This is a genomic window from Erythrobacter sp. HKB08 (assembly GCF_004114695.1).
Taxonomy (GTDB): Bacteria; Pseudomonadota; Alphaproteobacteria; order Sphingomonadales; family Sphingomonadaceae; genus Parerythrobacter_A.
Genome location: NZ_CP035310.1, coordinates 393,605 through 450,496 on the forward strand (window position 1 = coordinate 393,605; position 56,892 = coordinate 450,496).

52 protein-coding genes and 2 tRNA genes (2 of these 54 only partly in view) are annotated in these 56,892 nt (G+C 66.0%); 27 read left to right on the top strand and 27 right to left on the bottom strand.

The genetic code is table 11. The features are described 5' to 3' along the window. Together EO245_RS01870 and msrB are read left to right on the top strand one after the other, a co-directional pair. On the top strand, positions 1 to 1,039 hold the 3' portion of the coding sequence (locus EO245_RS01870; protein WP_128891338.1) for a cytochrome P450. The gene continues 299 nt to the left of window position 1, outside the view; the window shows 1,039 of its 1,338 coding nt (coding positions 300-1,338); the start codon falls outside the window, past its left edge; its stop codon occupies positions 1,037 to 1,039. A 66-nt stretch (positions 1,040 to 1,105) separates the two neighbouring features. Further along, entirely contained in the window at positions 1,106 to 1,600 is a 495-nt protein-coding gene (gene msrB, locus EO245_RS01875) for a peptide-methionine (R)-S-oxide reductase MsrB (protein WP_370246167.1), read from the top strand. Between the two features lie 16 nt (positions 1,601 to 1,616). Here msrB and EO245_RS01880 read toward each other — a convergent pair whose 3' ends face one another. The 4 genes from EO245_RS01880 to EO245_RS01895 all read right to left on the bottom strand — a co-directional run bounded on the left by EO245_RS01880 (position 1,617) and on the right by EO245_RS01895 (position 3,378). Then, complete coding sequence (locus tag EO245_RS01880) at positions 1,617 to 2,288, bottom strand: PilZ domain-containing protein (protein ID WP_164931240.1); 672 nt, start codon at positions 2,286 to 2,288, stop codon at positions 1,617 to 1,619. A 138-nt stretch (positions 2,289 to 2,426) separates the two neighbouring features. Then, positions 2,427 to 2,511, bottom strand: a tRNA-Leu gene (locus tag EO245_RS01885). A gap of 80 nt (positions 2,512 to 2,591) precedes the next feature. Next, positions 2,592 to 2,870, bottom strand: a complete 279-nt coding sequence (locus tag EO245_RS01890) for an integration host factor subunit beta (protein WP_128891340.1) — start codon at positions 2,868 to 2,870, stop codon at positions 2,592 to 2,594. 166 nt (positions 2,871 to 3,036) lie between these two features. Further along, complete coding sequence (locus tag EO245_RS01895; RefSeq protein WP_128891341.1) at positions 3,037 to 3,378, bottom strand: GntR family transcriptional regulator; 342 nt, start codon at positions 3,376 to 3,378, stop codon at positions 3,037 to 3,039. 197 nt (positions 3,379 to 3,575) lie between these two features. On the opposite strand from EO245_RS01895, the gene EO245_RS01900 reads away from it, so the two are divergent. From EO245_RS01900 to EO245_RS01920, 5 genes are all read left to right on the top strand, one after another. Further along, the gene (locus tag EO245_RS01900; protein ID WP_128891342.1) at positions 3,576 to 5,207 is read left to right on the top strand and encodes a peptide MFS transporter; all 1,632 of its coding nucleotides are present in this window, start codon (positions 3,576 to 3,578) and stop codon (positions 5,205 to 5,207) included. 25 nt (positions 5,208 to 5,232) lie between these two features. Further along, the gene (locus EO245_RS01905) at positions 5,233 to 6,612 is read left to right on the top strand and encodes an amidohydrolase (RefSeq protein WP_199798668.1); all 1,380 of its coding nucleotides are present in this window, start codon (positions 5,233 to 5,235) and stop codon (positions 6,610 to 6,612) included. Beyond that, positions 6,609 to 7,904 carry an amidohydrolase family protein gene (locus tag EO245_RS01910; protein ID WP_128891344.1) on the top strand — a complete coding sequence of 432 codons (1,296 nt, stop codon included), beginning with the start codon at positions 6,609 to 6,611 and terminating at the stop codon, positions 7,902 to 7,904. Before EO245_RS01905 ends, EO245_RS01910 begins: the two co-directional genes overlap by 4 nt. After that, positions 7,901 to 8,401: an FKBP-type peptidyl-prolyl cis-trans isomerase gene (locus EO245_RS01915; RefSeq protein ID WP_234026930.1), complete on the top strand. Its 501-nt coding sequence runs from the start codon at positions 7,901 to 7,903 to the stop codon at positions 8,399 to 8,401. Before EO245_RS01910 ends, EO245_RS01915 begins: the two co-directional genes overlap by 4 nt. Positions 8,402 to 8,477: 76 nt before the next feature. After that, a complete protein-coding gene (locus EO245_RS01920; protein ID WP_128891345.1) occupies positions 8,478 to 9,161 on the top strand; it encodes an NnrU family protein in 684 nt (227 codons plus the stop codon). A gap of 10 nt (positions 9,162 to 9,171) precedes the next feature. Here EO245_RS01920 and EO245_RS01925 read toward each other — a convergent pair whose 3' ends face one another. Beyond that, positions 9,172 to 9,969 carry a crotonase/enoyl-CoA hydratase family protein gene (locus EO245_RS01925; protein ID WP_128891346.1) on the bottom strand — a complete coding sequence of 266 codons (798 nt, stop codon included), beginning with the start codon at positions 9,967 to 9,969 and terminating at the stop codon, positions 9,172 to 9,174. A 242-nt stretch (positions 9,970 to 10,211) separates the two neighbouring features. Here EO245_RS01925 and EO245_RS01930 point away from each other — a divergent pair, with 242 nt between their 5' ends. After that, positions 10,212 to 10,406 (top strand): hypothetical protein, encoded by a 195-nt coding sequence (locus tag EO245_RS01930; protein ID WP_128891347.1) that lies wholly within the window; start codon positions 10,212 to 10,214, stop codon positions 10,404 to 10,406. Between the two features lie 15 nt (positions 10,407 to 10,421). On the opposite strand, the gene dxs is transcribed toward EO245_RS01930, so the two are convergent. The 11 genes from dxs to rpe all read right to left on the bottom strand — a co-directional run bounded on the left by dxs (position 10,422) and on the right by rpe (position 22,200). After that, positions 10,422 to 12,344: a 1-deoxy-D-xylulose-5-phosphate synthase gene (gene dxs / locus EO245_RS01935; RefSeq protein WP_128891348.1), complete on the bottom strand. Its 1,923-nt coding sequence runs from the start codon at positions 12,342 to 12,344 to the stop codon at positions 10,422 to 10,424. A 74-nt stretch (positions 12,345 to 12,418) separates the two neighbouring features. After that, positions 12,419 to 13,357: a hypothetical protein gene (locus EO245_RS01940; RefSeq protein ID WP_128891349.1), complete on the bottom strand. Its 939-nt coding sequence runs from the start codon at positions 13,355 to 13,357 to the stop codon at positions 12,419 to 12,421. Continuing rightward, positions 13,354 to 13,758: a hypothetical protein gene (locus tag EO245_RS13450; RefSeq protein ID WP_199798669.1), complete on the bottom strand. Its 405-nt coding sequence runs from the start codon at positions 13,756 to 13,758 to the stop codon at positions 13,354 to 13,356. Before EO245_RS13450 ends, EO245_RS01940 begins: the two co-directional genes overlap by 4 nt. Before the next feature lie 90 nt (positions 13,759 to 13,848). Continuing rightward, on the bottom strand, positions 13,849 to 14,523 hold the full coding sequence (locus tag EO245_RS01950) for a hypothetical protein (RefSeq protein WP_128891350.1): 675 nt from the start codon (positions 14,521 to 14,523) through the stop codon (positions 13,849 to 13,851). Beyond that, positions 14,504 to 16,543, bottom strand: coding sequence for an adenylate/guanylate cyclase domain-containing protein (locus EO245_RS01955; RefSeq protein WP_164931241.1), 2,040 nt, complete (start codon positions 16,541 to 16,543; stop codon positions 14,504 to 14,506). Before EO245_RS01955 ends, EO245_RS01950 begins: the two co-directional genes overlap by 20 nt. Further along, positions 16,534 to 16,998: a Fur family transcriptional regulator gene (locus EO245_RS01960; RefSeq protein WP_128893419.1), complete on the bottom strand. Its 465-nt coding sequence runs from the start codon at positions 16,996 to 16,998 to the stop codon at positions 16,534 to 16,536. The genes EO245_RS01955 and EO245_RS01960 overlap by 10 nt, the downstream gene beginning before the upstream one ends. Before the next feature lie 42 nt (positions 16,999 to 17,040). Next, a complete protein-coding gene (msrA, locus tag EO245_RS01965; RefSeq protein ID WP_128891352.1) occupies positions 17,041 to 17,721 on the bottom strand; it encodes a peptide-methionine (S)-S-oxide reductase MsrA in 681 nt (226 codons plus the stop codon). Next, positions 17,718 to 17,855 (bottom strand): hypothetical protein, encoded by a 138-nt coding sequence (locus EO245_RS13340; protein ID WP_164931242.1) that lies wholly within the window; start codon positions 17,853 to 17,855, stop codon positions 17,718 to 17,720. The genes msrA and EO245_RS13340 overlap by 4 nt, the downstream gene beginning before the upstream one ends. Positions 17,856 to 18,030: 175 nt before the next feature. After that, positions 18,031 to 19,617, bottom strand: coding sequence for a bifunctional phosphoribosylaminoimidazolecarboxamide formyltransferase/IMP cyclohydrolase (purH, locus tag EO245_RS01970; RefSeq protein WP_128891353.1), 1,587 nt, complete (start codon positions 19,615 to 19,617; stop codon positions 18,031 to 18,033). A gap of 7 nt (positions 19,618 to 19,624) precedes the next feature. Continuing rightward, entirely contained in the window at positions 19,625 to 21,538 is a 1,914-nt protein-coding gene (locus tag EO245_RS01975; RefSeq protein WP_234026931.1) for a heparinase II/III family protein, read from the bottom strand. Next, positions 21,538 to 22,200 (bottom strand): ribulose-phosphate 3-epimerase, encoded by a 663-nt coding sequence (gene rpe, locus EO245_RS01980; RefSeq protein WP_128891354.1) that lies wholly within the window; start codon positions 22,198 to 22,200, stop codon positions 21,538 to 21,540. The genes EO245_RS01975 and rpe overlap by 1 nt, the downstream gene beginning before the upstream one ends. A gap of 141 nt (positions 22,201 to 22,341) precedes the next feature. Between rpe and EO245_RS01985 the strand changes: the two genes are divergently transcribed. The 6 genes from EO245_RS01985 to EO245_RS02000 all read left to right on the top strand — a co-directional run bounded on the left by EO245_RS01985 (position 22,342) and on the right by EO245_RS02000 (position 27,306). Further along, positions 22,342 to 22,605: a PqqD family protein gene (locus EO245_RS01985; RefSeq protein ID WP_128891355.1), complete on the top strand. Its 264-nt coding sequence runs from the start codon at positions 22,342 to 22,344 to the stop codon at positions 22,603 to 22,605. 91 nt (positions 22,606 to 22,696) lie between these two features. Continuing rightward, positions 22,697 to 22,825, top strand: coding sequence for a hypothetical protein (locus EO245_RS13525; protein WP_255416949.1), 129 nt, complete (start codon positions 22,697 to 22,699; stop codon positions 22,823 to 22,825). Positions 22,826 to 22,899: 74 nt separating this feature from the next. Then, positions 22,900 to 23,028, top strand: coding sequence for a hypothetical protein (locus EO245_RS13530; RefSeq protein ID WP_255416950.1), 129 nt, complete (start codon positions 22,900 to 22,902; stop codon positions 23,026 to 23,028). Positions 23,029 to 23,053: 25 nt separating this feature from the next. Then, positions 23,054 to 24,940 (top strand): asparagine synthase-related protein, encoded by a 1,887-nt coding sequence (locus tag EO245_RS01990; RefSeq protein ID WP_164931243.1) that lies wholly within the window; start codon positions 23,054 to 23,056, stop codon positions 24,938 to 24,940. 13 nt (positions 24,941 to 24,953) lie between these two features. After that, positions 24,954 to 26,684: an ABC transporter ATP-binding protein gene (locus EO245_RS01995; RefSeq protein WP_128891357.1), complete on the top strand. Its 1,731-nt coding sequence runs from the start codon at positions 24,954 to 24,956 to the stop codon at positions 26,682 to 26,684. Between the two features lie 127 nt (positions 26,685 to 26,811). Beyond that, positions 26,812 to 27,306 carry a DUF2141 domain-containing protein gene (locus EO245_RS02000; RefSeq protein ID WP_164931244.1) on the top strand — a complete coding sequence of 165 codons (495 nt, stop codon included), beginning with the start codon at positions 26,812 to 26,814 and terminating at the stop codon, positions 27,304 to 27,306. A gap of 4 nt (positions 27,307 to 27,310) precedes the next feature. Here the strand turns inward: EO245_RS02000 and EO245_RS02005 are convergent, their stop codons facing one another. Next, complete coding sequence (locus EO245_RS02005; protein WP_128891358.1) at positions 27,311 to 28,204, bottom strand: hypothetical protein; 894 nt, start codon at positions 28,202 to 28,204, stop codon at positions 27,311 to 27,313. Then, on the bottom strand, positions 28,201 to 29,196 hold the full coding sequence (locus tag EO245_RS02010) for a diacylglycerol kinase family protein (protein WP_164931245.1): 996 nt from the start codon (positions 29,194 to 29,196) through the stop codon (positions 28,201 to 28,203). The genes EO245_RS02005 and EO245_RS02010 overlap by 4 nt, the downstream gene beginning before the upstream one ends. An 81-nt stretch (positions 29,197 to 29,277) precedes the next feature. Here EO245_RS02010 and EO245_RS02015 point away from each other — a divergent pair, with 81 nt between their 5' ends. From EO245_RS02015 to EO245_RS02025, 3 genes are all read left to right on the top strand, one after another. After that, the gene (locus EO245_RS02015) at positions 29,278 to 30,474 is read left to right on the top strand and encodes a M20 family metallopeptidase (RefSeq protein WP_128891360.1); all 1,197 of its coding nucleotides are present in this window, start codon (positions 29,278 to 29,280) and stop codon (positions 30,472 to 30,474) included. An 84-nt stretch (positions 30,475 to 30,558) separates the two neighbouring features. Further along, the gene (locus EO245_RS02020; protein ID WP_128891361.1) at positions 30,559 to 32,109 is read left to right on the top strand and encodes a long-chain-fatty-acid--CoA ligase; all 1,551 of its coding nucleotides are present in this window, start codon (positions 30,559 to 30,561) and stop codon (positions 32,107 to 32,109) included. Between the two features lie 78 nt (positions 32,110 to 32,187). Continuing rightward, positions 32,188 to 35,796: an AAA family ATPase gene (locus EO245_RS02025; protein ID WP_128891362.1), complete on the top strand. Its 3,609-nt coding sequence runs from the start codon at positions 32,188 to 32,190 to the stop codon at positions 35,794 to 35,796. On the opposite strand, the gene EO245_RS02030 is transcribed toward EO245_RS02025, so the two are convergent. From EO245_RS02030 to EO245_RS02065, 8 genes are all read right to left on the bottom strand, one after another. Further along, the gene (locus EO245_RS02030) at positions 35,797 to 36,726 is read right to left on the bottom strand and encodes a polyprenyl synthetase family protein (protein WP_128891363.1); all 930 of its coding nucleotides are present in this window, start codon (positions 36,724 to 36,726) and stop codon (positions 35,797 to 35,799) included. It lies immediately after the preceding gene. A gap of 18 nt (positions 36,727 to 36,744) precedes the next feature. Then, positions 36,745 to 39,216 (bottom strand): FAD-dependent oxidoreductase, encoded by a 2,472-nt coding sequence (locus EO245_RS02035; protein ID WP_128891364.1) that lies wholly within the window; start codon positions 39,214 to 39,216, stop codon positions 36,745 to 36,747. Further along, positions 39,213 to 40,712: an NAD(P)/FAD-dependent oxidoreductase gene (locus tag EO245_RS02040; RefSeq protein WP_128891365.1), complete on the bottom strand. Its 1,500-nt coding sequence runs from the start codon at positions 40,710 to 40,712 to the stop codon at positions 39,213 to 39,215. The genes EO245_RS02035 and EO245_RS02040 overlap by 4 nt, the downstream gene beginning before the upstream one ends. A 105-nt stretch (positions 40,713 to 40,817) precedes the next feature. After that, on the bottom strand, positions 40,818 to 42,785 hold the full coding sequence (locus EO245_RS02045; RefSeq protein ID WP_128891366.1) for a hypothetical protein: 1,968 nt from the start codon (positions 42,783 to 42,785) through the stop codon (positions 40,818 to 40,820). 50 nt (positions 42,786 to 42,835) lie between these two features. After that, complete coding sequence (locus EO245_RS02050) at positions 42,836 to 44,227, bottom strand: serine protease (RefSeq protein ID WP_128891367.1); 1,392 nt, start codon at positions 44,225 to 44,227, stop codon at positions 42,836 to 42,838. A 58-nt stretch (positions 44,228 to 44,285) separates the two neighbouring features. Then, on the bottom strand, positions 44,286 to 44,534 hold the full coding sequence (locus tag EO245_RS02055) for a hypothetical protein (protein WP_128891368.1): 249 nt from the start codon (positions 44,532 to 44,534) through the stop codon (positions 44,286 to 44,288). Between the two features lie 27 nt (positions 44,535 to 44,561). Next, positions 44,562 to 46,502, bottom strand: a complete 1,941-nt coding sequence (locus EO245_RS02060; protein WP_164931246.1) for a TIR domain-containing protein — start codon at positions 46,500 to 46,502, stop codon at positions 44,562 to 44,564. A 215-nt stretch (positions 46,503 to 46,717) separates the two neighbouring features. Beyond that, positions 46,718 to 46,794 (bottom strand) — tRNA-Arg (locus EO245_RS02065). Positions 46,795 to 46,929: 135 nt separating this feature from the next. On the opposite strand from EO245_RS02065, the gene EO245_RS02070 reads away from it, so the two are divergent. The 10 genes from EO245_RS02070 (at position 46,930) to EO245_RS02115 (ending at position 56,344) form a co-directional block, all read left to right on the top strand. Next, the gene (locus tag EO245_RS02070) at positions 46,930 to 47,325 is read left to right on the top strand and encodes a hypothetical protein (RefSeq protein ID WP_128891370.1); all 396 of its coding nucleotides are present in this window, start codon (positions 46,930 to 46,932) and stop codon (positions 47,323 to 47,325) included. Between the two features lie 63 nt (positions 47,326 to 47,388). Then, the gene (locus tag EO245_RS02075) at positions 47,389 to 47,892 is read left to right on the top strand and encodes an MmcB family DNA repair protein (RefSeq protein ID WP_128891371.1); all 504 of its coding nucleotides are present in this window, start codon (positions 47,389 to 47,391) and stop codon (positions 47,890 to 47,892) included. 55 nt (positions 47,893 to 47,947) lie between these two features. Continuing rightward, positions 47,948 to 48,670, top strand: coding sequence for a sterol desaturase family protein (locus tag EO245_RS02080; protein WP_128891372.1), 723 nt, complete (start codon positions 47,948 to 47,950; stop codon positions 48,668 to 48,670). 71 nt (positions 48,671 to 48,741) lie between these two features. Beyond that, a complete protein-coding gene (locus tag EO245_RS02085; protein ID WP_370246168.1) occupies positions 48,742 to 49,095 on the top strand; it encodes a DUF2141 domain-containing protein in 354 nt (117 codons plus the stop codon). A gap of 123 nt (positions 49,096 to 49,218) precedes the next feature. Next, the gene (locus tag EO245_RS13570; protein WP_128891374.1) at positions 49,219 to 51,156 is read left to right on the top strand and encodes a hypothetical protein; all 1,938 of its coding nucleotides are present in this window, start codon (positions 49,219 to 49,221) and stop codon (positions 51,154 to 51,156) included. Positions 51,157 to 51,234: 78 nt separating this feature from the next. Next, positions 51,235 to 52,335, top strand: coding sequence for a phosphatase domain-containing protein (locus EO245_RS02095; RefSeq protein ID WP_128891375.1), 1,101 nt, complete (start codon positions 51,235 to 51,237; stop codon positions 52,333 to 52,335). Then, positions 52,332 to 53,300, top strand: a complete 969-nt coding sequence (locus EO245_RS02100; protein WP_234026933.1) for an alpha/beta hydrolase — start codon at positions 52,332 to 52,334, stop codon at positions 53,298 to 53,300. Before EO245_RS02095 ends, EO245_RS02100 begins: the two co-directional genes overlap by 4 nt. Positions 53,301 to 53,312: 12 nt before the next feature. Next, positions 53,313 to 54,671, top strand: a complete 1,359-nt coding sequence (locus EO245_RS02105) for a M48 family metalloprotease (protein ID WP_128891376.1) — start codon at positions 53,313 to 53,315, stop codon at positions 54,669 to 54,671. Between the two features lie 9 nt (positions 54,672 to 54,680). Continuing rightward, complete coding sequence (locus EO245_RS02110; protein WP_128891377.1) at positions 54,681 to 55,382, top strand: thioredoxin domain-containing protein; 702 nt, start codon at positions 54,681 to 54,683, stop codon at positions 55,380 to 55,382. Beyond that, positions 55,379 to 56,344, top strand: a complete 966-nt coding sequence (locus EO245_RS02115) for a hypothetical protein (protein WP_128891378.1) — start codon at positions 55,379 to 55,381, stop codon at positions 56,342 to 56,344. Before EO245_RS02110 ends, EO245_RS02115 begins: the two co-directional genes overlap by 4 nt. A 3-nt stretch (positions 56,345 to 56,347) precedes the next feature. On the opposite strand, the gene EO245_RS02120 is transcribed toward EO245_RS02115, so the two are convergent. Next, on the bottom strand, positions 56,348 to 56,892 hold the 3' portion of the coding sequence (locus EO245_RS02120; RefSeq protein ID WP_234026934.1) for an HD domain-containing protein. Its footprint extends 70 nt past the window's final position; the window shows 545 of its 615 coding nt (coding positions 71-615); its start codon lies off the right edge, out of view; the stop codon is at positions 56,348 to 56,350.

The following is a 56,892-nucleotide window of genomic DNA, read 5'->3' on the forward strand; positions in this document are numbered from 1 at the left end:
GCATGGCGGCATCACCATCCTCAACCGCCTGACCGACGAGGAAATCGCCGAGAGCGGCGTCGACCGGCGCGAGCTGCCGATGTTCATCGCGATGGACCGTCCGCAGCACACCGGCCAGCGCCGCACCGTCGCACCCAAGTTCACGCCGAGCGGCATGGCCGAGATGGAAGGCGAGATCCGCCAGCGCACCGGCGAGCTGCTCGACAGCCTGCCGCGCGGCGAAGTCTTCGATTGGGTCGACAAGGTCTCGATCGAGCTGACCACCGGGATGCTCGCCATCCTGTTCGGCTTCCCGTGGGAAGACCGCCGCCTGCTGACCTTCTGGTCGGACTGGTCGGGCGATACCGAGCTCGCCACCGTGCGAGAACTCGACGAGATGCGCTGGGAATTCCTCCACGAAATGGCGGCCTATTTCCAGTCGCTGTGGATCGAGCGCACGCACGACAAGGAGCCGGGCGACGATCTCATCTCGATGATGATCCACTCGGACGCGATGAACCAGATGCGGCCCGAGGAGTTCATGGGCAACCTCGTGCTGCTGATCGTCGGCGGCAACGACACGACCCGCAATTCCATGAGCGGAATCATCTACCAGCTCGACAAGAACCCCGACCAGCGCAAGCTGTTCGAGCAGCAGCCGGACCTCATTCCGAATGCCGTGCAGGAAATCCTGCGCATGCAGACCCCGCTCGCGCATATGCGCCGGACCTGCACCGAGGACACCGAAGTCTTCGGCCAGCAGATCAAGAAGGGTGACAAGGTCGTTCTCTGGTACCTCTCGGCCAACCGCGACGAGCAGGTCTTCGAGAACCCCGACAAGCTCGACATCACGCGCGAGAATGCCCGCCGCCACATCGCTTTCGGCTACGGCATCCACCGCTGCGTCGGTGCGCGCCTGGCCGAACTGCAGCTGCGCGTCCTGCTCGAAGAAATGCACAAGCGCCGCATGCGCGTGCATCTTGCGGGCGATATCGAGCGCGTGCGCGCGAACTTCGTTCACGGCTTCCGCAAGCTGGAAGTCGAAATCACCGAGTTCTGATCGCACCTGCCGTGGTGAAACCTTTTCGCTCCTCGTTTCGTATCTAGAGACGAGGAGCGATTTCGTATGAGCAGCACCATGCCCGACCGTCGCGGCTTTCTCGGCTGGCTATCGGCCGGTGCCGCGGTGCCCGTCCTTGCCGCCTGCGGGAGCAGTCCGGCACAGGCGCGCGAATGGCCCGTGTCCTACACCGAGGCGCAATGGCGCCGCCGCCTGACCAAGACCGAGTACTGGATCCTGCGCGAGGCGGGGACCGAGCGACCTTACAGTTCGCCGCTAAACAAGGAAAAGCGCGCCGGGACCTATGTATGCGCCGGCTGCAAGAACCGGCTCTATTCCTCGAAGACCAAATACGACAGCCGGACCGGCTGGCCGAGCTTCTGGAAGCCGCTACCCGGTGCGATCGCCACGGCGACCGACTACAAGCTCGGCTACCCGCGCACCGAGGTGCTGTGCGCCGATTGCGGCGGGCATCTCGGCCATGTCTTCAATGACGGTCCGCGCCCGACGGGCAAGCGTTATTGCATGAACGGCGCTGCGATGGATTTCGTCCCCGCCTGAAGCGGCGGACGAAAGGTCAGACGGCTTCGCCAGCGGTAGGCGGTCGTGGCTTCAGCGGTGGCGGATTGATCGCTCCTCCACGCTGCAATCGCTCCACGGTCAACGCCAGCTCCCCGAGCGAGAAGGTGGTGTCGAAGACGAGCCCGTAGTGCCCTTCCCCGCGCCAGCGCACGCGCGCTTCGATCGCCGGAAGGCCGCGCGCTTCGAGGCGTAGCGCCTGGTCGAGTGCAAGCGGGGCCGCGATTTCGACGCGGGCGCCCTGGCGGGAAATGTTGTGCAGCTTGGCGGGGCGAGCTGTTCCGGTCGCATCGTGCAGCTTGATCGGCCATTCGATGGCGAAGCGGATATCCCGCTTGGGATAGAGGCTCGCATTGCCGATGACACTTTCGACCTCGACCTCGTGATGGAATTCGAAACCGGCTTCGGAGCCGCGATTCCAGACGAGGTCCATCTTGTGCCGCTCGCCAGTCTGCAATTCGAGCGCAACGGGGCCGTTCCATTCGATCGCGTGGAAGATGCGTACCGAAACGCCGGTGGCCGAGATATCGCGGATGACGCAGACGAACTGGAGGTCGCCGACGACCAGCTTGGCCGGGCGGATCAAGAGAGTGAAACGGGGCGCAACGCGATCTTCGATCTCGTGCGGCTCGCCGTTCTCGAACTCACCTGTCCTGACAGGACAATTCATATTCCCCGACCCCTCTTGCATGCCATCGGCCTCGTTGCTGCCTGAAGCAAAAGGGTTAGCATTCGATGGCTAGGGCATGCCTACCGGCGCGTTAGGGAATTCTACGGGGAGAGGCCGTGCGGGCCCATTTCCGGGGGCTGGTGCGGGTGGTGGGACTCGAACCCACACGATCAAGGATCAGGGGATTTTAAGTCCCCGGCGTCTACCATTCCGCCACACCCGCCAGCGCGCTGCTTCGCAGCCGATCACGCGGCGCGGGTCAAGCGAAACAAGTGAAACCTGCTGTGGAGTGCGGGCGCGAGCCTACTTGTTGAGCCGCTCGCGCATCTCCTTGCCCGGCTTGAAATAGGGGACCCGCTTGGCCGGGACGTCCACCGTCTCGCCGGTTCGCGGGTTGCGGCCTTGCCTCGCCTCGCGCTCGCGCGTGGAAAATGCGCCGAAACCGCGTAATTCCACCCGTCCGCCTTCTGCCAGTCTGCGCGTGATTTCATCGAAGAAAATGTCGACTACCTGCTCGACTTCCTCCGCGCGCAAATCCGGATTGTCCTTGGCAAGGGCCTGAAGGAGTTCCGATCTGATCATCTGCCTCTCCGCCGGGATGTGCCGCTGCGCTGGATTGGCGCCACCCCAATAAATGTGCCCCGTTTTCCCGTGGCTATGATCACGACCCCGCACGCAATGTGCCAGAGCGCCGCGCTTTACGCAATCGCAAGCGCCTAGAATCGCAATAATTTGGCGGGAAAGCCGGTCAGGCGTCGGCGAGGAGATCCGCCGGCTGGATGCCGAGCCGGTCCATCCGGGCACGGATTTCGGGCCATTCCTCTTCGATGAACTGGCGCCGCTCGGCCTTGCGCAGGCGCTCGGCCGCCCCGCGCACGACATACATGCCGACACCGCGCTGGACCTCGACCAGTCCGTCGGACTGGAATTGCTGGTAAGCCTTTGCCACCGTAAGCGGGTTAGCACCCTGCTCGGCCGCGAATGCACGGACCGAGGGGAGCATCTCGCCCTCGGCATATTCGCCCTCGATGATTGCCGCAGCAATCCGGTCCCTCAGCTTGAGATAAACGGGTCGGCTCTGTTGGGTCATGCGCGCGTGCTCATAATGCTAGTCCTCTCGCAGGTGCTTCAGTGCCATAATACAGCGGGGCGCGTCAAGGTTCCCGCGAATGCGAAAAGACCGGTTTCAATCGCAACAAATCCTTCACATGGAGCAAAACGTCGCTAGGGTGCGCGCTTTCAGGGCCCCGGCTAGAGGGCCTGGCCAAATCATCGGGGATCTAATTCATGAAAGACATGGCGCTTTGGAACGAGGGGGACTGGATCGCAGCGATCGCGTCCGTCGTCCTGGTTCTCTTCCTCGTGGCAGGCGCATTCGCCGTCACGCGCAAGACCGAAGAAGTCGGGGGCCATCCCAAGGGTCTGTACATCCTGTTCTTCGCCGAAATGTGGGAGCGCTTCTCCTACTACGGCATGCGCGCGCTGCTGATTTTCTACCTGACGCAGCACTGGCTGTTCAACGACAGCGCCTCGAACATCGTTTACGGCGCCTATGTCAGCCTCGTCTACATCACCCCGGTTCTCGGCGGCTGGCTTGCCGACCGCTATCTCGGCCAGCGCAAGGCGGTGCTTTTCGGCGCTCTGCTGCTGACCTTCGGCCACTTCCTGATGGCGTTCGAGGGAACCGGCGGACAGAACGATCCGACGATCAACATCTTCTGGCTGGCTCTCAGCTTCATCATCGTGGGTTCGGGCTTCCTGAAAGCCAACATCTCGGTGATCGTCGGCCAGCTCTATCCGCGTACCGACGTGCGCCGCGACGGTGCCTACACGATCTTCTACATGGGGATTAACGTCGGCGCCGCGATCGGCACGATCATCGCTGGCTATCTCGGCATTACGCTTGGCTGGGCATACGGCTTCGGCGCAGCCGGCATCGGCATGCTGCTTGGCCTCATCGTTTTCGTCTTCGGCAAGCCGCTGCTGCTCGGCCGCGGCGAACCGCCCAAGCCGCTGGCCAAGAATACCGAAATGGTCATGTACGGCATCGGCCTCGTCGGCGTCGCCATCATGTGGGTCCTGATCCAGTACCAGTCGGTTGTCGGCGGCCTCATGCTGCTCTGCGGCGCGGCGCTGCTTGCCTACGTGCTGTTCGAAGCCTTCAAGCTCGACAAGGAACCGCGCGAGCGCATGTTCGCCATCCTGTTCCTGATCGCATTGCAGCCGCTGTTCTGGGGCCTGTTCGAACAGGCGGGCGGCTCGCTCAACCTGTTCACCGATCGCTACATCGACCTCGGCGGCGTTCCTGCGCCGATCTTCCAGTCGATCAACCCGATCTACATCATCCTGCTGGCACCGCTGTTCGCGATGCTGTGGACCTGGCTCGGTCGCAAGGGGCTCGAACCCTCGACCCCGGCCAAGTTCGGCCTCGGCCTCGTCCAGCTCGGTTTCGGCTTCCTCGTACTCGTCTGGGGTGCGGAAGCAGTGGGCGTCGATGCGAAGATCCCGGTGATCTTCCTTTTCGGCATCTACCTGTTCCACACCACCGGCGAGCTTTGCCTCTCCCCGGTCGGACTTTCGGCCATGAACCGCCTCGCGCCGCGTCACCTTGCCAGCCTCATCATGGGCGCATGGTTCTTCGCGACCGCCGGCGGTAACTACGTCGCCGGCATGATCGGCGCGGCCACCGGCGGTGAAGACGGCGAGATGACCCGCCAGGGCACGCTCGACATCTACTGGCAGATCGGCCTGGTCGCGATGGGCGTCGGCGTTGTCGTCATCCTGATCTCGGGGCTCGTGAAGCGGTGGATGCACCTCGACACGTTGCAGGACGACAATATCGACGATGCTCTTGCGGGTCAGGCTGAAGCCGGTCTCGAGGCCCAGGAAGCCGGCATCCACCCGGCGACCAAGAACTGAAAGCAAACCGATTGAGGAGACTAGCGTGAAGCGCTTGCGTGCCATCACCCTGCTGGGAGGCGCGCTCGCGCTTTCCGCATGTGCGACGACCGGAGGGGCCACCGGCTCCTCCGCCGAAACGACCACAGCTTCCAGCGAAGCGGCCGGTACTCCCTACGCCTCGACCTACTCGGCCTATCCGGGCGTACCGACCGCGCTGGTCGGTGCGACGATCTACGACGGTGCGGGCGGGGTGATCGAGAACGGCACGGTGCTCTTCCGCGACGGCAAGGTCGTGGAAGTCGGCGCGAACCTTTCGACCGACGGCTACACCGTGCTCGACGGGACGGGGAAGTTCGTCACCCCGGGCATCATCGACATCCATAGCCACCTCGGCGACTATCCGACCCCCTCGGTCGATGCGCATTCCGACGGCAACGAGGCGACCAGCCCAACCACGCCGGACGTCTGGGCGGAACATTCGGTGTGGCCGCAGGACCCGGGCTTCAGCCGTGCGCTCGCCAATGGCGGCATCACCTCGCTGCAGATCCTGCCCGGTTCGGCCAACCTCGTCGGCGGCCGCTCGGTCACGCTCAAGAACGTCCCTGCGCGCACCGTGCAGGGCATGAAGTTCCCCGGCGCGCCCTACGGCATGAAGATGGCCTGCGGCGAGAACCCCAAGCGCGTCTACGGCAGCCGCGGGCGCATGCCCTCGACCCGCATGGGCAATTTCGCGGTCAACCGGCAGACCTGGCTCGACGCCAAGGCCTATGCCGAAGGCGACCGCAAGAAGCGCGATCTCGCCAAGGAAACGATGGCCGGCGTGCTGGACGGCGACATCCTCGTCCACAACCACTGCTACCGCGCCGACGAGATGGCCCTCGTCATGGATATGGCGAAGGAGATGGGCTACAAGGTCAGCGCCTTCCACCACGCGGTCGAGAGCTACAAGATCGGCGACCTGCTGCGCGAAAACGACGTGTGCAGCGCGATCTGGGCCGACTGGTACGGCTTCAAGATGGAAAGCTACGACGGCATTCCCGAAAACGGCGCGCTGCTGTGGCAGGCCGGTGCCTGCGTCGTCATCCACTCGGACGACGAGAACGGCATCCAGCGCCTCAACCAGGAAGCTGCCAAGGCACAGGCTGCAGGCAAGCGGATGGGGCTCGACATTCCCGACGCGGAGGTGATCGGCTGGATCACGCTCAACGCCGCCAAGGCGATGGGTATCGACGGCATGACCGGCAGCCTCGAGGCAGGCAAGATGGCCGACGTCGTCCTGTGGAACGGCGATCCGCTGAGCGTCTATTCGCGCCCCGAGAAAGTCTGGGTCGATGGCGCGCTGATGTACGACGCGAACGATCCGAAACGTCGCCCGGTGAGCGATTTCGAGCTCGGCCAGCCCGGTGAAGGAGACGTGAAATGATCCGCAAGACGCTTCTCGGCGCGGCAGCCGCGCTCGCCTTCGCCGCGCCTGCCGCCGCGCAGGACTTCGCCATCATCAATGCGACCGTTGCCACCGGCGACGGCAGCGAGCCGATCGAGAACGCAACGGTGCTCGTCCGCGGCGGCAAGGTCGTCGCTGCCGGCACCGGCGTCACCGTCCCGGCCGGGGTCGAGACGATCGACGGTTCGGGCCGCTGGGTCACGCCGGGCATCGTCGCTTCTGCCACCACCCTCGGCCTGTGGGACGTCGGCGCGGTGAGCCAGAGCAACGACCAGGCGGCCGGCGATTCCGATTTCGGCGCCGCGCTCGACGTCGTTCCGGCTCTCAACCCGGCCTCGCAGCATGTCGCCGTCAGCCGCGCGAGCGGCGTGACGCGGGCAACCGTCTATTCCCGCCCGTCGGAGTCGATCTTCGGCGGACAGGGCGCGGTGGTCGACCTCGGCGCGGATGCGAACATGGTCAGCAAGCCGCGCGCCTTCCAGATGGTCGCACTCGGCGAATATGGTGCCCGCATTGCAGGCGGCAGCCGCACGGCGAGCTTCGTCGAACTGGCCGCTGCCCTGCGCGATGCCCGCGAAGTCGCTGCCGGACAGCGCGATGCGGAAGATTCGCGCCTCAACCGGCAGGATGCAGAAGCGCTGGTCGATGTCCTTTCGGGCAAGCAGGCGCTCTACGTCGTGGTCGACCGCGCATCCGACATTCGCCAGGTGCTCGGCCTCACTGCGACCTATCCCAGGCTCGACCTCGTGCTTGTGGGCGCAGCGGAAGGCTGGCTCGTCGCGAACGAAATCGCAGCAGCGGGCGTGCCGGTGATCACCGATCCGCTCGACGACCTGCCGGTCAGCTTCGAACAGCTTGCCGCGACGCAGAGCAATGTCGGACGAATGGTCGATGCAGGCGTGAAGGTCGCGATCGGCACGCTCGACGGCGGAACCGGCAGCCAGCCGCGCAATGCGGCGCAGTTCGCGGGCAACCTCGTCGCGCTGCAGAACGTACCGCGCGCAAGCGGGCTGACCTGGGGCGAGGCTTTCGCCGCGATCACCTCGGTCCCGGCCCAGATCGCCGGTTTCGATGGCTCGTTCGGTACGCTTTCGCCCGGCGCGACCGGCGATGTCGTGATGTGGGACGGCGATCCGCTCGAGGTGACCTCTGCCCCGGTTCGCGTGTTCATCGACGGCATCGAGCAGCCGCTGGTCAACCACCAGACGCGCCTGCGCGACCGTTACCGCGATCTCGACGAGAGCGACCTGCCCAAGGCCTACGACTGGTGAGCCGCCTTCCCGCGAAGCGCGCGCTGCTGGCAGCCGCAGCGGCATTTGCCGCGAGCGCGCCGCTGGCAGCGCAGGACGCGCCGGTCGACCGCTCGCAGGATCTCGCCTGGCACAATGCGCAGCAGGCCGCACTGGCAGAGCGCGCGGCGAGCGACGAATGGTACGGCCTCGAAGACGGCCTTCTGTGGCGGCGCATTGCCGGCGACGGCACCGGGCCCAGCCCGACGGTCGCCGACACGGTCACGGTGCATTACGCCGGGACCTTCGTCGACGGATCGGGCTTCGACAGCTCCTACGAGCGCGGCGCGCCGGCGACCTTCCCACTCGGGCGACTCATCAAGGCTTGGCAGATGGCGATCCCGGAGATGTCGGTCGGCGACACGATCGAAATCGCGGTGCCCGCCAGCCTCGGCTACGGGACGCAGGGCAAGGGCCCGATCCCGGGCGGCGCGACGCTGATCTTCAAGGTCGAACTGATCGGTATCGAGGGCAGCTGACACCGCGAGGGGGCTTGCCAGCCTCCTTCGCTTGCGGAACACTCCTATCCGACGGGTCGGGTCGGGGGAGTTTCGCATGTCGGACGCACTCATTTCGCTCATTGCCGCGAGCATCGCTTTCGTCGGTTCGCATTTCGCCATGTCGCATCCCTTGCGCGCAGGGATGGTCCGCGTGCTCGGCGAAGGCGGCTTCATGGGCGTCTATTCGCTCGTCAGCGCGGCCTGCATGGCGTGGATGTATTTCGCCTTCAAAGCCGTCGGAGCAGGCGCTCCGCCGCTCTGGCCGGGCTTCGACGATGTCAGCTGGGCAATCGCGAGCCTCCTGACGCTCGTCGCGATGATCCTCTTCGCCGGCTCGCTCGTCGGCAATCCCGCCCTGCCCGCACCGGGCGCGGAGAAAGCGGCGCGCGCCGAACCGGCGGGCGTCTTCAAGGTAACGCGTCATCCGATGATGTGGGGCTTCGGCCTGTGGGCGATCAGCCACATCGTCGCAGCGCCGACCGCCCGCACCCTCGTCGTCGCGGGTGCGATCCTGGTCCTCGCGCTGGTCGGCGCGCGGCTGCAGGACCGCAAGAAGGAAGCGCTGATGGGCGAGGCCTGGCAGGAATGGGAGAGCCGGACGAGCTACTGGCCGCGCTGGGCGAGCCTGCCCACGGTCGGCATCTTCCCGCTGGTCGGCGGCATCGCGCTGTGGCTCGGGATCAGCTGGGCGCATATCCCGCTCGGCGGCTGGGAAGCGGGCATCTGGCGCTGGCTCTAGCCGCCGATAGCTACTCGCCCTTGAAGACCGGCGCGCGTTTTTCGAGCAGCGCGTCGACGCCTTCCATGTGGTCGTCCGTCACATGCATCAGCGCCTGGGCATTGGCTGCCATCTCGAGCGCGGTGTCGTAGCTCGTGTGCCGGCCCTGGCGCAGCAGGTTCTTCGCCTGGCGCAGTGCGTGGGGCGGCATCTTCGCAACCTTCGCCGCGAGGGCATTAGCCTCGTCCATCAGCGCTTCGGGTTCGACCACCCGGCTGACGAGGCCCCAGTCGAGCGCCGTTGCCGGGTCGATCACGTCCCCAGTGTAGAACAACTCCGAAGCGCGCGCCTCGCCGATGATGCGCGGCAGGATCCAGGTGCCGCCATCGCCCGGAATGATGCCGAGCTTTAGGAAGGTAACGCCGAACTTCGCGCGTCCGCTCGCGATACGCATGTCGGCAAGGCAGGCGAGGTCGCAGCCAAGACCGATCGCAGGCCCGTTGACCGCCGCAATCAGCGGTACGCGCAGGCCGTAGAGCGCCCGCAGGATGCGGTGGATGTTGTTGCGGTATCCGTCGGCGATGGCAGGAGCCGTGCCGCCGAAATTGCCGGTCCTCTCCTTCATCGCCTTGATGTCGCCGCCCGCAGAGAAGGCGCGACCCGCACCGGTCAGGATCACGCAGCGCACGTCCATGTCTGAATTGATTGCGTCGCATGCCTCGACAAAGGCATCGCCGTCTCCGGCTGCACCGAGCGGGTTCATGCTCTCGGGACGATTGAGCGTCAGCGTGGTGACGTGGCCGGATTTTTCGATCGTGAGAAGCGACATGGGCGTGAGGTTTCCTTTCGCCTGCGCTTGTGCCAGCCGCTCTTCCCCGCGTCACCCCTGCCGATAGCTTCAAGCCGGTTAACCGCGGTCCGAGACGAGCAAACCGGCGGTTTCCTGCCGTTCTTCCGGCCCAGCACCGCCGCCCGATAGGACGAAATTAACAGTCCTGCGAAAGGGATTGATGACCCGGCAGCGGCTAATTCGAGGCCGGGCTCGCAAAACGATCGGGTGGTGGAACCACGATGTCGAAACTCAGTATTGGCCTCACATTCGTAACGATCGCTCTGATCATCGTTGCCGCAATGTACCAGATGCCATTCGCCTCGAACGGCAGCGGCGTGCTGCTCGTCGCAGGCCTCGTCTATGCCTATTGGGTCGCCAAGCGCGAGCTGCACCTGCTCGCCTACGCCAAGGCCGAAGCCGAGGCGGAGGACTGAGCGAAGCCTGGGCGGTTAGGCCCGCGCTTCTTCCACGCCGGTGCTGTTGTGGCGCAGCGCCTTCAGCACCGTGTCGACGATCTGCGGGGCGTTCAGCCCGGCCTCGTCATACTGCTTTTCCGGCGAATCCTGGTCCTGGAAGATGTCGGGCAGGCGCATGGTGCGGATCTTGAGACCGGCATCGGTCAGGCCCTCGTCGCTCGCGAAAGTCAGCACATGGGCGCCGAGGCCGCCGATGGCGCCTTCCTCGACCGTCACGACGACTTCGTGGCTGCGCATGAGCTTCTCGATCAACGCGGTGTCGAGCGGCTTGGCGAAGCGCATGTCGGCAACCGTGGTCGAGAGGCCCTTCGCTTCGAGCTGGTCGGCGGCCTTCTTGGCCTCTTCCAGCCGCGCGCCGAGCGAGAGGATCGCGACCTTGCTCCCTTCGCGCACGATGCGGCCCTTGCCGATCTCGAGCTTCTCGAGCTTCTCCGGGATTTCGACCCCAGTGCCCGCGCCGCGCGGATAGCGGAAGGCGATGGGCCCGTCGTCATATTCGGCGGCGGTGTAGGTCATGTGCGCCAGTTCCGCCTCGTCGGCGGCGGCCATCACGACCATGTTGGGCAGCGTCGCGAGATAGGTGATGTCGAACGCGCCGGCGTGGGTGCAGCCGTCTGCCCCGACGAGGCCTGCGCGGTCGATCGCGAAGCGAACGGGCAGGTTCTGGATCGCGACATCGTGCACTACCTGGTCGTAGGCGCGCTGGAGGAAGGTCGAATAGATCGCCGCGAAGGGGCGCATGCCCTGCGCGGCAAGACCGGCGGCGAAGGTGACGCCATGCTGTTCGGCAATGCCGACGTCGAAGCTGCGTTCGGGATGCGCCTTGGCGAAGCGGTCGACGCCCGTACCGCTTGGCATGGCGGCGGTGATGGCGCAGATGCGCTTGTCGGTTTCGGCCAGCTTGGCGAGCGTGTCGCCGAACACGTTCTGGTAGTTCGGCGGGCCGCCCTTGGACTTCTTCTGCTCGCCAGTGATGACGTCGAACTTGGCAACGCCGTGATACTTGTCGGCGCTCTGTTCGGCGGGCTCGTAGCCCTTGCCCTTGACGGTCACGACATGGATCAGGACCGGACCCTGCTCGCTGTCGCGGACGTTCTCGAGCACCGGGATCAGGTGGTCGAGATTGTGCCCGTCGATCGGGCCGACGTAGTAGAAGCCGAGCTCCTCGAACAGCGTGCCGCCCATCGCCATGCCGCGGGTATATTCCTCCGCCTTGCCGACTGCCTTGTGCACGCGGCGCGAAAGCTTGGAGGTGACCTTCGAGGCGAGGTTGCGCAGGCCGAGATATTCGCTCGATGACACGGTGCGCGCGAGATAGGCCGACAGGCCGCCGACCGGCGGGGCGATCGACATGTCGTTGTCGTTGAGGATGACGATCAGGCGATTGCCCGCCTGTTCGGCGTTGTTCATCGCCTCATAGGCCATGCCGGCGCTCATCGCGCCGTCGCCGATCACCGCAATGCCGCGGCCCGGCTGGTCGTTGAGCTTGTTGGCGATGGCAAAGCCGAGCGCCGCCGAAATCGAGGTCGAGGAATGCGCCGCGCCGAACGGGTCGTATTCGCTTTCCGCGCGCTTGGTGAAGCCGGACAGGCCGCCGCCCTGGCGCAACGTACGGATGCGGTCGCGCCGCCCGGTGATGATCTTGTGCGGGTAGCACTGGTGGCCCACGTCCCAGATCAGCTTGTCGTCGGGCGTGTTGAACACATAGTGGATCGCAGTGGTCAGCTCGACCACGCCGAGGCCGGATCCGAGGTGGCCGCCGGACGTGCTGACCGCATCGATCATTTCGGCGCGAAGCTCGTCGGCGAACTGGCGAAGCTGGCTCTTATCCAGCTTGCGGAGATCCGCCGGATATTCGACGGTATCAAGAAGAGGAGTCTTGGGGGGCTGGGACATGGATTCAGGCTCTAGCCTCACCCTTCACGCTTGTCGATTCCGGCTGGAAGCTCTTGCGAATTAGGCAAGAAGCGTCACGGACCGCTGCCCGCGCCCGCCGACTGGTCGGAAGCGGCAGGCTCGGCGATTGCGCGGTTGCAGCCGTCCTCGCCATAGGTGAGCGTTCCGCCCTCTTCGCGCTGGAAAGTGAGGAAGCCGCTGGACGGCGGCAGGCAGATGCGCCCTCCGGTCCGCACGCGGCTGCCCAGCGGGTAGAACCGGCGCGCCACCTCCGATCCGCGAATGACGATCATGTAGGTCTCGCGCGGGGATGTTGATGCGCTACGGACCGAGCCTGTTCGCACGCGGCGGTTCTTGCTGGTGAGGTTGGCGAAAGCGCTGCGCGTCGAGACACCCCGGATGCCGGCGATCTGGCACTCCGCGCCCTCGATCGTTCGGACGATCGCTCCGGTAAAGAGCGACACGCGGCTGCCCTCTTCAAGGCAGATCCTGGTCGCGGCGACGATTTTCGTCCCGGCAGGGAAGCGCGGCGCATCGGGTCCGGTCGACGCGGCGATAATCAGCTCGTCGGGATCGAAGGCGATTGCTTCGGGTATCGGCGGAAGGGTTTCCTCTTCGGGTTCCTCGGCCGGCTCTTCGCCCCCGCGTGGTGGGGCAGCCATGCAGCCCTCGCCCGAAAACAGCAGCGCTTCGGGCTTTTCGTCGGCGCTCTCGCGCTTGCGTCCGAAGACGACGAAATCGCCCGCATCCTCGAGGCAGACTATCGCGGTTTCGGGCAGGGTGAAGCCCCTTGGATAGAGGCTCTTGCCCCAGGGCGAACCGTCGATCGCGACGAGGCTCGGCCCGCTGGGTGGCAGGGCGGCGAGTTCCTCGTCGGTGAGCTCGACCGGTTCGGCGGCCTCGGCTTCGGGTACGTCGGTTTCAGGCACCTCCTCGTCCTGCGCCGAAGCAGGTGCTGCGAAAGCGAGCATGCCGGGCAGGCCGGCCAGGGCGAGAGCACGCCAGGTCGTCACGGACCGCTCCCCGCGCCGGCTTCCTCGCCATTGCGGCGCGGCTCCTCGATGACCTTGTTGCAGCCGCCCCCGCCGTAAGTGACCGTCCCCCCGTCCGAGCGCTGGAAAGTGAGGAAGCGCGCCCCTGCCGGCAGGCAGATGCGGGCATTGACCGGGACCACGCGCCCCATCGGGTACCAGACGAGCGCATTGTCCGAACCGCGAATGACGAACATCTCGGGCATCGGAGCCGGGGCTGCACGCGGTGGCGGAGGCGGCGGAGGCGGCGGAGGTGGCGGTGGCGGGGCAGCAGCTTCGGCCATCGGCGCATCATATGCGGACTGGCAGCCGGCAAGGCTCGCGACCGCCACGAAGACGAAGGCGATGTTCCTGACTGCCTGCCTGCTTCTTTCGCTTGCCAAAACCGCACCCCCTTGAATTCATTTCGTGCGGCGACCCGGTCGCATCATGCCACAAACCCGCGTGGCTGCTCAACGGCTTACTCGCACGCGCTACGGGCCGTCGCCGCCTCCCGGTCCTTGCCCGTCGATGCGAACATCCTCCTGTTTCGCCCGGCAAGTGCCGCCTTCGACGGTGACGAGACCGCCGTCCTCGCGCTGGAAAGTGACCGAGCCGGAGAAGGGCGGAAGGCACACTCGCCCGTCGACCCGCACGCGCGTGCCGAGCGGATACCATGCCAGCGCGGCCGGCGATCCGCGCAGGACGAACATCTGCTTGGGCGGAGGTGGCGGACGGCGTTCAACCCTTCGCTGGGAGCGACGGGCCTCTTCACGCTCCCTCGCACGCGCGGCAGCTTCTTCGGCGCTCATCGAGCCTCCCACTATCCGAGCATTGCGACGCTCGATCTCCTCCTCGCTCAACACATCGACATATTGGCAGGTCGGCCCGGTGAGCGTTCGCTCGACTTCCTGCGCCGCAACGACGAGGAATTCGTCCTCCTCCAGGCAGAACAGTTGCGAAACCGGAAAGCTCTCGCCCGCCGGGTAACGATCGCGCGCGCCGCGCGAAGCATCGAGGATCGCTACCTGCACATCATCGAGCGGTTTGACCGAGGAAATCGGCGCACCGACCATTCCATCGGCATCGGGCTGGGTAACGACCGGCGTAGCGCAGGCAGCGAGCGCACAAGGCGCGAGCGCAATCGCGCTATTTCGAACCCAAGACATAGGCCTCCCCCTTGCCGACTGTTTCCCACCGCTCGACCAGTGACGCGATTGCCGGATCCTTCGCCGACAGGGCGGCCAGTTTCTCCCGCCCGGCCAGGCCTTCCGCAAGCGCTGCCGCCACTGCCTCGGCCCTGTCGCGCTGCTCTGTCCCCACGGGCTGGTAGACCGGGATCGGCGTATCGACACCCGACATGACGATGCTGCCGAGCGGCATATAGGCGAAATGCGACGCGGCCTTGCGCACGCTCTCGCTCACCAGGATGTGCGAACCGAGATACTTGTTCGCGCCTTCGAGCCGCGCGGCAGTATTCATCGCATCGCCGAGCGCGGTGTACTGGATGCGCTGGCGACCACCGAAATTGCCGACGATCACCTTGCCGCAATGCAGGCCAATGCGCGTGCGGCCGAGCTGCTCGCCCTGCTTTGCCACTTCGGCACGAAAAGCCTCCGCCTTCTCATGCAGCGCAAGCGCGCAGGCGACGGCATTCTTCGCGTCCTCGGGCTTGCCGATCGGCGCGCCCCAGAAGGCGACGATCGCATCGCCGACGAATTTGTCGATCGTGCCCTCGTGTCGCAGGATCACCTCGCTCATCTCGTCGAGGTAGCGGTTGAGGATTTCCGCGGTCGTTTGCGGCTGCTGGTTGTGGCTGATCCGGGTGAAGCCTTCGAGATCGGTGAAGAGCATGAAGAGCTCGCGCTCCTCGCCCTTGAGTTCCAGCTTCTCGGGATCGGCGAGGATTTCCTGCGCGACCGTCGCCGGCAGGTACTTGCCGAGCGCGCCGCGAGCGAAGCGCCGTTCGCGCGACGTGCGCGCCCCGGCAAGGTAGCTGAACCCGCCGAGCGCAATGCCGAGCGTCAGGAGCCAGCCGAAGACCGGGATGCTCAAGAGGTCGAAACCGGCCCAGCGTAGAAGAGGCGCGAGGCTCGCCCAGAGTGCGAGCAGTCCGACCGTCGCAAGAGCGAACAGCGTCGAGGAACGGTCGCGCGTTCCCGTCACCGCACCGGCGAGCGCGAGCAGGAGGGCGACGAACAGGGCCAGCCACCACGGCAATGGAGCGGGGAAATCGCCGTCCAGCGCCTGTCGCAGCATGTGCGCGTGCACGGCGACACCGGGAATCTCGTCCTCGCCCGCGATGCGCGTGATCGGGGTCGCGAAGCGGTCGGCGTTGAAGATGCCGAGCCCGATCAGCACGTATTTGTCTCGGAAGAGCGGCCCCATCCGCGCGGCTGCTTCCGGCGATTGGAAGGCCGACATGGAGAAATCGGGAAAGACCCCCGCCGCCTCGCTGCCCGGAGGCGAACCGGCTTCGGCATCGGGCACATAGCGCGTGAAGCTTATCGAGCCCTCGTAGGCGAAGCCCTCTTCCTCCATCCCTGCAACTGCGGCCGAAAGCGGGATCTGCGCTACCGCGTCTTCCACTGCCCCGTCACGCCGGGGCCAGCGGCGTGCGACATTCGCCTCGTCGGTCCCGATCATCGGCGAGCTGCGCGTCACGTCGCCGCCCGCGATCTTGCGCCAGATGAGATCCTGGTGCGCGGCGGATTCACTCGCGATCGAAGGGCTCCAGAACCCTCCGCCGTCGCGCTTGGGATCGGCGTAGAGCATGACGATGGGCGTCTTGCTGCTTGCCAGCGCCTCTGTCAGCACGTCTTCGTCGTCGGTCGGCTGGGCGAAGAAGAAATCGATCCCGATCATCTTCGCCCCGCCCTCGTCCGCCGCGCGGATCGCATTGGCGAGCACCTGCCGGTCGATCGGGCTGGTCTTTTGCGAAACCCGCGCAGTCGCATCGTCGTAGAGCAGCAGGGCGATATCCGGATCGCGCTGGCTGGACGTCGGTGCGAGCAGGTAGGCGTAGATATCGTGCGCAAGCCGCTCGACACTGGAGAGCGGCGGGAGGCCGGGCGAAACGAGCGGCGGAACGAGGCTCGCGAGCAGGATCAGGCAGGCGGCGATAAGCCCCTTGCGCTTCCCGGCCCGGCTTTCCCCCTCGCCGAGCCCGATGGCCTCGCCTAGCTGCACGCGGCGCAGAGACCCCTGACTTCGATGATCGGCCGCTCGGCCTTGAAGCTGCAATCCTGCGCGACGCTGCGGACCGATCGGGCGATCTCGTCCTGGTCGACATGGGTCGCCTCGCCGCATTTGTCGCATACGAGGAAGATGCAGTCGTGCAGGCAGCCCGGATGGCTGTTGGCGAGATAGGCATTCGCGCTCTCGACCCGCAGCGCGAGATTGTTCGTCACGAACAGATCGAGGATACGATAGACGCTGTTGGGCGCAACGCGCTTGCCGCGAGACCGCGACAGGTTGTCGGCGATATCATAGGCCGAGGCCGGCTTGTCGTGCCGGGCAAGCTCGGTGAAGACATCGGCGCGAAGGCCGGTCCACTGCTCGCCCGCCCCGGTCAGCGCCGCGCGCGCGGCATCGACGAGGTTGTCGCCCGAATGTTCGTGGTGCTTGTGATCGTGACCGCCCATGCGCCGGATATAGCGAGCCATTGGCGCAACGCCAATCTCGCGTCACCCGTCGCGCAGGAAGCTGCTACGATAATGCGAGGGATACATCCGCTTGAGCGCGTTCACCTTGGGCTTGTCCCACCGCAGGATGTAGCCGTGGCGCGGGTTCTTCGCCGCGAAATCCTGGTGATAGTCCTCCGCCGGATAGAAGGCGCGGTAGCTTTCGACCGTGGTCACGATGGGCCGCGACCATTTGCCCGACGCTTCCATCTGCTTGAGGTAAGCGGCGGCAACCTTGCGCTGCTCGGCGTTCACCGGGATCAGCTCGGCATTGTAATGCGCCCCGCGATCCGGACCCTGCCGGTTTTTGAGCGTCGGGTCGGCGACGACCGAGAAGAAGATGCGCAAGAGCTCGTCATAACGCACGACCTTGGGGTCGTAGGTGATGCGAACCGCCTCGACATGGTTGGTGAGCCCGCTGCTGACGAGATCGTATTTCGCGGTCGAGGATTTCCCGCCGTGATAGCCGGAGACCGCGCTCTTCACGCCTTTCACATGGCTGAAAACGGCTTCGACGCCCCAGAAGCAGCCGCCCGCGAAGACAGCGGTCTTGAGGCCCATGCCTTCATTAGCGAAGCGCTTGGCTGCGGGTGCGGCGACCGGGCGTTCGAGTGCCTGCGCCGGCTCGGCACAGGAAGCGGTCAGCAATGCAAAGGGAACGAGCGCACCGAAAAGGCGCTTCATCGCGCGGTTTGCGCTGCCGCTTCGGGAAGCGCGGCCTGCGCCATGTCCGGCCCGATCTGGAACAGCAGCATCAGCGCCCCGGCTGCGAAGCCGATGGCGAAATTGCGCGTCAGGTCGGATTTCAAAAAGCTCATGGTTCCGATTCGTTTTGTTCGTTCGAGAGATCATTTAGCGCTCGACCTCTTTCCATCGGGTGAATGACATGTCGTCTCCCGGTCATTCGCCGCGGGGCGTCGACCGGTTACACCTGTATATACGAAAGAAGCGCGCTGCCGGATGCAGGCGGGCGAATGCCCTGGTGGCGGAAGTCTAGTGGCGGAAGTGCCGCATCCCGGTGAAGACCATCGCGAGGCCTTTCTCGTTCGCTGCGGCGATTACCTCGTCGTCGCGGATCGAACCGCCCGGCTGGATGATCGCCGTGGCGCCCGCTTCGGCGGCGGCGAGCAGGCCGTCGGCGAAGGGGAAGAAGGCATCGGAAGCGACCGCGCTGCCTTTCGTGCGCGGCGTGTCCCAGCCATAGGTCTCGGCCGCTTCGGCTGCCTTCATGGCGGCGATGCGCGAGCTGTCGCGGCGGTTCATCTGGCCTGCGCCAATGCCTGCCGTCGCGCCGTCCTTGGCATAGACGATGGCGTTCGACTTGACGTGACGCGCAACGGTCCAGGCGAACAGGCAGTCCTTGAGTTCCTGCTCGGTCGGCTCGCGCTCGGTGACGACCTTGAGCTCCTCGGTGGTGATCGCGCCGTTGTCGCGGCTCTGTACCAGCAGTCCGCCAGTGATCGGCTTGACCATCAACCCGCCGCGGCGCGGGTCGGGCAGATCGCCGGTGACGAGCAGGCGCAGGTTCTTCTTCTTGGCGAAGATCTCGCGCGCCGCATCGCTGACCGACGGGGCAATGACCACTTCGGTGAAGATCTTGGCGATCGCTTCGGCAGTTGCTCCGTCGAGCTCGGTATTGACCGCGACGATGCCGCCGAAGGCGGAAACGCTATCGCAGGCGAGGGCCTCTTCCCACGCTTCGAGCAGCGAGCCGCGCTGCGCGACGCCGCAGGGGTTGGCATGCTTGACGATGACCACCGCCGGATCGCCACCCGCGAATTCCGCGCACAGCTCGAGCGCTGCGTCGGCGTCGTTGTAATTATTGTAGCTCAGCTCCTTGCCCTGGAGCTGTTCGGCCTGCGCAATGCCGCGTCCGTGAGGCCCGCTCGGCGTGTAGAGCGCGGCCTTCTGGTGCGGGTTCTCGCCATAGCGCAGCTCGGTCACCCGGTTGCCGTTCACCGCGAGGAAGTCGGGGAACATCTGGCCCTGGTCGGCGAAGGCGAACCACTGGCTGATCATGCTGTCGTAGGCGGCAGTCGCGGCGAAAGCCTTGGCAGCGCATTTGCGGCGGAATTCGAGCGTGGTCGCGCCGGTCGCCTCGAGTTCGCCGAGCAGTTCTTCGTAGTCGCCGGGATCGGTCACGATGGTGACGAACTGGTGGTTCTTGGCAGCAGAGCGGACCATGCTCGGCCCGCCGATGTCGATGTTCTCGATCACTTCGGGGCGCTCGGCCCCGCGCATCACGGTCGCCTCGAAGGGGTAGAGATTGACCACCACGAGGTCGATTGCGCCGATCGCATGCTCTTCCATCGCGGCGGCATGGTCGGGATTGTCGCGCACGGCGAGCAGCCCGCCATGGACCATCGGGTGAAGCGTCTTCACCCGGCCATCCATCATTTCCGGGAAACCGGTCAGATCGGAGACGTCGCGCACGTCGAGGCCAGCTTCGCGCAGTGCCTTGGCGGTCCCGCCGGTCGACACCAGCTCCACTCCGCGCGCGCCAAGAGCCTTGCCGAGTTCCACCAATCCGGTCTTGTCGGACACCGAGAGCAGTGCCCGCTTGATCGTTACTTCGCCCATCGCGGCGTTACCCCATTTTCTTGAACAGCCAGGAGAAATTGCCTCCGCTGCGTGATGTCATTCCCTGGATCACGATTTGCTGGATCGGCTGCGGGCGGCCATTGCCGTCGACCCACATGCTTTCCTCGATCGCGACTTTCGCATCGCCGGATTCGCCCGAGATGCGGAATTGCCAATAGCTGCCGTCGGGCAGCGCCATGCCCGCGCCGCGCTTGTCCTCGGCCAGCCGCAGCTCGACCCCGCGGCCCATGTGGAAGCGGATCGCATAACCAATCTTGCCCCGCTTGCCGCGCTTGCCCGCAGGCAGTAGCAGGTCCTCGCCGCGCAGTTCGGAGCCATCCTCGCGAAGCATCAGCACCCGGCGATGAAGCAGGCCGTATCGCGCGGCATAACCGTCGTGGCTCGCTTCGAGGCGGGTGACGATGCCCTGCGGCGTCTTCAGCGTCTTGCGGTCGACCTCGACCTCGTTGACGCCTGCGCCGAGCCGCCCGTTGATATGCACCGCAGTCGAATTCGCATCGTCGAGCACGAGGGTCGAGTGCGCAGCCGATGCGCGCAGGCCCTGCTCGATCCGCGCCGGCACCTGGCCTCCGGCAAAGGCGGACCCGCCGCAATTGACGATCAGGCGCTGACCCTGCGGGCAGAATTCGAACGCCAGCGTCGAAGCGCAGCCGAACCGCGCATGGCGCTGCAGCGGCGGCGGCGCGGCATCGAACAACAGCGTCGACTTGTTCGCCAGCACGCGCTGGTAGCCCCACTGCCGCACATCCTTGAGCGGTCGGGCACGCACGCCGCTCGCATCGACCAGGGCGGCCAGCCGGTCGTGCCTCACGGCTCCTGCACCCTGCCAGCTGCCCAGAGCGCCATCGGAATGGACGAGATTAAGCAGCGGCGGGACGAGCAGTTGCAGCATCCCTTCGAAGGCTTCGGGCATGTCCTTTTCGCGCGCGGCGTAGCAGGCGCGCAAATCGACCAGCAGCGCGATCGCGTCCATCTGCGCCAGCGGGCTGCGCGAAAGTGCTCCGCCATCGTCGGCCACCAGCTCGCCGAGGCAGCGCAGCAGCCCCGCCTCGCCGAAAATCTGCCGGGGGCGCCCCTCGGGCAGCAGCAAGCCGGCAGCCACGATAGCGCACCAGCCGGCCATTTCGCCAAGGCGGTCGCCCGCATCCTTCACATTGCGGTCGAGCCAGCGCGCGGTTTTCGTGATCGCCTCTAGCCGCGCGCCGCGCTCCTTGTCGGTCGCAGTAGACAGTATCAGCGGCGCGTGGACGAGCCAGCCGAGCAGGCGGTGCCCGACATGCTCGACCTTCCAGGCCGGCCCCTTGCCCGGCTTCTCGCTCGCATCGAGCCAGGCCTGCATGATCCGGCTCGCGGTCGGCGCGACCTGCTCGCGCGGCCCCGCGGCAGCGAGGTCGGCAAGCCAGGTAAAGCCGTGGATCACCCGCTCGAACGGCGGCGTCAGGTGCACGCTGGAGGAGAAATCCATCTGCGCGATCGGCGCCTTGACGCCGTAGACGAGGAAATGCCCGGCCCGCAGCGCCATCCCGGCCGAGCGATCGCCCATGCAGCCCGGCTCGACCGCCGCCAGCAGGCGTGGGCGCGATGGCTTGGCGAAGGGCTTGGCGAGCGTGGAGGGCGGAACCCCGATGCCGTAGGCGAAGCGCACCAGCCGGTCGCTCAGCCCGTGCGAGGGCGGCGCGAAATCGGAGATGACCAGCGAGCGCCCAGGTTCGAGCGTCTCGCGGCGCGAGGAATGCGCAGCGCTTTCGCCCGCGACCAGCGGCTCCTCGTCCTCGGCAGCGCTCGGTTTCTTGAGCGGTATCGCCTTGGCGGGCCGCTCTTCGTCAAGCGCTAGTTCCGGCTCGTCGACGTCGGGCGCATGGCGGGCCGGCGTCATGCTCGAGGACGCCGCGTCCACCATCAGCCTTCTCCCCTCAGGGCCGCGATATTGGCGGCATATTGCGATGGGCCGCCCTTGAAGGTCGCGCTACCCGCAACCAGCACGTCGGCTCCGGCATCGACGCACAGCCGCGCCGTATCGGGATTGACCCCGCCATCGACTTCGAGATGGATTGCGCGGCCCGTCTCGTCGATGCGCTTGCGGATCGCCTCGACCTTGGCGAGCTGGCTGTCGATGAAGCTCTGCCCGCCGAACCCGGGATTGACGCTCATCACGAGGATGAGGTCGGCAAGGTCCATGAGGTTGTCGAGCACCTCGACCGGTGTGCCCGGATTGAGCACCACGCCCGCCTTCTTGCCCAGCCCGCGGATCGCCTGCAGCGTGCGGTGGATGTGCGGGCCGGCCTCCGGATGGACGGTGATGATGTCCGCACCCGCATCTGCAAACGCCTCGAGATAGGGGTCGATCGGCGCGATCATCAGGTGGACGTCGAAGGTCTTGTCGGTGTGCGGGCGAAGCGCCTTCACGACCGCCGGGCCGATAGTGATGTTGGGCACATAATGCCCGTCCATCACGTCGACATGGATCCAGTCCGCGCCGGCCTCGTCGATCGCGCGCACTTCCTCGCCCAGCTTCGCGAAGTCGGCCGAGAGTATCGATGGGGAAATGAGCGGGCGAGCCATGCGCTTTTCGGGTCTGAGTTTGGGTCCATTCCCGAGTAGGCCCCGCGACTCGCGACAACAAGCGGCGCCCGTGGCCTTTTCCACATCGCACGGCCCCTCGGCGGCATGGCCATGGAAGAAGCTGCGTTATAGGGTGGCTGCATGGCCATGATCCGCAAAGCTGCGAGCGATATCATCGAGACCGATGTCGACGACGAGACCATCATCGTCAGCCTCGAAAGCGGCGAGATGTTCTCGCTGTCCGGCACCGCCCGGGCGATCTGGGAGAAGCTCGAGGCAGGGATGGACGAAAGCGACCTGGTCGACGCCCTCACTGACGAGTTCGAGGTCGAAGAGGAGGTTCTGCGAGCCGATCTCGCCAAGTTCCTGGCAGATTCGCGCGAAGCGGGGCTGATCGAAAGCTGACCGCGCCGGTTTGCTCGCTTGGGGGCGATTCTCTATACTGGCGCGACAGGACTTGGCTGGGCCACGGCTCATGCAAACACTGGAGGCCGCGATGAGGACGACGCGAAATACCCACAAACCGCAATGGCGCACACCGGTACTCAAGGCCATCGGCTCGATCGCCGATGTCGCGGGCAAGCCGGTCCCGTTCCGACAAGCCCACAACAACCGCAAGTCCTGATCTAGCGCGGGAATCCACCGGCAAGACGCCGTAAATGATTGCCGTTTCGGGCGAACGGCTTTACGAGCGCGGCGATGACCAGGACGCAGAACACCGCGAAACCGGCATGGGACACCCCGGCACTCAAGCGTATCGGCTCGATCGCCGATGTCGCGGGCAAGCCGGTGCCGGTTCTCCAGGATGCCGGCAACCGCAAGTCCTGAGTCCGCTCGAAGGCAGGCAGACGCCTTGCCCGGCCTGATCGCTGCGCTGCATGGCTGGGCGAACCAATCACAGGATGATCGCTGGCTCCGCTCGCTGACGGCGCGATTTTCGCTGCTCGCTGGTGTGCGGCAGGAAGAGTACGGATGGCTCGCGTCCGGTAGACTCGCCTCGCGGTCCGAATGTCTGGAGGGTTCGTTTGCGCGGCACGTCGTCGTCCTCGGTGCAATCGACGAGGCGGCGGACATTCGCGCTGGCAGTGCGGCGGAGACCTACGCGCAGGCCCTGACGCGCTACGGCCCGGATGCCGATGCCCATATCGTCGGCAATTATGCCGCCATCGCGCTACTCGCCGATGGATCGGTCCGGCTGGCAAGGTCGCCATGGGACGCTCCGCCTCTTCATTTCACGAACGATGCGCGGCGCATGATCGCGGCGCCCCGGCTCGAACTGCTTTTCGCAGGCGGCGCCGAAGCGGAGCTCGATTACGACCGCATCGTCGACCAACTCGCCTACGACTTCCGCGATAACGAGGTGAAGGGCTGGTACCGCGACATCTTCGCCGTTCCGCTCGGCAGCGTCGTGACGTGCCGGCCCGGCGAATGGAGCGTCGATCGCTGGTACGATCCCGTCACCTTCCTGTCGGGCGAGCGCGTGCCTCCATCCGAGGCTGCAGGGCAGGCCTACACGCTGCTGCAGCAAGCCGCGCGTCATGCCTTGCGGCGCAGCGACAGCCCCGCACTTGCTTTGTCCGGCGGGCTCGATTCCCCGCTAGCGGCCTGCGCCCTGCTCGACGAACTGCCGCCGGACCACTCGCTGACCTCGATCACCTTCCGCCCGCACGCGGACTGGGACGGCGAGTGCGCCCCCGGCTCGATGGGCGACGAATGGCCGCTGGTTCAGGATTTCGCTGCCATGCACCCGCGGATCGCAGCCCATGAGGTCCGCGCCGACATGGACCGCCTCGCCGAAGACGAGCGCGAATTGCTGCGCGCGATGCGCCTGTTCGCGCCCGGTATCGCCAATATCGCGCCGCTCCATACGCTCTTCCGCGAGGCTAAGGCGCTCGGCTGCGACGCGGTCTTCACCGCCGGCCTTGCCAACCAGAGCTACAGCCAGGATGGCCGCTGGGCCTATGTCGAGAAGTTCCGCCATGGGCGCTGGGCGAGCCTGCTGCGGCAATTGTCCGCACGCCCCGGCGACAATCGCTCGCTGCTGCGCAAGTTCGCCGCGCTGAGCGTGCTGCCGCAGCTTCCGGCAAGCGCAAGAAAGGGGCTGCGCGCGCTCGTCCATCCGGGACGGGGCGACATGCTGGCACTGCTCACCCCGCTATCCAGACAGGCGCTGGCCGCCCAGCGCAGCCGTGCGGCAGGCCGTGGCGGCCAGTCCGACTGGGACGACCAGACCTTCCCGCGCAGCCGCGAGGAAGCCGTGCGCCACGATCACTATGCTGCGGATGGCGAAGGTGCGGACGTCGAATGGGCGCTCGGCTGGCGTCACGGCCTCGCACCGGTCGACGTCACCGCCTATCGCCCGCTGATCGAGTTCTGCCTCGGCCTGCCGACAGCCAGCTTCACCGACGAAGAGGGGGAGCGCAGCCTCGCGCGCCAGATGGCGCTCGGTCGCTTGCCCGAAGCGCAGCGGACCAACACGGACTACGGCGCGCATGGAGCCGACTGGCTCGTGGAGCTCGGCGAACGTCGGGATGAATATCGCGAGGCCTTGAAGGTCATGCGCGACCATCCGTTCCTCAGCCGGGTGATCGATCTCGAACGGGTTGAGCGACTGGTCGATGACTGGCCCGAGCGGCCCTCGCAGGACATCGACGAGGACTGGCCCCGCATGCTCGCCATCCCGCGCGCTATCCTCGCCGCCCGCTTCATAGGTGTGGTCGAAGGGCGCAACGACCTTTGACAGCGCTGCGGAAATGCGGGCATTCCGCCCCGTAACGATGCTCGCCATGCTGCCAACACTCAAGCGCTACGCCCGGCCCTGGCGGCTGTGGGCGATGCTGGGCGTTACGCTGGCGGGCGCGGCGCTCGAAGGGGTCGGCTTCCTCATGCTCGTGCCGCTGGTCGATACAGCGCTCGGCGGCGCGGCCGGCGGCGCGGCAGGGTTCTTCGAGCAATGGGTCGGCCCGATGCCCGGCCTCGAGGTGCTGCTCGCAATCTTCATCGCCCTGCTCGCCCTTCGCGCATTGAGCGAGCTCGCCAACAGGCTGATCGCCTTCGACATCCGCATGGCGGTGATCGACGGCTTGCGGGGCCGCGCTGTGCGCGCGCTGGTCGGGGCGGACTGGCGCTATCTTTCGAGGCTCCGCCAGAGCGACAACCGCTCGCTGCTGCTGTCGGCAGTCGACCGGGCGGGGAATGCGGCATCGGCCCTGTTCGGCACACTCAAGACCGCGACCAACCTCGTCGCCGTCGCCGTTGCCGCTTTCGTCATTTCTCCCACTTTCGCTCTCGCGGGAGCCGCGGCGGGCGCGCTCGTCCTGTTCCTCTACCGCGGGCTGCGGCGGCGGGCGGGCGAGCTCGGCAATGCGCTTGTCGGGCGCAACAAGGCGGTGTTCGGCAATCTCGAGACGATGCTCGACAGCCTGCGCGTGGTGAAGAGCTTCGGCGCCGAGGACATGGCTTCGCGCCGCGCAAGCGAAGGCTTTCGCGCCATGCGACAGGTGCAGCGGCGCTATATCCTGCAGGCCGGGCTCGCGCGGCTGATACTGCAGCTTGGCGGCGGCATCGTGCTCGCGGCCATCGTATTCTTCGCGGTGACCCGGTGGGAAGTGTCAGGCGCGCTGCTCTTGCCGCTGATCGCCATCTTCGCCCGTGCCGTTCCGCAGATCGGCAGCCTGCAGGAGCAGTGGCAGGACTTCGCCCACTCCTCGCCTGCGCTGGGCGAGACCGAGCGCCTCATCGCCGATGCCGAAGCGCATGAGGAGGTGGCCGGCGAGACGGGCCGGAGCGCCACGTCCCACTCGCTAGGAAACGGCTTGGCCCTGCGCGAAGTCACGGTTCGCCACGACGGCGAGCGACCAGCGCTCGATGCGGCGAGCCTCGAAGCGGCAGCGGGAAGCGTCATCGCGCTCACCGGGCCCTCGGGCTGCGGCAAAAGCACGCTTGCCGACGTGATCGGCGGCCTCATCGCGCCCGATGGCGGCGACGTGCTGCTCGACGGCAAGGTACTTGAACCGGCGGACCGGAAGGGCTGGCGAGCGAAGGTCGCCTATGTACAGCAGGAACCGGTCCTCTTCGCCGGAACCCTGCGCGAGAATTTCGCCTGGGCGGCTCCCGAGGCGAGCGACGAACAGATCCATGCGGCGCTTGCGCGAGCCAACGCCGGTTTCGTGCTCGAGCGGCCCGGGGGGCTCGATGCCGAAACGGGCGATGCAGGGCGGTTCTTCTCCGGCGGCGAACGCCAGCGCATCGTGCTCGCCCGCGCGCTGCTGCGCGATCCCGAACTGCTGATCCTCGACGAAGCGACAAGCGCGCTCGACCATGCTTCCGAAGCGGAGATCGCCAAGGCCATCGAAGGCATGCGCGGAAGCTGCACGATCCTCGTCATCACCCACCGCGGGCTGCTGAGCGATCTTGCCGACCTGCATGTCGCGATGGAAGCGGGACGGATCGTTTCCGCGACGCCTGCGCCTGAACGCGGGTAATCCTGCAAATTCAGCGACAATTCATTGCTCGACCGCTAATCCGGCGTCCAAATGGGGTAACCCGCACAGGCTAACAGGGTGCGCGCAACCGGGTTGCGCCGCGCCGACAATCGGGCAGACTAATCGCATGACCAGCAAATTCCTGCGCTATTCGACCATGGCGCTCGCAACCGCGGGCCTCGCTCTCGCCGGTCCTGCGTCCGCGCAGTACCGCCAGAAGATTTCGCACAATCCAGCGCGTTGCTCGGCCAGTTCGGGCGCGGCGGTGAAGGTACAGATCAGCGGCATCGAATCCGCCACCGGCACCATCCGCGTGCAGAGCTATCGCGGCACCAAGGAAGACTGGCTCGAGAAGGGCCGCTGGATCAACCGGATCGAGCTTCCTGCCAAAAAGGGTTCGATGACGGTCTGCATGCCGCTCCCCGGTCCGGGCACCTATGGCATAGCCGTGCGTCACGATGCCAACGGCAATGGCAAGACCGACATCAGCCAGGATGGCGGCGGCATGTCGAACAACCCCAGCATCAACATCTTCAACCTCGGCAAGCCGAGCTACAAGAAGACCCAGTTCGTGGTCGGCGACAGCGTGACCTCGATCGGGATCACCATGCGCTACATGTAAGCGGCTAGCCGCTGCGCTTGAAACGCCACAATTTATAGAGAACGCCCGGCGCGGCGAGCAGCGGATGCTTCTCGCGCCACGGCGTCACTTCGATTGCCATGCCGGTGTGCCGCTCGATCTTCCATGCGGCATAGCGCGCAGCGCCTTCGAAGGTCGTGCTCGCCTTGGCGAGGCGCAGCAGGTTGAGCGATTTGCCGAGCCTGCGGCGCGAATTCCACCAGGCGATGATCGACTTGCGCTTCTCGGGCGTCATCTCGGGCGAGAGGCGCTCGCCGTCGCGCGTGAAATCGATCCCCTGTGCTTCCCATGCAAGCGGTAGCAGCCCGTCGAAATGCGCGGCGTTGACCGAGAGGATCGAATCCTCGCGGCCCGCTTTCTCGACGCGGAATTCCGCACGGTAGGTCGCCTGGAAGAGCGCGCGCCAGTAATCGTCAGCCGTCCCGCTGGCAGGGCCGAGCGCGGCGGCAAGGCGCGCCGCTGTCTTCGCCGCACCGCCGAGAGCATCGAGAACGCGCGCGCGCACACCCTCGCCGCGCTGCCAGACCAGGGCGCTGGGCTGGACGAAGCGTGCCCAGATCGTCGTGTCGCGCGATTCCCCCGCAGCGGCTTTCGCGAATTGCGCGAAGCTCATGGTAGCGACCTTGGCACGCAGCGTTTCGCCTGCGTATTCCCACTCGTGATAGCTGACGCGCGGCCAGATGCGCTCTTCCTGCTTGCCTGGCATCAGGAGGTAGAAATCGAGCACACCCTCCAGCTCGCCGGTGCGCAGGTTCGAACCGTAGAACAGCGCCGCCTCGGCCCCGGCATTCGTTGCCAGCCGCTCGGCAAAGGCGCGCACCTCTTCGCGCACCGGGGCGTCGATCTGCGCTGAAATCCTGCTTTCGAGCGTCTCGCTCATGGCACCACGAATTGCAGCTGCGGCCCGCTTTCGACGACGAAGCGCCCGCCGGGAAATGCCTCGCCGTCGAGAATGAAGTCGTCCTCGATCGCCAGTTCGAACCGGTCGGTGGCAAGCTGGTGGAAGCCCTTGGCCTCCATGCCTTCGGACGGGCCGAGGAACAGCGTCTTGGGCAGCGCGGCAAGCAGCCTGCGGCCCGGGCGATCCATCACCGCAAGCTTCAGTCCTTCGCGGAACTTGCCGAACAGCTTGAGCCCCATCGGGAAGGTCTCGAGCGTCGAGGCGAGCATGACCGCGCGGCGACCTTCGAAGCCTTGCCCGCTATGCGCCAGCGGTTCGCGCTTCTCGCCCAGCAGGATGTCCATTTTCGCGCCGCGTCGCCACTTGTTCGCATCGCTGCCGAACAGCGCCTGCATCACGCCCCAGGCTGCCGTCACCCCGACCGCGAGACTGTCGAAGGCGCCGAGCCGGTGCGCATCCTGGCCCGCCTGGATACCAAGCGTGAAGCCGCCCGCGCCGAGGATGAAGCCGACCAGCGGGGTTTCCTGCTCGTCGAGCCGCGTGACCACGACAGGGCGCCGCACCACGCGGTTGCCGCTGGCGAAGGCGTCGACTGCATCGGTCAGGTTCCAGCCCGAAGGCGCGCCGAGGTCGACGTTGAGCGCATTGGTCTTGCCCTTGGGCAGCACCGCGAGCGCGGGCCAGCGATCGCCGAACACGCGCATGCCGCAGGTCAGCACGTCGCGCACGGTGCCGTCGCCCCCGTTGATGATCAGGTAGTCGATCCCCGCGCGGGCGAATTCCTCCAGCTCGGTCGCAATGTCCTCGCGCCGCAAGGGCTGCGCGAAATGGACGTTCGGCCGGTCCGCGATATCGAAGTCCTGCCCCCGGTTGCGGTGGCTGCGCGGATTGTAGATCACGCCCACCGTCGGACCGGCGAGCGCTTCGCCGGACGCGCCTTGCGCGGAAAGGTGGCTGGCGGGGCTGTGCATGGCTGCGCGCCTTAGCCGTTGTGCGGCTGCGAAAACACTTTTTTCTGCACCGGAACGGGCGTCCTGCGCTAGTATCGGCGCATGCTGCATCCCGACCTGCTCGAAAGCGCTCGCCAACTCTCCCCGCAAATCGTGGCGCTGAGGCGCGCGATACACGCCGAACCGGAGATCGGCCTGCAAACGCCCTTGACCAGCGCCAAGGTACGCGAGGCGCTCGCCGACCTGCCGCTCGAATGGAAGGACGGTGGCTCGACCACCGGCATGGTCGCGACGCTCAAGGGCGCGCGCGAAGGGCGCCGGGTGCTGCTGCGCGGCGACATGGACGCATTGCCGATGCCGGAGGAGACCGGGCTCGATTTCGCCTCGACCATTCCGGGCCGGATGCACGCCTGCGGGCACGACACCCACACCGCCATGCTGGCCGGGGCAGCCCGGCTGCTTGCCGGCAAGACGAGCGAGTTCGCCGGCGAAATCCAGTTCATGTTCCAGCCCGGCGAAGAGGGCTATCACGGCGCGCGCTTCATGCTCGACGAAGGGCTGGTCGACCCGCTGCCCGATGCAGCTTTCGCGCTCCACATCATGCCCAATGCAGCGCACGGCGTCGTTGCAGGCAAGGCGGGCGCACTGATGGCGGCTGCCGACCAGCTCGACATCACCGTGCGCGGCAAGGGTGGGCATGCTTCCATGCCGCACGACTGCCGCGACCCGATCCCGGTGGCGGCCGAAATCGTCACCGCATTGCAGTCGCTCGTCACCCGCCGGTTCAATGCCGCCGATGCGGTCGTGCTGACCATCACCCAGCTGGAGGCAGGCACCACGCACAACGTCATTCCCGATTTCGCAACGCTGAGGGGCACGATGCGTACCCTCTCGCCGCAGAACCGCGAGACGCTGCAGCGCCTCGTGCGCGAGACGGCAGTCGGCATCGCCGCAGCGCATGGCATCGAGGCGGAAGTCACGGTGACCGAAGGCTTCCCCGTCACCATCTGCGACCAGCGCGCAGTCGATCTCGGGCGCAAGGTGGTGCAGTCGGCGCTGGGCGAGGCGAGCTGGCGCGACCTGCCCGCCCCGATCATGGGCGCGGAGGACTTCGCCTATGTCCTCGAGAAGGTGCCCGGAGCGATGTTCTTCCTCGGCGTGGCGCAGGAAGGCGAGGACTGGCGACAGTGCTGCAGCATCCACTCGCCGCGCATGGTCGTCGACGAATCCGCCCTGCCCCATGGCACCGCGACTCTCGCCGGCTGCGCGCTCCAGTTCCTCGAACACGGTTTCGATTGAAAACCGAGCTTTACGTCGCGTCATAGTGCCGCCACTCTCCTGTCACAGAGAGCCGATTGATTCGGCCATGAGGAGAGGACCCCAATGGGCGATGGACGTTATTTCCCGACGTATTCGGATGCACTCGCGACGCATGCCGAGGAGATCCCCGATCAGGTCGCGCTAAGGTACGGCGAGCGTACGACGACCTATCGCGACTACGACCGCCACGCGACGCAGGTCGCCAACGGCCTGGCCGCAATGGGGCTAAAGAAGGGGGACCGGGTCGCCTATTTCGGCAAGAACACGGACCACTGCGTCGAATTGTGCCTCGGCGTCGCGCGGGCGGGTATGGTCTTCATCCCGATCATCTGGCGCCTCGCCCCGGCGGAAGTCGACTTCATCATGAAGGATTCCGGCGCCGCCGTACTGTTCCGCGAGGATGAATTCTCCAACGTCACTTTCGACGGCAAGATCATCTCGATGGAGCAGGAATTCGCCGATTGGCGCGATGCGCAGTCCGATGCCCCGGTCGAAACGCAGGTCGACGCGCACGACCCGCTGCTGCAGCTCTACACCTCGGGCACGACCGGGCTTCCGAAGGGCGTGGTCCTGAGCAACCACAACGGCACGCACCTGCGCCCGCTGATGGATCAGCACGGTATCTACTGGTACAGCGCCGATCCGGGCGACACGATGATCTTCGCCATGCCTTACGGCCATATCGCGGGCGTCGGAACGGCACTCGGTGCTGCGCTCGGCGGGCAGGAGCTCATCATCCACCGCGAATTCGATCCGGAAAAGCTGATCGCCGACGTGCAGACGCACCGGGTCAAATGGCTCTTCCTCGTGCCTGCCGCGATCGGCCTGATGCTGGCACACCCAGCTGCCGCCAATGCCGATTTCTCGAGCATCAAGGGCCTGACCTACGGCGCGAGCCCGATTCCGCTCGACCTGCTCAAGCAGGGCGTCGACCGGCTGAAGTGCGACTTCGCGCAGCTCTACGGCCTGACCGAGACTTTCGGCACCGTCGTCAGCCTGCCGCCGGAAGATCACAAGCCGGAGAACATCAAGGGCCGCGAGCAGGTCATGAAATCGGCCGGCAAGGCGCTGCCGGGCACCGAGATCGCGATCCTCGGCGAGGACCTGAAACCCCTGCAGCCGGGCGAAATCGGCGAGGTCGCCATTCGCGGCGACAGCGTGATGCTCGGCTACTGGAACCGTCCGGAAGAAAACGAGAAAGCCATGATCGAGGGCGGCTGGTTCCGCACCGGCGATGCCGGCATCCTCGACGAGGAAGGCTATCTCTACATCCAGGACCGCATCAAGGACATGATCATCTCCGGCGGCGAGAACGTCTATCCGGCGGAAGTGGAAAGCGCGGTCTACGGCCACCCCGACATTGCCGATATCGCCATTATTGGCGTGCCCGACGACAAGTGGGGCGAAGCGGTCAAGGCGGTCGTAGTCAAGAAGCCCGGCTCCGATCTCGATGAGCAGGGCGTAATTTCCTACGCAAAAGAACGGATTGCAGGGTTCAAATGCCCCAAGAGCGTCGACTTCATCGAAGCCCTGCCGCGCAATCCGTCGGGCAAGATTCTCCGGCGCGAATTGCGCGCGCCCTATTGGGAAGGTCGCGAGAGGCAGGTCAACTAATAGGCACGGTTAACTATCTTTGCGCGACTCTGGAGATTCGTGTAATACTCTTACTTTATCCTCGAGGGGACGCGAGGTTTGGCTGAGATATTCATCTCCTATAATCGGGAGGACCAGGCGGCTGCCGGTCTCTTCGCCCGTGCCTTCGAGGCTGCCGGGCACTCGGTTTGGTGGGATGTCGCGCTCAGGGCCGGGCAAGTCTACGACGAAGTAACCGAACAGGCGCTGCGCACCGCGCGCGCAGTGGTCGTGCTGTGGTCGCCGCGCTCGGTCAATTCGCGCTGGGTCCGCGCAGAGGCGACGCTCGCCCAGCGCTTCGGGACCTTCGTGCCCTGCACTATCGAGCCGTGCGACCGGCCGATCATGTTCGAGCTGACGCAAACGCCCGACCTGTCGCACTGGCAGGGCGATGCGAGCGATCCGGCATGGGCCGCCTTCCTGCATCACGTGCGCGAATTCCTGAATGTCGGCAAGGCGGCTCAACCGGCCAGCGCGCCGGCCCAGCCCGGCATGCTGAGCGGCGAGTTGCAGCAGGCAGGCATCACCTCGACGCCTGCGCCGCCGCAACCGATCCCCCAACCCGCGCCCCAGCCGCAGCCCAACCTTCAACAAGCTGCGGCCACGCCGGCTCAGGCACCCGCCAGGAACGGCCAGAGCGAGCGGCGACAAATCACCTTCCTCGCTGCAGAGCCGGTCGGCGGCACCCAGCTCGCCTCGCAGTTCGATCCGGAAGACTGGCACGAATTCGTCACCTCGCTGCAGGCGCGCATCACGCCGGTGATCGAGAACATGGGCGGCACTGCGAACTGGTCAGGGCCCGAGCTCTCCGCCCTGTTCGGCTATCCCCACGCCCAGGAACACGCAGCCGAGCGCGCCATTCGCGCAGGGATAGAGGTCGCCCGGCTCGGCGAGCAGATCGCCTGCGAGAACAACCTCGGCTGCGAGGGCGAGCTCAGCCTGCATTGCGGCATCCATACCGCGAGCGTCCTCGTCGCAGCATCGGCCGGCGGCGATGCGGAAATGTTCGGCGACGGGGCGACCGTTGCCTCCAGCACCTGCTCCGCCGCGCCGCCTTCGGGCGTGCTGGTGACGGATTCGGTGCGCGAACTGGCCGGCGGGGCATTCGACCTTGCCGATGGTCCCGCGAACGGCTCGACCCGCCTGTTTCAGGTGGAAGGCGCGAAGAAGCGCGTCCAACTGGCGCGCAGCTGGGCAAGCGGTGCATTGCACGGCTTCGTCGGACGCGAGGAAGAGCTCGCGATGCTCAAGAGCCGCTGGAAAAAGACCGAGGCGGGCGAGGGGCAACACGTGCTGGTGCGCGGCGAGCCGGGTATCGGCAAGACCCGCCTGGTCGAGGAATTCCACCGCTGGATCGGCGAGCGCGAGCATAGCTGGGTGACGCTGCAGGGCGCATCGCTCTATCCCAACACGCCCTACCACGCGCTCGGCACGCTGGTGCGCAACCTCGCCGAGGGGCACGAAGGGCACGCGGGCGAATGGCTCGAGATGCGGTCCGAGCAACTCGGGCTACCATCCAAGCTGCTGCCGCTGCTGGCGCCGAGCATCGGGCTGCGCCTGCCCGACCACGTCCTGCCGACGACGATCGCCAACGAACAGCAGCGCCCGCAACTGCTCGCAACGATCATCGAGGCAGCCTTCATCCTCGCCAAGCGCAAGCCCGTGCTGCTGCTGGTCGACGACCTGCAATGGATCGACCCTTCGACGCTCGAAGTCGTGCACATGCTCGTCGAACAGGCGCAGACCGAGCGCATCATGGTGCTGTGCACCGCCCGGCCCGAATTCGAAGCGCCGTGGAGCGACGACGAACACCATGCGCGCATCACGCTCGGCAAGCTCGGCACCGACGAGATGGCCCAGCTGGTCGCCGAAGCCGCCGGCGCCGCCGCCGATCTCGAAACCATCCAGAAAGTGCTCGACCGCGCCAACGGCGTGCCGCTTTTCGCCGAGGAACTCTCGCGCCTGCTCGCATCCGGCAATGGCGAGATCGGGGAACATGCCATGCCGCCAACCCTGCGCGAGCTTTTCGCGGCGCGCATGGACCGGATCGGCGATGCGCGCGAACTGCTGCAGGTCGCGGCAGTCATCGGGCGCGAGTTCAAGCCGTCGATCCTCGCCAGCATCGGCGATGCCGATTCCGCGTCGCTCGATGCGCATCTCGCGCGGTTGTGCGACGAGCAGCTGCTGTTCCGCCGCGGCGCGCCGCCGCTTGCAAGCTACCGCTTCAAGCATGCGCTGGTGCAGGACGCGGCCTATGAAACACTGCCCAAGAAGCGGCAGAAGGCGCTTCACCTAAAGGCTGCCGAAGTCCTCTCGAGCGAGGGTAATGGCGAGGCCGATATCGCGCAGGAAGTGCTCGCCATGCACTGGATGCGCGGCGACGCCTTCGACAAGGCCGCCGCTGCTTGGGAGAGCGCCGGCCAGGCCGCATACAGTCGCGGTGCCTGCAAGGAGGCGGTAAGCCACTTCCGCCAGGGCCTTGCCGCGCTGGAGCGGATGCCGGAAAGCGACGATCGCAACGCCTCCGAACTGCGCTTGTGGAGCGCGCTGAACCGCGCACTCCAGCAGACGCTCGGCTACGCGAACCCGGTCACGGTCGAGGCGGCCAACAAGGCGCTCGCCCTCGCCAAGCAGAGCGGCACCCTGCGCAAGGCGGTGATCGAGGAAGCGCAGCTGTGGCGCGCCGTCCTGACCTCCGGCGACTATGCCGAGGCGGATCGCATTGCCGAGCGGGTCATCGCGCTGGGCCGCGAAATGGACGAGGGCCATATCCCGCCGTGGATCGACTATTTCGCGACCAATGCCCGCCTGCAGACCGATTTCTACGCCGGCCGGATCAATCATATCGAGCGCGACTACGCCGAGTTCTGCCGCACGATGGATAACGAGGAAGCGCATCGCCACGTGATGGACGATGTCGTCGGGATCGGCATCGGCGCGCTCGGTGCATGGATGATCGGACGGTCCGATCTCGCGCAGGAGCGGATGGCGCAGGCCGTGCAGATGGGGAAGGAAAGCGGCCAGCCCTTCCCGGCGGCGGTTTCACTCCATTTCGCAGGCACGCTCAGCGCGCTCGACCTCGATCTCGACGCGACCCACGATTACTCGGCCAAGGCGCTCAAGATCTCGAAGGAGAACGGGCTCGCCTATATCGGGCATCTGGTGCAGGCGAAGCTCGACTGGGTCGGCGGGCGCGACGACAGCGCGCAGGCCAATGTCGAATCCATGCGCCGCTCGATCGACGCGATGGTAACCGCGGATTCGCGCGTCGGCATGATCTTCTACATGAACCGCCTGGCCATGGCGCTCGACGGCAAGGGCAAGGCGGAAGAGGCGATGGCGACCATCGAGGATGCGCTCAACGCCAATCCTCAGGAACGCGTCATCCGCCCGCAATCGCTAATCGTGCGCGGGCGGTTCCACGAGGAAGCCGGCAGGCACGATGAGGCAGAGGCCGATTTCGCCCATGCCCTCAGCCTCGCCGAAGAGATGGGCGCCCTCGCGCTGGAGTTCTACGCGACCCACGCGCTGGCAAGCTTCCTCGCCGACCAGGACCGCCCCGAGGAAGCGCGCAAGGCGATCGAAAGCGTGCTCGCCAAGTGCGAGCCGGAAACCAACTCGCCCTATCTCGACATGGTCAGGGAGCTGAAGGCAGAGCTGGGCGGCTGATCAACGGCGCGACAGCTCGCGCGTGTGCTGGATCAGCGTGAGCAAGACTTCCGGATTGTCCGAATTGGTGCGCGCTTCCCATGCAGCATCGCTGGCGATCTGGTCGAGATGCGCTTCGGCGTCAGGCAAGCGGTCGCGCATCTCGCGCGAGATCAAGGCCAGCTCTTCGTCGCTCGGATCATCCTTGCAGAACAGGTCGCAGATCGACTCCTTCTCGATCGCGAGCGCGGCCGGCAGGGTGAGGATGCCGTCGCGCAAGTCCTCCTCGCCGCCGCCGCCGAGCGATTCCAGCCCCTTCACATCGCCCACGTCGTCGCAGCCGTGATAAAGCATGCCGAGCAGGCGGCCGAAGCGGCGCAGCGCCTCGTCGCGCGTGCCGAGGCAGGCGCAGGTTTCGAACATCGAGCCGGTATCCTCGCCCGCGATCTCTTCCCAATCGGCGACGCCGAGCGGCTGGCGGCGTAGGCGCCACTGCGCGCATTCGGCAACTCCCAAGCGCTTCACGAGGTCGGCGAACAGGCGGATGTCGTGCGGGTCCTCGGCCGACATGGTGAAGCCGTCGGCGACGATGAAGCCCGATGCCATCAGCGCAGGCAGCATCCCGAACTCGGCATGCATCGTCGGCTTGCCCCGGCGCTCGTCCGACTGGTCGAGGATATCGTCGATGACGAGCGTCATGTTGTGCATCATCTCGAGCACCGCGGCCGAGCGGATCGTCTGGTCGGTAATTTCCCCGCCGACACGTGCGCGGTGGCAACCGAACACCGTGAGCGGACGGAAGTATTTCGACCCGGCATCGAATTGCCATTCGAGCAGCGGACGCAGCTCCGAATTCGACCGGGCTATCCAGTCGCCGAGATAGTCCCTGAGACGGTCCATTTCCGGCTCGAAGCCGAGGTCGGCAACGATGCCGGCCGTTATGTTATCCACGCTGTGCCCCCTTACAAATCAACGCTTCACACGCCAGCGTCGCCGCGTGGTGCCGCGGATCGACCCCGTGACTGCCGCGCGTGCGACCCCTTTGAGCCCTGCAAAGACCGCCTTGCCGACACCGAAGGCGGCATCAGCCAGCTCGTCTTTCGGACCCTTCGGCGGCGACGCACTTCGCGGTGCATCCGCATGCGCGGCTCGCGGCGCATCGGCATGTCCCCGATGCGGCGGCGCGGGCGCGGCGCGGGCGTGCCCCGGGTGCTGCCCGCCGCCCGGACTGTCGCCCGGCTGCCAGCCGATCGGCTGGTCGTTGTTGTTCCCGGCGAGCTGGTCGATCAGGTAGCTTATCACCTCGCCCGCCACCATCAGCGTCGCTTCGGGCAGGCCGATCACCTCGTCGGTATGGCCCGCATCGCTGTCGGATATCTTGGTATCGCCATGCGCCGGATTTGCCGGGTGGTGCGGATCGGGCGCGGCAGCCCCCTGCGGCGCTGCTCCCTTAATCTGGGCGAGCTGCTTCAGGTAGAGCACCCGGCCGCCGAGCGGGTCGTCCTCTCCGCTGTCGAGCAGCGAGCGGATGAGCCAGTAGGCGCCCTTCCACCAGTCGATCGTGTACTGCAGCGGCACGATCGCCATGTACTCGGCCAGCGTGAACTCGTTCGCGCCGACAGGCCGGTCGTTGCGCCGCCGTTCCTCGAACTGCTCGAATGCGACCTTGGCGAGCGCCATGTAGGCGAACGGCAGGTAGAACAGCTTGGCCGCGCGGAAGCTCGTCGTGCTGTAGACCTCGTGCGGCTGTTCGACGATCGGCCCGCCGCGCCGCGGGTGGTTGTTGAGCACCGCATCCTGCGCCTGGACCGAGTGCGCCGCACGCAGCCCGCTTTGGATCGCGCCCTCGACGGTCGCCATGTCGACATCGGTGCGCACCAGGTCGCCGGCGAAGAACACGCGCGGCAGGTGATCGGGATAGAGCGTCTGCGGTCGCCACGCCCAGCTGCCGGTGTCGTTGCGGAACAGGGTGAAGCTGGTGTTCGTGCGAACATGCGACTTGTCCCAGTCGATCAGCTCCGGCTTGTCGCCCCACTTCAGAATGCCTTCGAACTCGGGATAGTAGTTCGCAAACTCCTCGATCATGCGGACGCCCATCATCTTGGGGTCCTCCGCCGGAATCGCGACGCCATCGGAGGCAGCGATGACCAGCACCGTCTTGTCGTTGAAGTTGTTGTTGTCCCACAGCTGCTGGATATCGATCACGGTCAGCCCGTATTTCGATCCCGCCAGCCCGATATGCTCGTTGGGGAACCCGTCGAGCTTCTTGGTGAGGTGCAGGTCGACGACCGGGATCGCAACGCTCGACAGGCGGCGCAGGTTGGCGAGCTCCGGTTCCTTCTCCACGATGCGCACGCCGTCGAGGGAATCGTCGCGCGTCATTACCAGCCGGCGCAGCGCGTCGATGCCGACCGCGAGGATCACGTAGTCGTAATCTTCCTGGATGATCTCGTTTGCTTCGTACTCGCCTTCCGAATGCGGGGTCTTGCGCGAGCGCAGGATCGGCCGGTCGTCGAGCAGTCGGACCGTCACGATCTCGGTGTCGCACCTGATGGTGCAGCCATCATCCTCGAGCCTCTGGCGGATAGGCTTGATCAGCTTCTCGCTCATGCTGCCCTTGAGCAGCCAGGAGAAAGGCGCGCGGTCGGGGAAGGTGTAATTGTGGCGCAGGAAATTCTGGTAGGTCGCCGCCGCCGTCCACGAGCTCTGGATCGACCAGATCAGCATCAGGATATAGTTCTGCATCGCCGCGACGTTCTCGGTCGCATAGCCGCGCGAATAGATGAACCCGTTCACATCGAGCATCTGGATCGTGTTCTGGCTGTCGCGATCGAACGGATGGGCGGCGAGGTCGATGCCGCTGTAGCCGAGGAGGAATATCTCGGCCGGAGACATCGCCCCCGACTTGAGGTTCTCGACCACCGCTTCCATCGAAGTCGGGTTGAGCAATTCGATATATTTGTTCTGGTCGGTATCTTCCGGCTTCGTGGCCTCGCGCATCTTGGTGCCGGCGCGCGGCGAGAAGAATTTCTCGCGCGAATTCTCGCCCAGCACGTCGTCGCACAGGGCCCAGAAGTTGGTGTACCACTCGCAGAACATATGCGGGTAGACGTCGTATTCCACGTCGTCGATTTCTTCCGACGAGGTGTTCCCGCCGAGCATCTTGTTGCGCTCGAACAGGGTCACGTCGAAGTCGTTCTCCTGCAGCTTGAGCGCGGCCTGCAGCCCCGCGATACCGCCGCCGATGATGGCGACCCGCGGCTTGGGGCCGGGCAGGCTGGTGGCATTGCCGCTCCTGCCCGCGCCGCGCGTCGCGGTCTTCCTGGGCTTGGCCTTGGAGGAGCCGCCCGCCTTCTTGGTGGTTCGCTTCGATGCCGCAGCCTTGGGCTTGGTCGCCGCCTTCGCCTTCGTCTTGCTTGCGGTCTTGCCTGTCTTGCTCATCGTCGCGCCTCCAGGAATGCGAATGGGCCGCGCAGTCGCGGGTTCTCCTCCATCAGGAAGGAAGGGCCGAGCTTGGTCATCGCCTTGCCGATGTCGGACAGCCACGAAAGGTGCCAGGCAAGGTCGTCACTCGTCGAGGCGCGCCATCCGCGCTGCCACGCAAGCAGGTCGGCCATAGCGCCGCTCGCCGTGATCCCTCGCCGGGTGATGAGGCTGCGGACGGCTTCGATGCCTCCGCGCGTGAAATGTTCGGCCAGCCCCCACATGATTTGCCCGCTCATGGCGAGCGGCTGGACGTTGAGCCCGCCGAAGCTGCAGCCCGAAATCTCGGCAAAGCTGCGGTCTTGCTGGGCCCGTTCGAAACCCTGGCGTGTGGCAAGGAAGACGCTTTCGCGGAAATGCCGGTTGCGCAGGATCTGGGCGAGGAACACGAGGTAGCGCATCGCCGGGTCGAAATAGTCTCGGAAGTCTTCCTCGTAGGGGGCGAAATCCTCGGCCGTGAAGGATCCGCGATCGAGCGCGGCGGCAATGGTTTCCGCCCCGAGGGTCGAGCTTTCCATGCCCTGCGTGATCCCCTCGCCGGTCATCGGATCGACGAAGCCGCCGGCATCGCCGACGAGGATGCCGCCTTCGAAATGGTTCCGTTTCACCCCGCCATACATGTGCACCGCGCCGCCCAGCGGCTTGCTCGCAATGCGGGCGTTCTTGCACCCGGGGTGGCGCCAGCGCAGCCGCTCGACCGCCTCGCGGAAGCATTGCTGGACCGACATGTCGAAGCGGTCGCAGGTCTCGGTCAGAAGGCCGATCCCCATGTTCGCGCGGCCGCCGGTCATGGGGAACATCCAGCCGTATCCGGGCACGTGGTCCTCGTCGAACCAGATGGTCGCCTCGCCTTCCTCGATGTCGAGATTGTCGAGATAGACGCGCTGCGATGCGCCGATGTGCCGCCGGTCGGTGTGGCGCAGATCATGCGTTTTCGCGACCATCGACTGCACGCCGTCGGCCCCGACGATGACCGGCGCCTCGAGCGAAATCTCGTCCTTGCCCTGCCGCGCGGTCAGGACGTTCATCCCGTCCTTGCGCTCGAGCCCGCGGGCCATGGTGCCCTGGAACACGGTCGCGCCCGCCGCCTCGGCATTGGCGAGCAGCACGGTGTCGAGCTGGTCGCGCGGGATGATGTAGCCGTGCGGCGGCATGCCATGCGCGCCGTCGTAATAGGGAATCTCGCCGTGATAGGGCAGGCGTGGGCCGAAATAGACGCGGTTCTTGGTGATCGGCAGGCGTTCGTGCAGCGAGAGCGCTTCGATGCAGCCCATCTTCTCGAGAATGCGCAATCCGGCCGGTTCGACGAAGTCGCCGCACACTTTCTCGCGCGGAAATTCGGCGCGTTCGACCACCGCGACATCGATCCCGCGCGTGGCGAGGTTCCAGCCCATGGCAGAGCCTGCCGGGCCTCCTCCAACAACTATGACATCGAAGCGCCGAGTTTGCGCCATAAGCAACCGCCTCGTTCTGTCCTCAAAACGAGCGACCCCCTTTTGCGCTCAGCCTAGGGGAAATCCCTGCATGTGCAAGAAACTTAATATTAATTACGCGCCCCGTCAGACCGGCACGGCCATCTTCTTCGTTCCGAAGATCGACTGCCAGCTTTCGATCTCCTCGACCACGACATCGCTCATCGCGTGGGCGAGGTCGACGAAGTCGCCATAGCTGGTGTCGCGCTCGTTGCCGTCGATGAGCAAGTCGACCCGCCGCCGCAAGCGGTCGAGCTTGGTCGCCGAGACGTCGGAAATGGCCGCGAAGCGCTCGAAATCGCCGAAATAGCGGATGCCGGCAAAGGCTGCGCCAAGCGTCGGGAAAGCGACGCCGAGGAAGGTCAGCGGCTTGCTGAAGGCATAGGGCACCGATTTCGGGATCACTCCGAGCGCTGCGAAAAGCTCCATCAGGAGGAACCCGCCAACCGAGATGATGGCGAGCACGAAGAGCACTTCGGACACGCGGTCGAGATTGTGGTGGACCTTCTCCAACCGCTCGACCTTGCCGCGATGATAGTCGCGCTGGCCGACGAGATAGGGCCGCAGCACCTTCTTCGCATGTTCGCGCAGATAGGCGTGGGTCAGCTTCATCTCCGGGATGCCCGGCGCCATGGTCCGGGCACGCGCGTCGAGTTCGGGCCACTGCGCATCGCGCGACTTGGGCCAGCGGCCGATCGGGCGGGTACAGCCGAGCGAGAGCATCATCGGCGCATGGCGCAGATATTCCGCCACGCGCCGCGTGCCGAACCAGCGGCGGTGCCAGTTGCCGCGCGTGCCCGCGATGGTGATCAGCACGATCAGGATCAGCAGCAGGAATTCGAGCAGGGCGAAGGGCCATTTCCACTCCGCTCCGACCAGCGGGAGATAGGCGACGCCGCCGACGATCGCTGCTGCCGACAGGATGAAGCTCGCGACCATTCCGCCGCGATAGGCATCGGAAAGGTAAGTCGCGATCCCGTCGGCGAGAGCGAAATGCGGGATTACGTCGCGCCCGACCTCGTGGACGAATGCCTTGTCCGCGCCGGGGAGGTTTTCCAGCTCGACCAGCATCGGGCCGAGGCTTCCGCTCTCGATATTGCGCGGGTCCTCGTAGCGTTGGACGAGCGAGCGAAACGGCCGCCCGTCACCGCCGAACAGCGCCTCGATCCGGCGATAGGCGTGGAACCGGCGTGCCGAGAAGGGGCGCCAGGCACCGTGCTCGAGATGGTCCGAGGCATCCGCCATCGCCGCCCAGGCCTCTTCGGTGCTCTGCGCGATGGCTTCGACGATCAGGTCCTGCCCGCTATCCGCAGGCGTCTCGAGCGCGGCAACGAGGTCGGCCGGGTCGGCCAGCATCTGCATCGAGGAGGGATTGCGCGCATCGATCCACACGACCGGCACTTCGGCGACGAGCGCCTGATTGATCGTGTCGCGCGTGCCGCCGAGCGCACTGGGAGACGAGCCGTCCCATACCGCGACCAGCACGTCGCTCATCTCGACCGTCACCGTGCTCGCCGCGCGCGAGCGGTCGGAAATCAGCAGCATCACGTCCTGCGCCGCGCGCGATCCGGGGGCGACGTGGGGCAGCTTCGCCAGCCCTTCGAGGACGAGCGCATCCTGGTCGGCAAGCTCGAAACAGGCGGCCCTGTCGCCGAGCGCTTTCAGGCGGTGGTATTCGCGCCGTGCCACCTCGTCTTCCGGCTCGGCGCCCGCCGCGACGCGGTGGACCTCTTCCGGCGAGAGGCCGGGCGTGTTGAGCGCAAGGTTAATCTGGCGCCCGAACGGCAGCGGTGCGAGCAGCTTCCAGCCCAATGCCAGTGCGCGCTCGGCCGACATCATGTCGGTCCCATGCGCAAGATTGGTCATCAGGCGGAAGGTCGGGGCATCCGGCCCGTTCCCGCCGAGCCGTTCGTGCAGGGCTGCAAGGAGGTTGTCGATCGCCTGTTCGATCGCAGAGGCATTGGCATCGAAGGCGGCATTGCCTTCGCGGTGCCCGGTCACGCCGAGTTGCAGTATGCGGGGTGCATGCTGCGGATGGCCCCCCTCCTGTTCCATGGCTGTTGGTGTAGCACGCAAGTCACGCGTGGCAATGCGCGACTATTGGCCTAGTCGGTTTCAAGAATTCGGCCCGAACGCGCCGTTCGTTTCGCCCGGTCGATCCACGAGCGATAGTAACCGACATCGACATAGGCGCCCGGCGTACCGACCAGCCCGCATCCCGGCCCGAAGGAAACCAGCCCGATGAGCCGCCCGCCCTTGTCCGAAGGCTGCGCGATCGGGCCGCCGCTGTCGCCCTTGCAGCTCCCCTGGCCGTCGGTGGATCCGGCGCATAGCTGCCCAGGCCGAATGCGATAACCCCGCGCTTTATAATGCCGGTCGTTGTTGCATTGCGCATCGGGCAGGAGCTTCATGTCGGCATATTGCAGCTGCGAGCTGACACGTTGGAAGCTGCCGGTGCGGTCGCGCGCATCGCCGGCATTGAACGTCTCGCCGCCGAAGCCCCAGCCGAAGACTTCGAGATCGCTCCCCTGCGGCACGACATTGCCGCCGCGCGGGGCCGGACGTGCAGCGGGAATGCCGCTCGGTGTCTGCTTGAGGCGCAGGAGCGCGATGTCGTCGCTCGCCTTCGCAGACACGAAATCCTCGTGCATCACCACGGCATCGATTTCGAATATCGTGCCGCCGGAATAGATCGAATGCGAGCCGAGGCGAATGCGCCGACCATCGAAAAACGCCTCCTCGCGCGTCTCCCAGCCCTTGATGCAATGCGCGGCGGTCAGCACCCATCGCTCGCCGATATAGGCACCGCCGCAGACATGCGCATGCTCCCAAACGGGCAGGACGATGCCGTATGTTTCGCGGTCGGTCCGGCGCTGGCGCGGGGTGCGGAAAGAAGCGAGGCTGTCGCCGGAACGAAGCAACTGCGCTTGCCACGGGGCCATATAGTTCTTCGCCGGCTTTCCGTGTGTGATCCGGTTGGCCTGCTTGTTCCATTCGCGCAGGAACGTCTCGGTCTCGGGCAGGCACTCGGTTTCGCAATACCGATCGAAGGACCGGAACAGCATCGTATGGCGCACTTCGGCCAGCGGCGCCGCCATCAGATACTCCGTCAGGAACGGCCAGCGCTCCGGTTTCTTGGCGCCGATGGCCCGGGCGAGCAGGACCCGTTCGGCATCGCTCATGCCCTCGACCAGCTGGATGAAGGCGCCCCGTGCCTCCGGCGGCATTTCGACCAGCCGCACGGCAAGGAGGCCGCGGTCGCCGACATCCTGTTGCAAAGAGAAGTGTGTGAAGGCCGCAAGCTGCTCGGGCGACAGGGTCTCGAGCCACGCCTCGACCGGCGCGAGCTCGTCCGGATGCAATTCCTGCGCAATGAAAGAAACGAGCGGCTCGTCGGAAATCTGCCCGGTCGCGGCATCGGACCAGAGCATGGCGGGCGCGCCGGCGAGCATCGCGCAGGCGGCCAGCGACAAGGAAACGCGGCGCAGGCGAGTCATCGGTTGGGAAGCGATGCGGGCGGGCTCTTGCTGCCCGCCCGCACACGCTCAAGCCGGCTTAACGAATGACGCCGTTGCCGCGCTCGTCTTCTTCTTCGGCCATCGCTTCGGCCTCGGCATCGCCTTCGGCGGCAGCGCCTTCCTCTGCCATTTCTTCCATGGCGCCTTCTTCGGCCATCGCTTCGCCTTCGGGCGCAGCAGCCTCTTCGACGACTTCGTCGGTCGGCTCTACTGCTTCCTCAGCCGGCTCTGCACATGCAGCGAGCGCCAGCGCAGGCGCGGAAGCGAAAAGAACGATCTTCCTCATCAAGAATTCCCCCATATTGGACTCGGATCAACTGAGGCCGAGCGAGGCGGAGACTGCCTCAAAGCGCGGTTCTTGTCGAATCGGCGCAAGTAAAGGGTCGGTCAGCATCAGTGTGAGGCCGCTGTCGCCTGCCGCCCGGCCCGCTTCGAGCGCGGCGAGCGCCTCGTCCTCGCGGCCGAACTGCACCAGCACCTGCGCCTGCTGGTAGAAGCTGTTGTCGCCGTAGCTTTCGACGAGCTCGGCGAGCGCGGCATCGCCCGCTTCCTCGCCCTCGACGACCCTCGCGGCAATCGCAAGGCCGGGCAGGCGCAAGATGTCCATCGGCTCCGCCTCGTAGCGCGCCTTGGCCGTCTCGATATCGCCTTGCAGATAGGCAATGTCGCCGAGGAAGCGGTTCGCGCTGCCGATCTCCGGGTTGAGCGCGAGTGCGCGGTTCGCCGCACGCGTCGCTGCTTCGTAGTCGCCTGCCGCGAACTCGATAACCATTTCGGTCCTGAAGACGCCGGGGTTGAGCGGGTCGAGCCGCTCGGCGCGTTTCACCGCCTCGCGCCCCTTCTCGAAATCGCCGACCTGCGAAGCGTAGATGCCGTACTGGTTGAGCACGGTCGCATTGCCGAACCCCAGTTCGAAACTGCGATCGTAGGGCTGGCGCGCACCCGCCATGTCGAGCCGCGCATTGGCCAACACGAGGCCGAGCGCCGCGTGCCCCTCTGCCAGCTCCGGCGCGCTTTCCACCGCACGGCGGGCTGCCGCGAGCGCCTCGTCGTAATAGGCGGCAAGATCCTTGCCCTTGGCATAGGCGCTGCCGATCACGGTGAGCACGCGGGCGCGCGCGGCATGGGCCGCCGCGTAATCCGGGTCGAGTTCGATCGCCTGTTCGAACGCAGCCAGCGCCTGCCGGTCGGTCTCCTCGCTTGCTGCCAGCTCGTACAGCGCAACACCGCGCAGATAGGCATCGAGCGCATCGGCGCTGCTCGTCCCGCCGACCCGTTCGGTTCCGGCCCGCGCGTCTTCACCGATTGCCGAGACAAGCGAATCCACCACCAGCGCGGCAATCTCGCTCTGCACGTCGAGCACGTTGTCGAGCGCGCGCTCGAAGGTTTCGCCCCATGCCTCGAACCCGCTGCCGCCTTCGATCAGCCGGACGCTGACGCGCAGCTGCTCCTCGGTCCGGCGCACGCTGCCTTCGAGGATGTGCGAGACGCCGAGAGCCTGGGCGATCTCCATCGCGGTTTCCTCGCCGTCGCGGAAGCTGTTGGTCGAGGTCTGGGCCGCGACCGCGATGCGGCGATTGAGGCTGAGCGTATTGCGCAATTCCTCGGCGAGGCCGTCGGAGAAATAGGCCTGTTCGGGATCGGCGCTGAGGTTCTCGAACGGCATGACGGCGATGCTGCTGCCATCCGCGCCGCCACCTCCGAATATGCCGCCGCGCCAGGCAAGCACCCCGGCTGCGCCCAGCGCCACTACGCCCGAGCCTGCAAGGATCGCGCGCCGACTTATCCCGCCCTGTTTTCCTGCCGAAGCGGGCCGAAATGTCAGTTCGGTGCCGGGCTCTTTCGCGACATGTTCGATCGCATGCAGCAGCTCGGTGAATTGCGGTTCGCTGGACCCGCCCTTCCAGCCGGAGAAATCGATATATTGCACCTGCCGGAAACCGAGCGGCGGCTCCGTCCCGTCGAGCGAGACCGACACCATGCAGCCCCGGTCGCGCCCGCGCGTCGCCTCGTCGCGCACCCAATGGCTCTCGATCGAATCCCCGCTCCATAGAACGACCACGGCATTCGCGGTCTCGAGCGCGGCCTCGGTCGTCTGTGCATAGCGGTCGCCCCCGGCAAGCAGGCCGTCCCACCAGACCGAGATGCCCTTGTCCTCGAGCGTCTCGATAATCGAAACCGCCCGCTCGCGATCGCCGCGTCGATAGCTGACGAACGCGGTCACCTGATCCGAAGAGGAAGTATCGCTGTCCACCCCGCCGTCCCCTAGCTGGTCGAGGCGAGTGTGACGCGGCTGCGCTCGAAGCGCAAGCAAATGGATGGATTGGAGAAAGTGGCGCACCCGACAGGATTACTTCGCCGCCCGATGGCGGCTTCGTCATCTGCGCGCCTGCGGCGCTCCGATCCCGAACGAGGTGCGTAGCGCCATGATACGCCAAGGGGGCGGCCCTCTTGCGAAGACCGCCCCCTTGGCGCACCCGACAGGATTCGAACCTGTGGCCTCTGCCTTCGGAGGGCAGCGCTCTATCCAGCTGAGCTACGGGTGCGTGTGCCTTGAGCGCGCGGCGTCTAGCAAAGCGGCATGGGGCTTGCCAGCAAAAAGCCAAGCGCGTTCACCGCGCGAGAGAAACCCGCCGACCGGTTAGCAATTTGGCAAGGCTCGTTAACCTAGAGTGTGAATCATGGCACAGGATGCACTCCAGACGACGGAGCCGAAGGGCGCGCAGGAGCGGGGATCGCAGGTCGCGCGGCAGTGGGCCGCGGTGCAGGATGCTGCCTCGGCGGTTGCGATGATTGCCGGGGTCGAGGCGGATGCGCCGAGCTCCAGGTCGCGCAATTTTGCCGCCTCGGTCGCAGCTGCGGGCGGCGATCGCCAGCGGCTCGCCGAAAATGCGCTGTCCGATATCGCTGCCGTCCTCCAGCCGGGCCTTGCCGCCCTGCTCGCGGTCAACGCGCGCGGACAGGATGCAGCCGCACCGGCGCTTGCCTTGTGGCGCGAATATTGCGCATCGCGCGACGCGCTGCTGTCGCTCGTTCCCGAGGTCGGCAGCCGGATGGGACCGCGTCGCTCGGCCTGACCGGGTGCAATCCCGAACTCGCTCACTCTTGACGAAGTTCCTGCTATGTTCCATCGCGGGGGCATGAGCAGCGCCGCGTCCCTTTCTTCCGATTCCGCTATCGCCCCCGACGCTGCCGCCGTGGCGCGCGGCATCACGCGTATGTTCGCGCGCAACGATATCTGGGTGCTGCCGGAAATGCCGCTGCGCAACGGGCGGCGGGCCGACCTGATGGGGGTCGATGCCAAGGGCCGCATCGTCATCGTCGAGATCAAGGTGAGCCGCGCGGACCTGCTCGGCGACGGCAAGTGGCCCGACTATCTCGATTATTGCGACCGCTTCTACTGGGGCCTCCCGCCCGAGCTCGACCGCGCCCCGCTCGAGGGCGAGGATTTCCAGCCAGATTGCTGCGGGATCATCGTCGCCGACGGGTATGACGCGGAAATCCTCCGCCCCGCGCCGAGCCACCCGCTCGCCGCAGCCCGCCGCAAGGTGGAGGTCGAACGGCTCGCCCGGGCAGCCCTGCGCCGCCTTGCCGTCTCGTCCGACGAGGAATGCTCGTCCTGGGGTCCGCGCGGCGAGATGTGAGCAGCCCCTCGAAATGGGGTGACGCGCCGCGCCGGCTTGCGGCATAAGGCGCGTGATGACGGGAGCCATCATTCTTTCCGCGCTGGCGATGACGCTGATCGTCGCCCTGCGCTATCTCGCGACCAGCGGGCTGTTCGCCTGGCTGACCGCGCGCCTGCGCCCGGGCTTCTACGATCGCCTCGGCCCGCAGATGAAGCGCGAGATTGGCTGGTCGCTCGCCTCGGCCGCGATCTACGGCGTACCGGCCGGTATCGTCGCCTGGGGCTGGCAGGAATTCGGCTGGACGAGGATCTACACCGACTGGAGCGCCTTTCCACTGTGGTACGCGCCGCTCTCGCTGTTCCTCTACCTCTTCGCGCACGATACCTGGTTCTACTGGACGCATCGCTGGATGCACCTCCCGAAACCTTTCCGTATCGCCCATGCCGTCCACCATGCCAGCCGCCCGCCGACCGCCTGGGCGGCGATGAGTTTCCACCCTGTCGAGGCAATCACCGGCGCGGTGGTCATCCCGGCGCTCGTCTTCCTCGTCCCGATCCATGTCGCCATGCTCGGCGCCGTGCTCGCCATCATGACGATCATGGGCGTGACCAATCACATGGGGTGGGAGATCTTTCCCCGTGCCATCGTTCATTCGCGGTTGGGAAACTGGCTGATAACGGCTAGCCATCACCAGCGTCATCACGAGAGTTACCGATGCAATTACGGACTGTACTTCAGGTTCTGGGATCGCCTGTGCGGAACGGATCGCGGGCTGGCCGACGCCTATCGCAAGTAGGGCTGCTGGCCCTTGCGGCCATCGCCCTGCCGGCCAACTCGGCGGCGAGCAGTTCGTCGATCAAGGTCACCGTGACCGAGCTGCGCAACACCAAGGGCGTGGTGCGCGCCTGCCTGACCCCCGATCCCGACGATTTCCCGAAATGCGAAAAGGGCGAGACCGCGCACAGCGTGGTCGTCCCGGCCGGCGAGACCGTGACGCTCACCTTCGAAAATGTGCGTCCGGGCCGCTACGCCATCGCGCTGCTGCATGACGAGAACAACAACAACAAGGCCGACCGCGCCTTGCTGATGATGCCCAAGGAAGGTTTCGGCTTCTCCCGCGACGCCAAGGTGCGCATGGGGCCGCCGAAATTCGATGCGGCTGCGATCGACGTGCCCGCCGGGGCTTCGCGCCAGACTATCCGCATGCGCTACATGCTGTGACGTCAAAGGCGACGCGCTGACGTCGCCGCGCAGCGGGCCTCGTGCCAATCGCACTTAACGGGATGTTTACTACGCGTCTCCACAAGGGAGCCCTGAAATTGTTTCAAGGGGGCTCCACGAGTCATGGATACGCTGCGCGGAAATTTCGGATCGTACGATTCGGCAGACGACGAGCGCGACTGGGATAGCGGCGAGGACGAAACCGGCCGCGAACCGCCTCCCGCCGCCATCGGCAGTGACGAGCGCCGCATGCAGGTGCGCGCCTACAACCACTGGGCGAGCCTGCTTGAAGACCGCGCATTTCCCTCGATCGAAGACCTCGACCCCGAATCGCTGCCCGATTTCGGGCCGTACAGTGTGCTGCTCGACTTCACCGCAGGCATCGAAGACCCGGCGATCCAGTATCTCGGCGAGACCCTGGCCGAGGAATGCGGCACCGATGTCGAGATCTCGCAGCTCTCGGACGTGCCCAGCCGCTCGCTGCTGAGCCGCATCACCGACCATTACATGCAGATTCTCGCCAACCAGGCTCCGATCGGCTTCGAGGCCGAATTCGTGAACCAGCGCGAGGCGACCATCCTCTATCGCGGCATCCTGCTGCCCTATTCGAGCGATGGCGAGACGATCGATTTCATCTACGGCGTGATCAACTGGAAGGAAATGGCCGACCAGATGACCACGGACGAGCTGCTGCTCGAAATCGACCAGGCGCTCGACGAGGCCCCGGTCGAAGATGCGCCGCTGCCCTCGGCTGCCGAGGAAGACGTGGGCGACGACTGGGCCGACGGCCCGGGTTCGTCCTTCGGCGCCGACGAGATCAGCGATATCGCTTCGCCGCCGAGCGAAGAGGAAACCGACAGCGCATTCCCCGCACCGGCATTCGGCGTTTCGGCAGGCGATTTCGCCGCCAACGACGAGGAATTTGCCGCCGAGGATGACGACGATTGGGCCATCGTCGATCCGAACGAGGAACCGGGCGACGACCTGACCGAAGACGGTATCCCCGATGACGAACTCGCTGCGGATGACGAAGACGTCGTCTCGCGCCTGTCCTCGCTCATCCAGCCGCGCACCAATGTGACGATCGACTGGGACGACGAGGATGAGGAAGAGCCGACCATCACCGCTGCTCCGGGTTCGCCCCTGATGCAGAAGAAGCAGGCGCTTCCGCCGCTCGAGGAATCGGATTTCGAGACGCAGGATTACGCTGCCGACGAACCGGTCGAGCAGGCTGTCGAAGAACCCGCCGAGGAAACGGTCGAACCGTTCGACCTCGTCGAGGAATTCGAGGAAGCCCCGGCTGTCGAAGACATCGCCGAAGACATTTTCGAAGACTTGGCCGAAGAACCGGTCGCGGAAGAAGTCGAATTCGACGCGAATGCATTCGCCGATGATGTCGCCGAGGAGGAAACTCCGGTCGTCTCCATCGACGAAACGAGCGACGCTACCGGCCTCTACGATTGCCTCGCCGAAGCGCGCGAACTCGCGCAGGCGGCCCGCAATTCGGAAGACCGCACCCGCTCGGCGCTCTATGCCGCCGTCGGCCGGGCCTACGACGTCAGCCTCGCTGCCGAGGAAGACCCGGAAGAATTCGCCGAACTGGTCGAGGAAAACGGCCTCACCGTGCAGGACCGCGCGCCGATGACCCCGGTCGTCAAGCTCGTCTTCGGTGCAGACTACGACAAGACGCGTCTCGCAGAATACGCCACCGTACTCGCCCATGCGCGCCGCAACGACGTCGGCCGCGGCGAGCTTGCCGGCTACCTCGCTTCGGCGGAAGGCGGGCTCAAGGGTGTCGTCCAGGCGGAACGCCGCCTGCGCCGCGAGGAACAGGGCAAGGAAGTCGACCCGGTCGATGCCGTTCGCCCCTCGCTCGCGCGCCAGCTGCGCAAGATCGAAGGCACCGGTTTCGATGCGATCGATCCGCAGGGCGAGGAATTCGGCGTGGTGATGATCCGCCGCCTTACCACCGGCGAGATCGTCGTGCTCGGCGAGGTGTCGGACGCCGTCAAGCTGGTCGAAAAGGTCGGCCGCGAAGTCCTTTCGCGCCGCGAGGACTGAGCGCTCCCTTTCGGGAAATCGGAACTTTCGGGCGTCTTGCGGGCTTGACCTGCATGACCCCGGCAATTGCGAGTTCCCATGCCCTTCCGGCCTGACAAGCCCGTTCGCGTCCAACCCTATTTCGGATACCGCAGCGACTCCCGCCTCGTGCTGAGCGCGCGCGCATTGCGCTCGGCCGATCCGCGCTTCGAAGCCAAGGGTCGTTGGCAGGCTTTCCGCACCATGCTGTCGCAGTTCGCCTCGCACGAGGAAATCGGCGTCCGCGTCACGCTCGAATACGAGAGCGCGAGCGGTACGGTGCACCGCGAACATGCCGAAACCGATACCGAGGGTTTCGTCCACTTCGACCTCGACCTGCCTGCCGAGCCCCTGCCCGAGCGCACCGCGTGGGACGTGGTCGCCCTGAAATGGGAAAACGCCGAGGGGCCGCGCTCGATCGAGGGTTATGTCCTCGCGCCTTCGCGCAAGGCGGGCATCGCGGTCATTTCCGACATCGACGACACGATCATCGAGACCGGCATTACCGGTAATTTGCGCTCGGTCCTGCGCAACTGGAACCGGGTGCTGGCGCAAATGCCGGAGGAACGGCTGCACGTGCCCGGGGCCGATGCCTTCTACGGCGCGCTCGGCGGCGGCAGGGTCGGGCGTGATACGCCGGAGGCGCGCGGCGAGCAGCTGCCCGCAACGCACCGCCCGTTCTTCTACGTCTCCTCGAGCCCGTGGAACCTTTTTTCCTACCTCGTTGCCTTCAAGCGCCAGCGCGGCCTGCCGCTCGGCCCGATCAAGCTGCGCGACTGGGGTCTCAATCGCGAGACCTTCGGCTCCTCGAGCCACGGTTCGCACAAGCGCGAGGCAATCGATTCGATCCTCGATCTCTATCCCGACATGCGCTTCGCCTTGATCGGCGATGACACCCAGGGCGACCTGACGGCATTCGGCAAGATCGCGGTCGAAATGCCCGAGCGCATCGCCGCCGTCTTCATCCGCCAGGCGGGCGAGGCCCTGTCCGCGGAGGAAGAGGCAGCGCGCGAGGCGATCCGCGGGGCGGGCGTGCCGCTATGGATGGGCGACGACTATTCGACAGGCGAAGCATTCCTCGCCGAAGCGGGCCTTGCGCACGATGCGGATGCGAAAGCGGTTGTCGAGACGGTCGAAAAACGCGATGTGCCCGCCGCATGAGCAAACAGGGGCGCAGGAAAATGTGGCTCGCAATCGTCAGCGTCGCACTCGTCGTGGTCGCAGGCTTCATTGGCCTGCAGGTCGCGATCGCGCGCAATGGCCCGGCGGTGGTCGATACGGTCGACCGGATCAGCGGCGGCGGGCGCGGGGTGGCACAGGCGCATAAGGCGAGCTTCGGCCCGTCGGACGCGCAAAAGCTGATCGTATATGCGCCCGAGCAGGCAGATGAACCGCTGCCGGTCATCATCTTCAGCCACGGCGGCAGTTGGCGCAGCGGCGATCCCGACGACTACGGCTTCCTTGCGCGCGGGTTGGTGCCTGAAGGCTTTGTGGTCGTGCTCGCCGGATACCGGCTGCACCCGGAAGCGGTGTTCCCCGCCATGCTCGAAGACACCGCGTCCACCATCGCGTGGACGCGCGACAATATCGCCCGCTACGGCGGCGATCCCGACGCGATCTTTCTCGCAGGCCACTCGGCAGGCGCATACAATGTGGTGATGACCACGCTCGACCCGCAATGGCTCGCCGCCGAGGGGCTGGACGACGATGCAGTGCGCGGTGTCATCGGACTGGCGGGGCCATATGATTTCTACCCCTTCGACGGCGAAGCGACCCGCGCCAGCTTCGGCGATGCCGAAAATGCCGAAACGAGCACCCAGCCGATCGCCTTCGCGCGCGGCGATGCACCGCCGATGCTGCTGATGTCGGGCGAAAGCGATGCCGTCGTGCGCCCGCGCAACAGCCGCGTTCTGGCCGAACGGATCGAGGAGCTCGGAGGCCGGGCGGAAACGCTCTTTTTCGAAGAGACCGACCATTACGACATCCTCCTGCGCACCGCGAGCCCGTGGCGGCGCGATGCGCGCGTGATCGCGGCGATCCGCGATTTCGCCAAGCCCCTCGCAAGCCGCTCGCCCGCACCGGCAGCGGCGGAAACTTCAGTTCCGGTTCAGGCGCAAACGCGCTAGCACTGCAGGCCGATGCGCCTCTTTGCCCACATCCTGTCGTTCATCGCTTGCGTCACGCTGGTCGCCCAGCCGGTCGCCGCGCAATCCATCCTGCGCGATGCGGAAACCGAGGCGCTGCTCAATGAGATGGCCGCGCCGCTGGTCGAGGCCGCCGGGCTCGAACCCGCCAACGTCGATATCGTGCTGGTCAACGATCCTTCGATCAACGCCTTCGTCGCCGGCGGGCAGGTGGTCTATATCCACGCAGGCCTGATCGATGCGGCCGATACGGCGAACGAAGTGCAGGGCGTGATCGCGCACGAGCTGGGCCATATCACCGGCGGCCATATCATCCGTTCGAGCGAAGGGATCGGTGCGGCGACCAACATCACCATCCTCTCGCTTCTCCTCGGCATCGGCGCCGCGCTGGCGGGCGCTCCGGGCGAAGCGGCAGCAGGGATTTTCTCCGCCGGGCAGCGCGCCGCGATCGGCAAGTATCTCGCCTTCAGCCGCGTGCAGGAATCGAGTGCCGACGCCGCCGGGGCGGAATATCTCTCGCTCGCAGGGATTTCGGGGCGCGGTTCGCTCGAGTTCTTCAAGAAACTGCAGAACCAGGAATTCCGCTACGGCTACAGCCAGGACGACGATCAGGCATTCGTCCGCACCCACCCGCTCTCGGGCGACCGCATTGCGACGCTGCGCGAAAGCTACGTCAAGGACCCGGCGTGGGACGCGCCGGACGATCCCGTGCTGCAGGCCAAGTTCGAGCGGGTGAAGGCCAAGCTCTTCGGCTACACCTCGCAGCCCGCGCGCACATTGCAGGTCTATCCCGAGCGGCGCACCGACGTGCCCGCGCGCTATGCACGCGCCTACGCCTTTCACAAGAACGCGCTGATCGACGAAGCGCTGAGCGAGGCCGATGCCCTGCTCGCGCTCGATCCCGACGATCCCTATTTCCTCGAGCTCAAGGGACAGGTCCTGCTCGAATCCGGCCGGCCCGCTGAAGCGCTCGAGCCGCTGCGCCGCGCGACCGAGCTGACCCGCTCGCAGCCGCTCATCGCATCGATGTTCGGCCATGCGCTGATTGCCACCGAGGACGAGACCCATTTCGACGAGGCCGAGCGCGTGTTGCGCGCAGCGGTTGCGCGCGACCGGCTCAACCCCTTCGCGTGGTACCAGCTGGGCGTGGTCTATGCGAGCAAGGGCGACATGCCCCGCGCGCGGCTCGCGTCTGCCGAACAGCAGGTCATGACGCGCCAGTATGCCGCTGCGCTCGCCAGCGCGCAGTTCGCCGAAGTCGGACTGCCCAAGGGTTCGCCCGACTGGATCAGGGCGCAGGATATCGCGCTGGAGGCACGCGCCGCGCTTGAACGGCTGCGGGACGAACGCTAGCCCTTGGCAATGACCGACTGGAAATCGCACATTCTCACAGGGTCTATCGCCCTGATTTTCGGCTTCATCGGGGCTGCCATCTGGCAGTTCAGCGGGATCGGCGACACGCGCACCCGCGCCTTCCTGATCGACAATCCGGACATCCTGCCCGAAATGGCCGAAGCCTACGATCGCCAGCAGGCGGCAGAGCGGCTGGCGAGCGTGGAACAGGACGTGGTGCAGCCATTCCCCGGCGCGATCCTCGGCAATCCCGACGGCGACGTGACGCTGGTCGAGTTCTCCGATTACGGCTGCACCTATTGCCGGATGAGCCGGCCCGACATCGACGCGCTGATCGCGGAAAACCCCGATCTCAAGGTCGTCGTGCGCGAATGGCCGATCTTCCAGGGCAGCGACGGCGCGGCCAAGCTCGCGCTGGCTGCCGCGCAGCAGGGCAAGTTCGCCCAGTTCCACGACGTGATGTTCAGCCTCGGCTCGCCGACGCCGGAGAACATGGCGCAAGCCGCCGCGATCGTCGAACTCGACATGGAAAAGGCGCAGGCCGCGATGGAATCGCAGGATGTCGAGCTGGAACTCGCCCGCAACCTCGGTCTCGCGCGCCAGCTCGGTTTCGCCGGGACACCCAGCTTCATCATCGGCAACCGCGTGTATGAAGGCGCGGTCGGCAAGGAATTGCTGCAGGAGGCGATCTCCGAAGCGCGCGGATCGTGATCGCATCGCTTGCCGCCCTTGCGCTCGCTTCGGCCAGCGCGCCAACGTCTGGCGAAACGGCGGCCGAGCCGGCATTCGCCCAATCCTTCGAGGCCCTGCAGGCCCTGGACCGGCGGGTCCACGCGATCGGCTGGCGCCTGCGCGAAGGCAACGCGGCCTACTGCGACTACCGGACCAACGACACCGGCCTGCTGCTGCAGGATGCGCGCGCCTTCGGCAGCCCCGCTGCGGTGAAGGCGCTGCTCGGCCTGCGAGGCGACATCTTCGTGCAAGCAATCGCGCCCGGTTCGCCTGCAGCCGACACGCCGATCGCCGCCGGGACAACGCTCGAGAGGATCGAGGATCGCTCGGTCACCGGTTTTGCCTGGGACGAGGAGAAGCCCTGGGCCCGGCTGGCTCAAATCAACGAATTCATCGGCCCGCTTCGCCGCAGCGGATCGCTCGCGCTGGTCTTTGCAGGGTCTGACGAAGCGGTGATCGTGAAGACGCGCCCGGCCTGCGTGACGCAATTCGAAGTGGTTTCCGGCAGCGACGATGTCGGGGCTGACGGGCAGCGGGTGCGGATTGGGCGCGACTTTCCCGGCCTCGCCTACCCGGAAGACGAACTTGCCGCCGCGCTCGCGCACGAGTTTGCGCACAATGTCCTGCGCCACCCTCAGATCCTGTCCGTAAACGGCCGCAAACGGCGCGCCGTGCGCGAGACCGAGCGCGAGGCGGACCGGCTCATGCCGTGGCTGCTGGTCAATGCCGGCTACGAGCCCGAGGCCGCATCGCGCTTCATGCGCCGCTGGGGGCCGAAACATTCGGGCGGGCTGCTGCGCAAGCGCACCCACGACGGGTGGGACGAGCGTGTCGAGCTGATCGACGCGGAAATCGCTGTTCTGAAGCGCGTCCTCGCGGAAGAAGGGCGCGCCGACTGGCGGCACTTCTTCACGCGGGAGGCACAGCGCGAAAAGCGCTAGGCGTTACGCTTCCTCGTCTTCCTTGACGTACATCGAAGACAGCGGCTTCTCGAACACGCGGCGCACCATCGGTTCGAAGAATTCGAGCGGTTCGCTCTCGTAATCCGGATCGAATGCGGCCTGGTCGTATTTCTCGCAGAATTCCGCGCAGGCATCGAAATACGGATGGTCCTCGAACTTGTCGCGCAGGTTCCGGTCCATGCCGAGGTGGTGGAAGTAGTAGTAGCCCTGGAATGCGCCGTGGTTCTGGCAGATCCAGTGCTCTTCCTCCGTCACGAAGGGCTTGAGGATCGCCGCGGCGACGTCGGGGTGGTTGTAGGTGCCCAGCGTATCGCCGATGTCGTGCAGCAGCGCCATCACCACATAACGCTCACCCCGGCCGTCGCGATAGGCGCGAGTCGCGGTCTGCAGCGAGTGCTCGAGCCGGCAAACCGGGAAGCCGCCGAAATCGCCTTCGAGCAGCTTGAGATGCTTCAGCACGCGGTCCGCAAGTCCTTCTGCGAAGGCGAAATATTCCTTCGAAATGATCTGCCAGTCCTCGGCAGTAC

Bases quoted from the DNA above. Each gene is read 5' to 3' on its own strand.
- EO245_RS01950 (WP_128891350.1), bottom strand. From the start codon at position 14,523: ATGTCTTGGGTTCGAAATAGCGCGATTGCGCTCGCGCCTTGTGCGCTC.
- EO245_RS13340 (WP_164931242.1), bottom strand. From the start codon at position 17,855: ATGAGCTTTTTGAAATCCGACCTGACGCGCAATTTCGCCATCGGCTTC.
- EO245_RS02050 (WP_128891367.1), bottom strand. From the start codon at position 44,227: ATGACTCGCCTGCGCCGCGTTTCCTTGTCGCTGGCCGCCTGCGCGATG.
- EO245_RS01890 (WP_128891340.1), bottom strand. From the start codon at position 2,870: ATGATCAGATCGGAACTCCTTCAGGCCCTTGCCAAGGACAATCCGGAT.
- purH (WP_128891353.1), bottom strand. From the start codon at position 19,617: ATGGGCGAAGTAACGATCAAGCGGGCACTGCTCTCGGTGTCCGACAAG.
- EO245_RS01920 (WP_128891345.1), top strand. From the start codon at position 8,478: ATGTCGGACGCACTCATTTCGCTCATTGCCGCGAGCATCGCTTTCGTC.
- EO245_RS01985 (WP_128891355.1), top strand. From the start codon at position 22,342: ATGGCCATGATCCGCAAAGCTGCGAGCGATATCATCGAGACCGATGTC.
- rpe (WP_128891354.1), bottom strand. From the start codon at position 22,200: ATGGCTCGCCCGCTCATTTCCCCATCGATACTCTCGGCCGACTTCGCG.
- EO245_RS01910 (WP_128891344.1), top strand. From the start codon at position 6,609: ATGATCCGCAAGACGCTTCTCGGCGCGGCAGCCGCGCTCGCCTTCGCC.
- msrA (WP_128891352.1), bottom strand. From the start codon at position 17,721: ATGAAGCGCCTTTTCGGTGCGCTCGTTCCCTTTGCATTGCTGACCGCT.
- EO245_RS02075 (WP_128891371.1), top strand. From the start codon at position 47,389: ATGAGCAGCGCCGCGTCCCTTTCTTCCGATTCCGCTATCGCCCCCGAC.
- EO245_RS02015 (WP_128891360.1), top strand. From the start codon at position 29,278: ATGCTGCATCCCGACCTGCTCGAAAGCGCTCGCCAACTCTCCCCGCAA.
- EO245_RS01900 (WP_128891342.1), top strand. From the start codon at position 3,576: ATGAAAGACATGGCGCTTTGGAACGAGGGGGACTGGATCGCAGCGATC.
- EO245_RS02000 (WP_164931244.1), top strand. From the start codon at position 26,812: ATGACCAGCAAATTCCTGCGCTATTCGACCATGGCGCTCGCAACCGCG.
- EO245_RS01995 (WP_128891357.1), top strand. From the start codon at position 24,954: ATGCGGGCATTCCGCCCCGTAACGATGCTCGCCATGCTGCCAACACTC.
- EO245_RS02045 (WP_128891366.1), bottom strand. From the start codon at position 42,785: ATGGAACAGGAGGGGGGCCATCCGCAGCATGCACCCCGCATACTGCAA.
- EO245_RS02105 (WP_128891376.1), top strand. From the start codon at position 53,313: ATGCGCCTCTTTGCCCACATCCTGTCGTTCATCGCTTGCGTCACGCTG.
- EO245_RS01880 (WP_164931240.1), bottom strand. From the start codon at position 2,288: ATGAATTGTCCTGTCAGGACAGGTGAGTTCGAGAACGGCGAGCCGCAC.
- EO245_RS01975 (WP_234026931.1), bottom strand. From the start codon at position 21,538: ATGGTGGACGCGGCGTCCTCGAGCATGACGCCGGCCCGCCATGCGCCC.
- EO245_RS02035 (WP_128891364.1), bottom strand. From the start codon at position 39,216: ATGAGCAAGACAGGCAAGACCGCAAGCAAGACGAAGGCGAAGGCGGCG.
- EO245_RS13530 (WP_255416950.1), top strand. From the start codon at position 22,900: ATGACCAGGACGCAGAACACCGCGAAACCGGCATGGGACACCCCGGCA.
- EO245_RS13525 (WP_255416949.1), top strand. From the start codon at position 22,697: ATGAGGACGACGCGAAATACCCACAAACCGCAATGGCGCACACCGGTA.
- EO245_RS02080 (WP_128891372.1), top strand. From the start codon at position 47,948: ATGACGGGAGCCATCATTCTTTCCGCGCTGGCGATGACGCTGATCGTC.
- dxs (WP_128891348.1), bottom strand. From the start codon at position 12,344: ATGTCCCAGCCCCCCAAGACTCCTCTTCTTGATACCGTCGAATATCCG.
- EO245_RS13570 (WP_128891374.1), top strand. From the start codon at position 49,219: ATGGATACGCTGCGCGGAAATTTCGGATCGTACGATTCGGCAGACGAC.
- EO245_RS02055 (WP_128891368.1), bottom strand. From the start codon at position 44,534: ATGAGGAAGATCGTTCTTTTCGCTTCCGCGCCTGCGCTGGCGCTCGCT.
- EO245_RS02010 (WP_164931245.1), bottom strand. From the start codon at position 29,196: ATGCACAGCCCCGCCAGCCACCTTTCCGCGCAAGGCGCGTCCGGCGAA.
- EO245_RS02095 (WP_128891375.1), top strand. From the start codon at position 51,235: ATGCCCTTCCGGCCTGACAAGCCCGTTCGCGTCCAACCCTATTTCGGA.
- EO245_RS02100 (WP_234026933.1), top strand. From the start codon at position 52,332: ATGAGCAAACAGGGGCGCAGGAAAATGTGGCTCGCAATCGTCAGCGTC.
- EO245_RS01925 (WP_128891346.1), bottom strand. From the start codon at position 9,969: ATGTCGCTTCTCACGATCGAAAAATCCGGCCACGTCACCACGCTGACG.
- EO245_RS02005 (WP_128891358.1), bottom strand. From the start codon at position 28,204: ATGAGCGAGACGCTCGAAAGCAGGATTTCAGCGCAGATCGACGCCCCG.
- EO245_RS01960 (WP_128893419.1), bottom strand. From the start codon at position 16,998: ATGGGCGGTCACGATCACAAGCACCACGAACATTCGGGCGACAACCTC.
- EO245_RS02110 (WP_128891377.1), top strand. From the start codon at position 54,681: ATGACCGACTGGAAATCGCACATTCTCACAGGGTCTATCGCCCTGATT.
- msrB (WP_370246167.1), top strand. From the start codon at position 1,106: ATGAGCAGCACCATGCCCGACCGTCGCGGCTTTCTCGGCTGGCTATCG.
- EO245_RS01930 (WP_128891347.1), top strand. From the start codon at position 10,212: ATGTCGAAACTCAGTATTGGCCTCACATTCGTAACGATCGCTCTGATC.
- EO245_RS02020 (WP_128891361.1), top strand. From the start codon at position 30,559: ATGGGCGATGGACGTTATTTCCCGACGTATTCGGATGCACTCGCGACG.
- EO245_RS01895 (WP_128891341.1), bottom strand. From the start codon at position 3,378: ATGACCCAACAGAGCCGACCCGTTTATCTCAAGCTGAGGGACCGGATT.
- EO245_RS02070 (WP_128891370.1), top strand. From the start codon at position 46,930: ATGGCACAGGATGCACTCCAGACGACGGAGCCGAAGGGCGCGCAGGAG.
- EO245_RS02040 (WP_128891365.1), bottom strand. From the start codon at position 40,712: ATGGCGCAAACTCGGCGCTTCGATGTCATAGTTGTTGGAGGAGGCCCG.